The sequence below is a fragment of the Bordetella tumulicola genome (assembly GCF_054779135.1).
Map to the genome: position 1 here is coordinate 113370 of NZ_BAAGYU010000008.1, position 57446 is coordinate 170815.

At 60.0% G+C, this 57446-nt stretch carries 53 protein-coding genes and 1 tRNA gene (2 of these 54 cut by a window edge); 32 read left to right on the forward strand and 22 right to left on the reverse strand.

What is annotated here, in order from left to right; all coding sequences use genetic code 11:
• A protein-coding gene (locus ACYVDM_RS15770; protein ID WP_460475421.1) for a UvrD-helicase domain-containing protein crosses the window boundary here: on the forward strand, positions 1–594 show its 3' end. Its footprint begins 1746 nt before the window's first position; the window shows 594 of its 2340 coding nt (coding positions 1747–2340); its start codon lies off the left edge, out of view; it ends in the stop codon at positions 592–594.
• A 140-nt stretch (positions 595–734) separates the two neighbouring features.
• On the opposite strand, the gene ACYVDM_RS15775 is transcribed toward ACYVDM_RS15770, so the two are convergent.
• The 5 genes from ACYVDM_RS15775 to dapC are packed head-to-tail and all read right to left on the reverse strand — an operon-like array spanning position 735 to position 6766.
• Positions 735–2687: an ABC-F family ATP-binding cassette domain-containing protein gene (locus ACYVDM_RS15775; protein ID WP_415792390.1), complete on the reverse strand. Its 1953-nt coding sequence runs from the start codon at positions 2685–2687 to the stop codon at positions 735–737.
• Positions 2684–3574, reverse strand: a complete 891-nt coding sequence (gene prmB, locus ACYVDM_RS15780) for a 50S ribosomal protein L3 N(5)-glutamine methyltransferase (protein ID WP_415792388.1) — start codon at positions 3572–3574, stop codon at positions 2684–2686. Before prmB ends, ACYVDM_RS15775 begins: the two co-directional genes overlap by 4 nt.
• Before the next feature lie 6 nt (positions 3575–3580).
• On the reverse strand, positions 3581–4720 hold the full coding sequence (gene dapE / locus ACYVDM_RS15785) for a succinyl-diaminopimelate desuccinylase (protein ID WP_415792387.1): 1140 nt from the start codon (positions 4718–4720) through the stop codon (positions 3581–3583).
• Positions 4720–5541 (reverse strand): 2,3,4,5-tetrahydropyridine-2,6-dicarboxylate N-succinyltransferase, encoded by an 822-nt coding sequence (gene dapD / locus ACYVDM_RS15790; RefSeq protein WP_415792386.1) that lies wholly within the window; start codon positions 5539–5541, stop codon positions 4720–4722. Before dapD ends, dapE begins: the two co-directional genes overlap by 1 nt.
• Positions 5542–5569: 28 nt before the next feature.
• Positions 5570–6766, reverse strand: coding sequence for a pyridoxal phosphate-dependent aminotransferase (gene dapC, locus ACYVDM_RS15795; RefSeq protein ID WP_460475422.1), 1197 nt, complete (start codon positions 6764–6766; stop codon positions 5570–5572).
• Positions 6767–6810: 44 nt separating this feature from the next.
• Between dapC and ACYVDM_RS15800 the strand changes: the two genes are divergently transcribed.
• Together ACYVDM_RS15800 and ACYVDM_RS15805 are read left to right on the forward strand one after the other, a co-directional pair.
• Positions 6811–6897 (forward strand) — tRNA-Leu (locus ACYVDM_RS15800).
• Positions 6898–6978: 81 nt separating this feature from the next.
• A complete protein-coding gene (locus ACYVDM_RS15805; RefSeq protein ID WP_415792384.1) occupies positions 6979–7941 on the forward strand; it encodes an alpha/beta hydrolase in 963 nt (320 codons plus the stop codon).
• 92 nt (positions 7942–8033) lie between these two features.
• Here the strand turns inward: ACYVDM_RS15805 and ACYVDM_RS15810 are convergent, their stop codons facing one another.
• From ACYVDM_RS15810 to ACYVDM_RS15820, 3 genes are all read right to left on the reverse strand, one after another.
• Positions 8034–8882, reverse strand: a complete 849-nt coding sequence (locus ACYVDM_RS15810) for an IclR family transcriptional regulator (protein WP_415792383.1) — start codon at positions 8880–8882, stop codon at positions 8034–8036.
• Positions 8883–9065: 183 nt separating this feature from the next.
• Positions 9066–9824, reverse strand: coding sequence for an SDR family NAD(P)-dependent oxidoreductase (locus ACYVDM_RS15815; RefSeq protein WP_415792382.1), 759 nt, complete (start codon positions 9822–9824; stop codon positions 9066–9068).
• A 9-nt stretch (positions 9825–9833) separates the two neighbouring features.
• Entirely contained in the window at positions 9834–11504 is a 1671-nt protein-coding gene (locus ACYVDM_RS15820; RefSeq protein ID WP_415792381.1) for a flavin-containing monooxygenase, read from the reverse strand.
• Positions 11505–11922: 418 nt separating this feature from the next.
• Between ACYVDM_RS15820 and ACYVDM_RS15825 the strand changes: the two genes are divergently transcribed.
• Positions 11923–12903 carry a Bug family tripartite tricarboxylate transporter substrate binding protein gene (locus ACYVDM_RS15825; RefSeq protein ID WP_415792380.1) on the forward strand — a complete coding sequence of 327 codons (981 nt, stop codon included), beginning with the start codon at positions 11923–11925 and terminating at the stop codon, positions 12901–12903.
• 228 nt (positions 12904–13131) lie between these two features.
• Here ACYVDM_RS15825 and ACYVDM_RS15830 read toward each other — a convergent pair whose 3' ends face one another.
• Positions 13132–13683 (reverse strand): TIGR00645 family protein, encoded by a 552-nt coding sequence (locus ACYVDM_RS15830; protein ID WP_415792379.1) that lies wholly within the window; start codon positions 13681–13683, stop codon positions 13132–13134.
• Positions 13684–13830: 147 nt separating this feature from the next.
• On the opposite strand from ACYVDM_RS15830, the gene ACYVDM_RS15835 reads away from it, so the two are divergent.
• A complete protein-coding gene (locus ACYVDM_RS15835; protein ID WP_415792378.1) occupies positions 13831–14109 on the forward strand; it encodes a hypothetical protein in 279 nt (92 codons plus the stop codon).
• A gap of 36 nt (positions 14110–14145) precedes the next feature.
• Here the strand turns inward: ACYVDM_RS15835 and ACYVDM_RS15840 are convergent, their stop codons facing one another.
• Positions 14146–14451 carry a DUF2513 domain-containing protein gene (locus tag ACYVDM_RS15840; protein WP_415792377.1) on the reverse strand — a complete coding sequence of 102 codons (306 nt, stop codon included), beginning with the start codon at positions 14449–14451 and terminating at the stop codon, positions 14146–14148.
• Between the two features lie 126 nt (positions 14452–14577).
• Here ACYVDM_RS15840 and ACYVDM_RS15845 point away from each other — a divergent pair, with 126 nt between their 5' ends.
• The 7 genes from ACYVDM_RS15845 to lon all read left to right on the forward strand — a co-directional run bounded on the left by ACYVDM_RS15845 (position 14578) and on the right by lon (position 22236).
• On the forward strand, positions 14578–14898 hold the full coding sequence (locus tag ACYVDM_RS15845; protein WP_415792376.1) for a hypothetical protein: 321 nt from the start codon (positions 14578–14580) through the stop codon (positions 14896–14898).
• Between the two features lie 287 nt (positions 14899–15185).
• Positions 15186–15389, forward strand: coding sequence for a cold-shock protein (locus ACYVDM_RS15850; RefSeq protein ID WP_415792375.1), 204 nt, complete (start codon positions 15186–15188; stop codon positions 15387–15389).
• Between the two features lie 277 nt (positions 15390–15666).
• Positions 15667–15873 carry a cold-shock protein gene (locus ACYVDM_RS15855; RefSeq protein ID WP_415792374.1) on the forward strand — a complete coding sequence of 69 codons (207 nt, stop codon included), beginning with the start codon at positions 15667–15669 and terminating at the stop codon, positions 15871–15873.
• A gap of 329 nt (positions 15874–16202) precedes the next feature.
• Positions 16203–17513: a trigger factor gene (gene tig, locus ACYVDM_RS15860; RefSeq protein WP_415792373.1), complete on the forward strand. Its 1311-nt coding sequence runs from the start codon at positions 16203–16205 to the stop codon at positions 17511–17513.
• Between the two features lie 3 nt (positions 17514–17516).
• Positions 17517–18170: an ATP-dependent Clp endopeptidase proteolytic subunit ClpP gene (gene clpP, locus ACYVDM_RS15865; protein ID WP_415792372.1), complete on the forward strand. Its 654-nt coding sequence runs from the start codon at positions 17517–17519 to the stop codon at positions 18168–18170.
• Positions 18171–18278: 108 nt separating this feature from the next.
• On the forward strand, positions 18279–19580 hold the full coding sequence (gene clpX, locus ACYVDM_RS15870; RefSeq protein ID WP_415792371.1) for an ATP-dependent Clp protease ATP-binding subunit ClpX: 1302 nt from the start codon (positions 18279–18281) through the stop codon (positions 19578–19580).
• A gap of 196 nt (positions 19581–19776) precedes the next feature.
• Entirely contained in the window at positions 19777–22236 is a 2460-nt protein-coding gene (gene lon / locus ACYVDM_RS15875) for an endopeptidase La (protein WP_415792370.1), read from the forward strand.
• A 150-nt stretch (positions 22237–22386) separates the two neighbouring features.
• On the opposite strand, the gene lexA is transcribed toward lon, so the two are convergent.
• Together lexA and ACYVDM_RS15885 are read right to left on the reverse strand one after the other, a co-directional pair.
• A complete protein-coding gene (gene lexA / locus ACYVDM_RS15880; RefSeq protein ID WP_415792369.1) occupies positions 22387–23076 on the reverse strand; it encodes a transcriptional repressor LexA in 690 nt (229 codons plus the stop codon).
• A 278-nt stretch (positions 23077–23354) separates the two neighbouring features.
• Positions 23355–24557 carry an amino acid aminotransferase gene (locus ACYVDM_RS15885; RefSeq protein WP_415792368.1) on the reverse strand — a complete coding sequence of 401 codons (1203 nt, stop codon included), beginning with the start codon at positions 24555–24557 and terminating at the stop codon, positions 23355–23357.
• Positions 24558–24633: 76 nt separating this feature from the next.
• On the opposite strand from ACYVDM_RS15885, the gene uvrB reads away from it, so the two are divergent.
• The 11 genes from uvrB (at position 24634) to ACYVDM_RS15940 (ending at position 34233) form a co-directional block, all read left to right on the forward strand.
• Positions 24634–26661 (forward strand): excinuclease ABC subunit UvrB, encoded by a 2028-nt coding sequence (uvrB, locus tag ACYVDM_RS15890; protein WP_415792367.1) that lies wholly within the window; start codon positions 24634–24636, stop codon positions 26659–26661.
• A gap of 242 nt (positions 26662–26903) precedes the next feature.
• Complete coding sequence (locus ACYVDM_RS15895; protein WP_415792366.1) at positions 26904–27395, forward strand: low molecular weight protein-tyrosine-phosphatase; 492 nt, start codon at positions 26904–26906, stop codon at positions 27393–27395.
• Positions 27396–27684: 289 nt separating this feature from the next.
• Positions 27685–28227, forward strand: coding sequence for a Fe-S cluster assembly transcriptional regulator IscR (iscR, locus tag ACYVDM_RS15900; protein ID WP_415792365.1), 543 nt, complete (start codon positions 27685–27687; stop codon positions 28225–28227).
• 16 nt (positions 28228–28243) lie between these two features.
• Positions 28244–29455, forward strand: coding sequence for an IscS subfamily cysteine desulfurase (locus ACYVDM_RS15905; RefSeq protein WP_415792364.1), 1212 nt, complete (start codon positions 28244–28246; stop codon positions 29453–29455).
• A 35-nt stretch (positions 29456–29490) separates the two neighbouring features.
• A complete protein-coding gene (gene iscU, locus ACYVDM_RS15910) occupies positions 29491–29916 on the forward strand; it encodes a Fe-S cluster assembly scaffold IscU (protein ID WP_415792363.1) in 426 nt (141 codons plus the stop codon).
• Between the two features lie 3 nt (positions 29917–29919).
• Positions 29920–30243, forward strand: a complete 324-nt coding sequence (iscA, locus tag ACYVDM_RS15915) for an iron-sulfur cluster assembly protein IscA (protein WP_415792362.1) — start codon at positions 29920–29922, stop codon at positions 30241–30243.
• Between the two features lie 3 nt (positions 30244–30246).
• Entirely contained in the window at positions 30247–30768 is a 522-nt protein-coding gene (gene hscB / locus ACYVDM_RS15920; RefSeq protein WP_415792361.1) for a Fe-S protein assembly co-chaperone HscB, read from the forward strand.
• A gap of 54 nt (positions 30769–30822) precedes the next feature.
• The gene (gene hscA, locus ACYVDM_RS15925) at positions 30823–32694 is read left to right on the forward strand and encodes a Fe-S protein assembly chaperone HscA (RefSeq protein ID WP_415792360.1); all 1872 of its coding nucleotides are present in this window, start codon (positions 30823–30825) and stop codon (positions 32692–32694) included.
• 4 nt (positions 32695–32698) lie between these two features.
• A complete protein-coding gene (fdx, locus tag ACYVDM_RS15930; RefSeq protein ID WP_415792359.1) occupies positions 32699–33040 on the forward strand; it encodes an ISC system 2Fe-2S type ferredoxin in 342 nt (113 codons plus the stop codon).
• Positions 33040–33234, forward strand: coding sequence for a Fe-S cluster assembly protein IscX (gene iscX / locus ACYVDM_RS15935; RefSeq protein ID WP_415792358.1), 195 nt, complete (start codon positions 33040–33042; stop codon positions 33232–33234). Before fdx ends, iscX begins: the two co-directional genes overlap by 1 nt.
• Before the next feature lie 111 nt (positions 33235–33345).
• The gene (locus ACYVDM_RS15940) at positions 33346–34233 is read left to right on the forward strand and encodes a methylglyoxal synthase (protein ID WP_415792357.1); all 888 of its coding nucleotides are present in this window, start codon (positions 33346–33348) and stop codon (positions 34231–34233) included.
• A 22-nt stretch (positions 34234–34255) separates the two neighbouring features.
• On the opposite strand, the gene ACYVDM_RS15945 is transcribed toward ACYVDM_RS15940, so the two are convergent.
• The 6 genes from ACYVDM_RS15945 to ACYVDM_RS15970 all read right to left on the reverse strand — a co-directional run bounded on the left by ACYVDM_RS15945 (position 34256) and on the right by ACYVDM_RS15970 (position 40737).
• Positions 34256–34579 carry a hypothetical protein gene (locus tag ACYVDM_RS15945; protein WP_415792356.1) on the reverse strand — a complete coding sequence of 108 codons (324 nt, stop codon included), beginning with the start codon at positions 34577–34579 and terminating at the stop codon, positions 34256–34258.
• Positions 34580–34596: 17 nt separating this feature from the next.
• Positions 34597–36120 carry a lysine--tRNA ligase gene (lysS, locus tag ACYVDM_RS15950; RefSeq protein WP_415792355.1) on the reverse strand — a complete coding sequence of 508 codons (1524 nt, stop codon included), beginning with the start codon at positions 36118–36120 and terminating at the stop codon, positions 34597–34599.
• A gap of 6 nt (positions 36121–36126) precedes the next feature.
• Complete coding sequence (locus tag ACYVDM_RS15955; protein WP_415792354.1) at positions 36127–36882, reverse strand: SDR family oxidoreductase; 756 nt, start codon at positions 36880–36882, stop codon at positions 36127–36129.
• A gap of 48 nt (positions 36883–36930) precedes the next feature.
• A protein-coding gene (gene prfB / locus ACYVDM_RS15960) for a peptide chain release factor 2 (protein ID WP_415792353.1) occupies positions 36931–38035 on the reverse strand; the annotation gives its coding sequence in 2 pieces (ribosomal slippage) (positions 36931–37953 and positions 37955–38035; 1104 coding nt in all).
• Positions 38036–38083: 48 nt separating this feature from the next.
• Positions 38084–39784, reverse strand: a complete 1701-nt coding sequence (gene recJ, locus ACYVDM_RS15965) for a single-stranded-DNA-specific exonuclease RecJ (protein ID WP_415792352.1) — start codon at positions 39782–39784, stop codon at positions 38084–38086.
• Complete coding sequence (locus tag ACYVDM_RS15970; protein WP_415792351.1) at positions 39766–40737, reverse strand: hypothetical protein; 972 nt, start codon at positions 40735–40737, stop codon at positions 39766–39768. Before ACYVDM_RS15970 ends, recJ begins: the two co-directional genes overlap by 19 nt.
• Positions 40738–41002: 265 nt before the next feature.
• On the opposite strand from ACYVDM_RS15970, the gene ACYVDM_RS15975 reads away from it, so the two are divergent.
• From ACYVDM_RS15975 to greB, 7 genes are all read left to right on the forward strand, one after another.
• Complete coding sequence (locus tag ACYVDM_RS15975; protein ID WP_415792505.1) at positions 41003–42235, forward strand: lipoprotein-releasing ABC transporter permease subunit; 1233 nt, start codon at positions 41003–41005, stop codon at positions 42233–42235.
• A 7-nt stretch (positions 42236–42242) separates the two neighbouring features.
• Positions 42243–42935 carry an ABC transporter ATP-binding protein gene (locus ACYVDM_RS15980; RefSeq protein ID WP_415792504.1) on the forward strand — a complete coding sequence of 231 codons (693 nt, stop codon included), beginning with the start codon at positions 42243–42245 and terminating at the stop codon, positions 42933–42935.
• A 24-nt stretch (positions 42936–42959) separates the two neighbouring features.
• Positions 42960–43760 (forward strand): TatD family hydrolase, encoded by an 801-nt coding sequence (locus ACYVDM_RS15985; RefSeq protein ID WP_415792350.1) that lies wholly within the window; start codon positions 42960–42962, stop codon positions 43758–43760.
• Between the two features lie 184 nt (positions 43761–43944).
• A complete protein-coding gene (locus tag ACYVDM_RS15990) occupies positions 43945–46386 on the forward strand; it encodes a DNA internalization-related competence protein ComEC/Rec2 (RefSeq protein WP_415792349.1) in 2442 nt (813 codons plus the stop codon).
• Between the two features lie 50 nt (positions 46387–46436).
• Positions 46437–47363 carry an alpha/beta fold hydrolase gene (locus tag ACYVDM_RS15995; RefSeq protein ID WP_415792348.1) on the forward strand — a complete coding sequence of 309 codons (927 nt, stop codon included), beginning with the start codon at positions 46437–46439 and terminating at the stop codon, positions 47361–47363.
• An 80-nt stretch (positions 47364–47443) separates the two neighbouring features.
• On the forward strand, positions 47444–48289 hold the full coding sequence (locus ACYVDM_RS16000) for a 3',5'-nucleoside bisphosphate phosphatase (protein WP_415792347.1): 846 nt from the start codon (positions 47444–47446) through the stop codon (positions 48287–48289).
• Positions 48290–48295: 6 nt separating this feature from the next.
• Positions 48296–48847: a transcription elongation factor GreB gene (greB, locus tag ACYVDM_RS16005; RefSeq protein ID WP_415792346.1), complete on the forward strand. Its 552-nt coding sequence runs from the start codon at positions 48296–48298 to the stop codon at positions 48845–48847.
• Between the two features lie 11 nt (positions 48848–48858).
• Here greB and ACYVDM_RS16010 read toward each other — a convergent pair whose 3' ends face one another.
• Complete coding sequence (locus ACYVDM_RS16010) at positions 48859–50043, reverse strand: MFS transporter (protein WP_415792503.1); 1185 nt, start codon at positions 50041–50043, stop codon at positions 48859–48861.
• A gap of 174 nt (positions 50044–50217) precedes the next feature.
• On the opposite strand from ACYVDM_RS16010, the gene ACYVDM_RS16015 reads away from it, so the two are divergent.
• Complete coding sequence (locus ACYVDM_RS16015) at positions 50218–50664, forward strand: winged helix-turn-helix transcriptional regulator (RefSeq protein ID WP_415792345.1); 447 nt, start codon at positions 50218–50220, stop codon at positions 50662–50664.
• 145 nt (positions 50665–50809) lie between these two features.
• Here ACYVDM_RS16015 and ACYVDM_RS16020 read toward each other — a convergent pair whose 3' ends face one another.
• Genes ACYVDM_RS16020 through ACYVDM_RS16030 form a run of 3 tightly spaced genes read right to left on the reverse strand, consistent with a single transcriptional unit; the run spans position 50810 to position 53736 of the window.
• The gene (locus ACYVDM_RS16020; RefSeq protein WP_415792344.1) at positions 50810–51841 is read right to left on the reverse strand and encodes a DctP family TRAP transporter solute-binding subunit; all 1032 of its coding nucleotides are present in this window, start codon (positions 51839–51841) and stop codon (positions 50810–50812) included.
• A gap of 60 nt (positions 51842–51901) precedes the next feature.
• Complete coding sequence (locus ACYVDM_RS16025; RefSeq protein WP_415792343.1) at positions 51902–53200, reverse strand: TRAP transporter large permease; 1299 nt, start codon at positions 53198–53200, stop codon at positions 51902–51904.
• On the reverse strand, positions 53197–53736 hold the full coding sequence (locus ACYVDM_RS16030; RefSeq protein WP_415792502.1) for a TRAP transporter small permease: 540 nt from the start codon (positions 53734–53736) through the stop codon (positions 53197–53199). The genes ACYVDM_RS16025 and ACYVDM_RS16030 overlap by 4 nt, the downstream gene beginning before the upstream one ends.
• Positions 53737–54083: 347 nt before the next feature.
• Here ACYVDM_RS16030 and purL point away from each other — a divergent pair, with 347 nt between their 5' ends.
• Positions 54084–57446 carry the 5' portion of a phosphoribosylformylglycinamidine synthase gene (gene purL, locus ACYVDM_RS16035; protein ID WP_415792342.1) on the forward strand. 684 nt of this gene lie beyond the right edge of the window, so only the first 3363 of its 4047 coding nucleotides appear in the window; its start codon is at positions 54084–54086; the stop codon falls past the right edge of the window.

Below are 57446 nucleotides of genomic sequence, written 5' to 3' on the forward strand. Positions count from 1 at the left end.
GCAGTGCAACTCATGACTGTGCATGCAGCAAAGGGGCTGGAGTTCGACGCAGTTTTCATCACCGGCCTCGAAGAGGGTTTATTCCCTCACGAAAACAGTATTCTCGAGCCCTCGGGCCTCGAAGAAGAGCGCCGGTTGATGTACGTGGCTATCACACGTGCGCGCGAGCGTCTCTATCTGACCCTGGCCCAGAGTCGCATGTTGCACGGCCAGACCCGTTACGCCATGCGTTCGCGGTTTCTGGAAGAAATCCCCGAACAGCACCTGAAATGGTTGTCTCCCAAAGCAGGTATCGCGCATGCACATGCGGGCTTTGGCGAATCGGCGGCACGGTTTGGTCGCGGCGATGCTTTTGGGCGTCGGCCCACCGGTACTATTGCACCGCGCGCCCCGCGTGGTGTGACCTCGGGCGTGATGGTGGGCGATCGGCAGTTTCGTATTGGCCAAGGGGTGCGCCATGCGCGATTTGGCGATGGCACCATCATCGGCCTGAGCGGATCCGGACAAGACGCGCAAGCGCAAATTCAGTTCCGCGATGTCGGCGCCAAAACCCTCGCGCTAGGGATCGCCAAGCTGGACATTATTCAGGGCTAAGGCCACGGCATTGCGCCGTCATAGGCAGTCGGTCTGCCGTTCTCCTGTCCCCGTCTCGTACCGTTGCCGCGAGCGGGCAGGGAACATGGCCAAACGGCGCATCCCTGTGGGCCGCGGGTCCGCGCCCACCCGGGGGTGACCTAGCTGTCGGCCTCTTGCTCGATTTCCTCCAAAGCGGTTTGAATCTCGAGCCATTCCTCTTCGAGTGTGTCCACCCGTTTGCCGAGTTCACCGTGCTCGGCCATGACTTGTTGCCGCTCGGCGCGACGTGCATCCGAATACAAATCTGTGTCGGCGATCAGCGCGTCCAGGATTTGTTGCCGGGCACGCAGCTTGTCCATCTCGCTTTCCACTTTGGTCAGCTTGGCTTGCAGTGGTTTGCGTAGCGTTGCCAGTTTTTGGCGCTGTTCGGCCTCCAGGCGACGTTGTGTTTTGCGGTCGACGACAGGCTCTTCGTTGCCCGGGTCCGCCTCTGCACGGGTTTCGGCTCGCGTGTCGGCGCGGGCCTGCGCGTTACGCACGTTCAGCCAATCCCGATAGTCTTCGAGGTCACCGTCAAACTCGTGCATTTGCCCATCGGACACTACCCAGAAGCTGTCGACGGTCGTGCGCAGCAAATGGCGATCGTGCGACACCAGCAGCATGCTGCCCGAAAATTCGGCCAGGGCGGTGGCGAGGGCTTCGCGCGTTTCCACATCCAAGTGATTGCTGGGTTCGTCCAGCAGCAGCAGATTGGGTTTTTGCCAGACGATCAAGGAAAGCGCGAGGCGAGCTTTTTCGCCGCCCGACATCGGGCCGACTTTGCCGTTGACCGTATCACCAGAAAAACCAAACCCTCCCAGATAGTTACGCAGTTCCTGTTCACGTGCATCCGGGGCCAGCCTGGCCAGATGCTCGAGCGGCGTGCCATTCACGTCCAGCATATCCAACTGGTGCTGATGGAAATAACCGATGGCCAGCCCTTTCGACGCGCGACGTTCTCCTGCTTGTACGGGTAGCTCTTCGGCCAGCGTTTTAATCAGGGTGCTTTTGCCCGCACCGTTGACGCCCAGCACGCCGATACGGGCGCCCGCACGCACCATCAGTGTGATGTCTTTCAGGATGGACACTGGCTGTCCATTCTTGTCGGTATAACCCGCCGCTACCTTTTCTAATACCAAGAGTGGGTCTGGCGTACTCTCGGGCGAGGGAATGCGGATATCGATACCTGCTTCGGCATGCAGCGGTGCCAGGGTCTGCATGCGCGCCAGGGCTTTGACACGGCTTTGGGCTTGTTTAGCCTTCGTTGCCTTGGCTTTGAAACGATCAATAAAACTTTGTAGCCTTGCCGTTTCGCGATTCTGGCGTTCGTGCGCCATACTGACTTGACGCAGGCGCTCGGCACGCTGCGTCAAGAAATCTTGATAGCCGCCGCGATAACGTATCAGCTTGCCATGATCAAAATGCAAGATGATACGGGCCACCGCATCCAGAAACTCGGTGTCATGAGAAATCAACAGCACGGTGCCGGGATACGCTGTCAGCCACTTTTCCAGCCACAACATCGCGTCCAGATCCAGGTGGTTGGTCGGCTCGTCGAGCAGCAAAAGCTCTGACGGCGCCATCAACGCGCGGGCCAACGCCAAACGCATACGCCAACCGCCCGAGAAACTGGCAACGGGTTTCATCCATTGATCCGGGGCAAACCCCAGGCCGGCCAGCAACTGTTCGGCGCGCGAATTCGCGCTCCAGACGCCGGCTTCGGCCAAGGCCGCCTCGAGCTCGGCGATACGTGTGCCGTGGTCATCGTGAACGGTCGCGCGCTCGGCTTGCAACGCGCGCAGGTGGACGTCCCCGTCGATGACGAATTCGCGGGCAGGGCGGTCATCGGCGGCGAGCTCTTGCTGCACGCTAGCGATGCGCCATCCTGCCGGCACGCTTAGCGTGCCCGCATCTTGATCCAGCGCACCCGTGAGCAACGCAAACAGCGAGGACTTGCCCGCGCCATTCTTACCGACAAAACCGACCCGCTCACCGGGGTTTACGACAAATTCCGCGCCATCGAGCAGCACCTTGGTGCCACGGCGCAGCGTCAATCCAGAAGCACGTATCACAACTGCTCGCGGGTCAGTAGCAAAATTTCGTCCGAGGCTTCTTCGGTGTCCAGCCAAACAGGTTCGAGATCGGGAAAGGCCGCCTCGAAATGCTCTCGTTCGTGGCCGATCTCTAACACCAGTACGCCTTCGGGAGCCAGATAGCGGGGCGCCGTCTGCAAAATGCGACGCACCAGGTCCATACCGTCGGTGCCGCCGGCCAGCGCCAGCGAGGGCTCGTGCCGGTACTCGTCTGGCAATTCGTCCATGGACTGGCTATTCACATAAGGAGGATTGCAGACGATCACGTCGTACGCCGTTTCTGATAGATCATCAAACAGATTGCTGTGATGCAGCGTCAAGCGATCTTGCAGACCATAGTCATCAACATTGCGGCGGGCGACTTCCAATGCATCGGTCGAGAGATCCACCGCATCCACCTGTGCATACGGAAAGGCCATGGCCGTCAAGATAGCCAGGCAGCCCGAGCCTGTACACATATCCAATGCGCGTGTCACCGACAACGGGTCGCGTACCCAGGGAGACAGGCCCTGATCGAGCAGCTCCGAGATGGGCGAGCGCGGCACGATGACGCGCTGATCCACATAAAAGCGATGGCCCCGCAGCCAAGCCTCCTGCGTCAGATAGGCCGCTGGCAGGCGTTCGGCAACACGTCGGTCAATCAACTGCAGTACCTGCGCACGTTCGTCGGATGTGACTCGTGCATCCAAAAAAGGATCTAGCGTGTCAGGCGGCAAATGCAGCCCGTGCAGCACAAGATAGACGGCTTCGTCCCAGGCGTTGTCAGAGCCATGGCCCAGCGCGATGTGGGCCGCGTTAAAGCGCGACACCGCATAGCGGATCAGGTCGCGCAGGGTCTGCAATTCGTGGCGGTCAGATGACGGCATAGCGCCTCAGTGAGCCAGCAGCAGGTTTTCTAACGTGCGCCGGTAAATGTTCTTCAGGGGATCCAGGCTGTCGAGCGCAATGCATTCGTTCACCTTGTGGATCGTGGCATTGCAGGGGCCAAACTCAATAACCTGCGGGCAGATTTTGGCAATGAAGCGCCCATCCGATGTGCCGCCCGTGGTGGATAGCTCGGTCTTGAGGCCCGTCTCGGCTTCAATGGCGCTGGACAGTGCGTCGGTCAATGAGCCTCGCGGTGTCAAGAAAGGCTCTCCGCCCAGGTTCCACTGCAAGTCATACTCCAGGCCATGGCGATTCAGCACCTCGTGCACGCGGGCTTTCAGCGAATCAGGCGTACTGGCCGTGGCGAAGCGAAAATTGAACAGTGCGACAGCCTCGCCGGGGACCACATTGGTGGCGCCGGTGCCCGCATTCAGGTTCGACACCTGGAACGTCGTTGGCGGGAAATACTCATTGCCACGGTCCCATTCGATGTCCACCAGTTCGGCCAAGGCGGGTGCCAGTTGATGCACGGGATTGCGGGCCAGGTGAGGGTAGGCCACATGACCTTGAATGCCCTTGACCGTCAAATGGCCCGATAGCGAGCCGCGGCGGCCGTTTTTGCAGATATCGCCTAGATCAGCGGTGGAGGTGGGTTCGCCAACGATGCAGTAATCGAGTTGCTCGCCGCGGGCTTTCAGGGCGTCGCAAACGATCACCGTGCCGTCGATGGCCGGGCCTTCTTCGTCCGAGGTGATGAGAAAGGCAAGCGAGCCGGGGTGTTGCGGGTGGGCCGCCACAAATTCCTCGACCGCCACCAGAAAAGCGGCGATTGAACTCTTCATGTCGGCCGCGCCGCGGCCGTACAGAAACCCGTCACGCTCGGTCGGCACAAACGGATCACTTTGCCATTTTTCGCGCGGGCCGGGTGGCACGACATCCGTGTGCCCGGCGAAGACGGCCAGCGGACCTTCGGTGCCACGGCGGGCCCAGAGATTCGTCACACCGCCTTGCGCGATGGTTTCGCAATGAAAACCGAGTCGGCTCAGACGCTCGGCCAACAATTGCTGGCAGTCCTCGTCATCGGGGGTGACCGAGGGGCGGGCGATCAGGTCTTTGACCAGATCCAGTACGGCGGAATTACGCATTAAGCTCTCAGCAAATCGTTGATGCTGGTCTTGGCACGCGTTTGCGCGTCGACACGCTTGACGATGACGGCGCAAGCCAAACTGTGCGAGCCGTCTTCCGAGGGCAGAGAACCCGGCACGACCACAGAACCCGAAGGTACACGGCCGTAGACGATTTTGCCCGTGGTGCGGTCATAGATCTTGGTGCTTTGCGACAAGAAAACGCCCATCGCCAACACGGAGTTTTCTTCGACCACGACGCCTTCGACCACTTCGGAGCGTGCACCGATAAAGCAGTTGTCTTCGATGATGGTGGGGTTGGCTTGCAGGGGTTCGAGCACGCCGCCGATGCCGACGCCACCCGACAAGTGCACGTTCTTGCCGATCTGCGCGCATGAGCCGACGGTCGCCCATGTGTCGACCATCGTGCCTTCGTCAACGTAGGCGCCGATGTTGACGTACGAGGGCATCAGCACCACATTCTTGGCGATAAACGCACCACGGCGAGCGACGGCCGGCGGCACGACGCGGTAACCGCCGGCCTGGAATGCGGTCGCGCCGAAGTCGGCAAACTTGGTCGGCACCTTGTCAAAGAAGGTCAGGGGAGCCTGACCCATAACGACGTTGTCTTGCAGGCGGAACGACAGCAGCACCGCCTTTTTGACCCACTGGTGCACCACCCATGCGCCGCTCGACTTATCAGCCACGCGCAGGCGGCCTTCGTCCAGGGCAGCGATGGTGTGCTCAACGGCGTCACGCACTTCGGCGCTGGCATCGCTAGGCGACAGATTGACCCGGTTTTCCCAGGCGTGTTCGATAGTGGTTTGCAGGTCGAGAGTCATGACACTTTCTTTATATTGAAAAGGTTGATCAAGCAGAAGTTTGGACAAAATGGGCGATACGCTCTGCAGCTTCGACGCATTGTGCCAGCGGCGCAACGAGGGCGATACGTATGCGACCCGCGCCGGGATTGATACCGTGCGCTTCGCGGCCCAGAAAACTGCCGGGCAGTACGGTAACACCGGTGCGACCATACAGGTTTCGCGCAAAACTGACGTCCGATCCGGGTGTCGGCACCCACAGATAAAAGGACGCTTGCGGCATGCGCACATCCAGCACGCGCTGCAAAATAGGCACTACGGCTTCGAATTTGGCTCGATATTGATGACGGTTGTCGGCAACGTGGGCTTCGTCGGTCCAGGCGGCCACACTGGCCGCCGCAATCACCGGACTCATCGCACTGCCATGATAAGTGCGGTACAGCAAGAAGCGGCCGATCAGCTTGGCATCGCCCGCCACAAATCCCGAGCGCATACCTGGGACGTTCGAACGCTTGGACAGACTGGAAAAGGCGACCAGATTGGCATAGTCGTCGCGGCCCAGGCGCCGGGCCGCCTGCAGTCCGCCCAGAGGTGGATTGCCTTCGTCAAAATAAATCTCGGAATAGCACTCATCCGAAGCGATGACAAAGCCATAGCGATCCGAAAGGTCGAACAGCACGCGCCATTCGTCGAGCGACATGACGTTGCCGGCCGGATTACCAGGCGAACACACGAACACCATCTGCGTTCGCTTCCAGACATCGGCCGGCACGCTATCCCAGTCGCAGCCAAAATCACGCGCCGGGTCGGCATTCACGTAATAGGGCGTCCCGCCGGCCAGCAGCGCCGCCCCCTCGTAGATCTGATAAAACGGGTTCGGGCAGACCACCAGGGCATTGGCAGCCGGATCGACGACGGTTTGCGTAAAGGCAAACAACGCTTCGCGCGAGCCCAGCACAGGCAAGACCTCGCGGTCGGCGTCCGGGGCCGGGATGCTATAGCGGTGCGCCAGCCATTGCGCGATCGTTTGCCGCAAGACGGCGTCACCCTTGGTCGCTGGGTAGACCGATAGTCCTTGCAAGCTATTGCAGAGCGCTTCGCCAACACGGGCCGGCGCCGCATGCTTGGGCTCGCCAATCGACAAATTGATCGGCGCAAGCCCTTCGGGTGGCGCCCCTGCCTCGTTCAGCAAAGCACGCAATTTTTCGAAGGGATAGGGATGCAGGGTATCGAGTCGTGGATTCATAAGCAGGATTTTAGCAAGCAAGCTACAATAGCGGGCTTGGTACCGCGAAGGTGGCGAAATTGGTAGACGCACCAGGTTTAGGTCCTGACGCCGTAACAGGTGTGGGGGTTCGAGTCCCCCCCTTCGCACCAAGATTATGTATTACCCGGTTAGCCTTGTGCTGACTAATAGTAGGCTTCCTCTCTCTAATCGTTCAGGCGGGTGGTCCAACGATGGCTTACGATCCGGGTATTCAAGCGTACGTCGATCGTACGCGCAATGCGCTGGGAGACATGGCCGACCTGGGGGCCTTGACACTGACGCAGCGACGCGCGCGCGCAGACCGTACCGCGGCACTGATCAACGAACCTTATCCGGCCTGGCTGGAGGTCAATGACACGTATATCGTGTTGACCGGGCGCGAGCTGCTTGTGCGGGTCTACCGCCCGCGCGCGCAGGGGCCGTTGCCGGCCATCGTGTACCTGCATGGCGGCAGCTTCATGGCGGGCAGCCCGCAAGGCCATGATTTCATCACCGCCAGCCTGGCCTGCAACACGGGTGCCCTAGTGCTCAGCGTGCATTACCGGCGGGCACCCGAGAACCCTTATCCTGCACCGACCGATGACGCATACGAAGCCCTGTGCTGGGCTGCGCGCGAAGCCGATCTGCTGGGCATCGACCCCACTCGTATCGCCGTGGCGGGCGACAGCGCCGGCGGTAATCTGGCGGCTGCCTGCACGCTGTTGGCGCGCGATCGTGGCGGCCCGCACTTACGCATGCAAGCGCTGATTTATCCGACGCTGGATGCCGATTTCGATACCCCGAGTTATCTACACAACACCGAAGACGCCTTCCTGACGCGCGACGCCATGAGGGTCGCGCTGGAAGCGTTTTTGCCGTCGGCGGATACCCGGCACGATGGCTATGCACTGCCCATGCGCGCCGAGAGCCACACGGGTCTGCCGCCAGCTTATCTACTGCTGGCCGATCAAGACCCCTTGCTTGATGATGGCAAGCGCTACGCCGAAAAACTCCGCGCCGCGGGCAACCCGGTACAGGTGAGCGTCGGCACCGGCATGATCCACGGCTTTTTGCGGGCGCGCCGGCTAAGCGCGGCGGTCGATACTGAGTTCCACCAGATGTGCGCGGCGCTGCGCCAGGCATTGGCGTTGCCTGAGCCCGCTGAACGCTGGTAATCGTCTGGGGCCTGCCTCGAAGCGGGTCTGCGCTACGCCGGCATCTCGGCGGCCGGCCCAGTCTGGTGATTGCAGCGGCTCAAGCCGATGAGCTAATCGAGCCGAAGGCGGCCAAGCTCGGGCGACATGCGGTCGGCAAACGCCAACATCGCTTCCGCGACTTCGGCAATTTTCTGATCATTCATCGTGTAGCTGAAATTCGCCGCGGTCAGCACCAGCGCCAACGGCCCTTCCTGCGAGAAGATCGGCACCGCAATCTGCGTCAGCCCACTACGCCTGTTGCCCTGATCCAGTGCGAACCCGCGTTCGCGCGTGGCGTGCAGACGTTCGACATACTCTTCGAACGTAGGGCGCCTGAACCATTCCGTCTGGTCGAATTCTGCTTCGATGAATTCTGGGGACGCCCCGGAGAACGCCGCCATGACCAATCCCGATGCGCCGGAAAATCGGGGTGATCGGCGGCCGACGCTGAAATAGCTGTCGACACGAAAACCGCCACCTACGAAATCGAGCAAGACGAGGTCGTAGCTTTTTTCGACTTTCGCCAATGCAACCGTTACGCCCACGCGTTCAGCCAGCGAGAACATTTCGGGCCTGATGACATCGAGCAGTCCGCTGGTGCGCAGCACGCCGTGGGCCAGTTCAAGCATCATGATTCCTATGCTGTAGGTCTGGTCGCGTTCGTTGTATGCCACCATGCCTTCGCGCTGCAGCGTTCGAAGAATATTGAACGCCGTTCCGCGATGCTGGCCGGTTTCCCGGGCGATTTCGCTGGCTCGTTGGGGGCGCTGTGCTCGATGCAGGGCGCGCAGCACGGCCAGTCCGGAGATGATGGCGCCTACCGGTTTGCCTACGACTTTTTCGGTCGTGTCTCCGCGTCGGGTCTTTGCAGGTCTATTAGGCTTGTTCGATTGCGGCTCAGCCTTGTGCTCAGTAGTCAAAATGAAAGGTCCCCAATGACGGCCGGTTGCTGCTGGTCACAGCGATAGCCAAGGATATTGTTGTTTCCGTGAGAGAACTGCTGTGTTCTAGTTGAAATCAATAATACCTTAGACAGACATATCGTCTTGCCTGTCTACCGCCTATGTTCTGCGGCTAGGGCGGTGTGGATGACCGGGCCGACATCAAGGTTTCAAGGGCACGCCCGCTGTGGCGCCACCGTCCACTGCGATCGCCGTGCCCGTAATGAACGCTGCCTGGGGCGTACACAAGAACGCAATGGCTTGCACCACATCGGCTTCGGTGCAGAGCCGACCCAGCGGCGTGGTCGCGGACAACGGGAAGCTGCCTCGGGTGGGATCGGCCAGCAGCTTGTCGGTCAATGGTGTCTTGAGCATGCTGGGACATACGCAATTGACCCGGATTTGGCGAGGGGCAGTTTCCAGAGCCAACGCGCGGACCAGGAACTGTAGTGCCACCTTGGATGCCGCATAGGCGCCGTTGCCGGCCTTCGGACGTTGTCCCGACGACGAAGACACCGCCACGATCGATCCGCCCTGCCCGGCAAAGCGTGGCATCGCGGCCTGTACGCATCGCCAGAAGCCCTTGGTGTTCACATCGAAAGTCAGATCGTAATCGGACTCGGTCATGTCGGCCAACGTGGCCGGAAGCAGCACGCCCGCGGTATATATCAACGCGTCGATATCCCCGTGGCGGGCTGCTCCCGTGGCGAACGCCTGATCCACGCTGGCACGGTCTCGGACGTCTGCCGCCAGCGCCAACAGGCGGGCTCCAGGTCGGGCCAGAGCGCGTTCGGCTTGCCGCAACTTGGCGTCGTCGACATCGACGATGGTGGTGGCCACACCTTGATCAACGAAATATCGTGCCGCTTCCAGGCCGATCCCGGACGCGCCTCCTACTACAAACACGCTTTGGGTACTCATGATTTTCCTTCAGGAGTGTCCGGTGACGAGGCACAGGGCCTTCTGCAACTCGAAGCCGCGGTAGCCATCCGCGGCCACCTCGTCGCAGATCTTGATATACGCAGGCAGACCCGCGACATAAGGCATGAAGACGCGCGGCTTGCCGGGAATATTGGCGCCCACATACCAGGAATTGGTCGCCTTGGGGAATAGCGTACCGTTGGCGACCTCGTTGACGTGCTCCACCCATCGGTCCTCGGCATCGGCGGTGGGCTCGATGGTGGCGAGGTTGTGTTCATCAAGATAGGTCAGGCAGTCCGAGATCCATTCCAGGTGCTGCTCGATGGCGGTAACCATGTTTGCCTTGACCGATGGGCTGCCGGGGCCGGTGACAATGAACAGATTCGGAAAGCCGTGCACCATCAGGCCCAGGTAGGTGGCCGGCCCAGCCGCCCACTTGTCGCGCAGGCGGATGCCGTCGCGTCCAGTAATCGACACTTCATTCAGCGCACCCGTCATGGCGTCGAAACCGGTGGCGAAGGCGATGGCGTCAACCTCGTACTCGGCATCTGTAGTGCGTACCCCGCGCTCGGTGATTTCTTGTATAGGTGTGCGGCGGGCGTCGACCAATGCCACGTTATCGCGGTTGAAGGTCTCGTAGTAGTCGGTATCGACACAAAGCCGTCGTGATCCAATGGGGTGGTCACACGGAGTGAGAATCTCACGCTTGGCCGGGTCTTTCACGATAGAGCGGATTTTCTCGCGCACGAACGAGGCGAGTGTCTCGTTTGCCGCCGCATTGCGCATAAGGTCGGTAAAGGCGCCCATCATGCGGGCGCTGCCACCTTTTTGCCACAGCGCTTCGTAGACCCGTAGCCTTTCATCGTCCGAAAGCTCGAGCGCCGACCGGGTGGGAATTGGCACGCGCGACATACCGGAATTTTGCAGACGCGCGGCCTTGCGCAGCGCGGGATAATGCGCCTTTTGTTCACGCTCTTCGTCTTCGGGCATGGGGTAATTGCGCGCTGGAACACTGAAATTCGCGGTGCGCTGGAAGACCGTGACCATGCTGGCCTGGGCGGCAATCTTGGGCAGCATCTGTACACCCGTCGCGCCGGTACCGATCAAGGCCACGCGCTTACCGCTGAAGTCCACGCCATCCTTCGGCCAGCGGGCCGAATGATGCCATTCCCCATTGAAGCGTTCGATGCCGGGGAAATCAGGAATGCGCGGCGCTGACAGATTACCGCTTGCCATGATGGCGAAGCGGGCTTCGACCCGGGGGCCGTGGTTTGTGTACGCGACCCATGTGGCGCGTTCAGCGTCGTACTGCATGGCAGTCACCCGTGTTTCGAAACGGATATGGGGCCGCAGCTCGAATCGGTCGGCGACGTGGTTCAGGTACGCCAGGATCTCAGGCTGCTCGGCGTAACGGTGCGACCAGCGCCATTCCTGCTGCAGTTCGTTCGAGAACGAATAGGAATAATCCAGGCTTTCGACATCGCAGCGTGCGCCGGGATAGCGATTCCAGAACCATGTGCCGCCCACGCCGTCGGCCGCCTCAATGCATCTGACACGCAGGCCCAGCGCCCGCATCCGGTACATGGCGTAAAGGCCGCCAAATCCTGCACCGACGACCAGAACGTCGACTTGTTCACGCGCGGCCTGCCCATCTGAGTTGCTTGGGGTGACTTCGGACATCTCTTCTCCTGTTGGTGGCACCTCGGCTCGGCTGCAACGTCGGATGCAGTACGAGCGAGGCGGCCGCCGTGCCTGAGCCCGGGACGGGTCTACGGCAATCATGGTAATTGACACATCCATTGTTTGCAATGGATATCTATTGTCGTCTATAGAAGACAAAAAGAACGGCCATAGATTGTGTCGCTACCCCGTGGCTAGCGACGACGCGTCTCTCCGAAGCAAGCTTTGATTCCGCTGTACCGGGCTGCATCTGGACAGACTGCTATTTGCTATTTTCAATAAATATAGTCTTCTATAGAAGACAATTATTTTCTTTGCATTTTATGTGTTCTTTTGTATAGTCGTTCCACGGGCTCGTTCTTACCGCAAGGCATAAGGCGGACGCACAGCCGGTAGCTACCCTGAGGAGGGAACCGAAATGAAATTGCTAGCCAGCTTGTCTGTGGGTATATGGTCGGTTTTGCTGACGTTCGCGCCAGGCGCACATGCCAGTCAGTTTCCCGCGCGCCCCGTTACCTTTATTGTGGGATACGCGCCGGGTGGCGGTACCGATATCGTGGCACGCAGCGTAGCGGATGTGCTGTCTCGCAAATGGGGTCAACAAGTCATTGTCAGAAACCGGCCGGGCGGAACCGGCGTGATCGGCATCCGTGACCTGAAGGCTGCTGCACCCGACGGCTATACGTTGGGCATCTGGACGGATTCAGACGTAGGCAACGCGGCTGTGCGCGATGACCTGGATTACGACCTGGTGAAGGATTTTGACCATATCAGCCAGCTTGCTGCAGGCGGCACGGTGCTGGTGGTGAACCCGTCGCTGCCTGTCAAAAGCTTCAGCGAGTTCGTGACATACGCGAAACAGAATCCCGGTAAAGTGAACTTTGCCGTCGTCGCCGGCGGTGGCATGCACTTGGACAGCCTGCGTATCGAGGCTGCGGCCGGTATCAAGAACGCCATCATTGGCTACGCGAGCACCGGCCCCGCTCTGACGGACGTGGTGGCGGGTCACAGTGATGCCCTGGTACTGCCACTGGGCGCAGCGCTGCCGTTTATCAAGAGTCACGGCGTTCGGATTCTGGCGGTGGGCTCGGCCAAGCGTTGGCCGGGGCTACCCGACGTGCCGACGCTGTCCGAAAGCATTCCCGGCCTAGAAAGCACCTTCTTTTACGGGGTGGTCGGTCCCAAAGGAATGCCCGAGCAACTGAAGACCGAAATCAACGCAGCCGTGCAAGAGGTGTTACAAGACCCGGCACTGGGCTCGAAATTCGAATCGATGGGATTCATACCCACCGGGAATTCACCCAGCGAATTTAAGGAAGTGATTGCGGCCAAGCTGAACGCCTCGCGCATCGCGGCCGAGCAAACCGGCCTGAAACAGAGCTTGCAGCAGAAAAAATAGAGGTACGCTACAACGGCGAGCAGGCTCAACAAGTCACGCGCCCCGTCTGGCCAGCGCAAGCGGCCAGACGCTTCGTGGCGAGTAGGTGCGAATAGCCTTTCCCGTCCAATCGCTACGTTATCTGCATATCCCCCTGACATTACGTGTTTGGGGGATTTTCTTTTCGACTCTTCCCCGGCCGCTTCCCCATAAGCGAGGAAAAGCATTTATCAGCAACGGTTGCAGCGCTCAGTGTGCCTTGACCGTGCCCGCTAGCAATTTGTCTACATAGGCGATGCCCATTGCCGACAAAATGAACGTGACGTGGATGATGGTCTGCCACATGACCCCGGTTTCCGTGACGCGCGCATTGGGGGCGCCGATGTCGCCTGCCTCGATAAACGTACGGAGCAGGTGAATCGATGAAATTCCGATGATCGCCATGGCCAATTTGACCTTGAGTACGCTGGCATTGACGTGGCTGAGCCATTCCGGGCTGTCGGGATGATTCTCCAGGTTCAGGCGCGAGACAAAGGTCTCGTATCCGCCCACGATCACCATGACGAGTAGATTGGAAATCATGACGACGTCGATGAGGCCCAACACGATCAGCATGATTTCCAGTTCGCCAAAGCTGGAAGCGTGCGAGATCAGGTGCCAGAGTTCCTTGAGAAACAGCACGACATAGACGCCCTGAGCGAGGATCAGGCCGAGATAGAGGGGGAGTTGTAGCCAGCGAGAGCTAAAAATGAGCGCGGACAGAGGACGCAATGGACGGGGAGGCTGAGCGGAGGGAATCATGTTTGTTCAGGAATACGTAAGAAAACAACGGGAGCGCGATTCTAGCAAGCGCGCGGCTGCAGCCTGTCGTCACATGCTATTCTGGCCGCCATCGAGTTCATTAGATACGCGAACCCATTGCAAGTTTACGAATCCATTTTTTGGGGTATGGCTATTGTGGTGTTCGCCGCCCTGGTGGGTGGCGCACTGCTGGGGCGCTGTGCCCGCGCAGTTCATAGCCTGATCGGGGTCGCGGTGCAGTCGGTGGTGGTGCTGGCTGTGGTGGCCTATTGTGCGACGCAGGTGGGGGCAGGCGACATGGTGGCCCTGTTGGGCATCGCCGCATTCATGTTTTCGATGGTGATCGGTACGGCCGCCACGCTCGTGGCCCGCCGCGTCTTGCGCGAGCGGCAGGCCCGTTCCGGGTCAAGCAAGCAAACGTCGTGACGAGGTGAACCGGTCGACGACGTTAATCGTCTTCAGTTAATCGTCTTCATCCTCGTCGTCTTCGTCCTCATCCGCGTCTTCCTCTTCTTGCTCCAGCGCGTCGTGCCCCTTCCAGGTCAGCCGCCAATACGCATCCGTATCGTTGCTGTCCAGAGAGGGGACCGATGTGATCAGGCCTGCATCGGCCAAAATATCCAGATGATGCGCGATTAACGACGCGGAGGATGTCTCCGGTGCGCTCGCCTGGACGGCGGCTTCGATTTCATCCTGAGATAGCGCGGCGGTATCCGCGTCGCGTAATTCGCCCAGAATGGTTACCACGAGATCAAAATCGCGTTGCATGGTCAGGTCCTCTATCGGGTTGGTTTCAAATAGAACCATACATCAGCCGTGTGATGGCAGTACGGTCTTCGTAGGGCTGTTATAGTCCCGTCCCGCGCACCAAAAGCACCAAAAGGAGCACGCATTATGGATATCACCAGTATCAAGGTCGCCGACGTTCCCGGCGGCGTCGCCCTGCAAACCACGCTGGATGGGGAGCGTATCGACGCTTATGTGGTCACGGGCATCGTTGATCTCGAAGCCATCGCCGATATCGTGCCCACAGAAAAAGTGGATGCCGGCGCGGAAATTCATGTCGCTGCCGTCGACGAGATAGACACCGCACAAGAGCACATCGACCAAGTGCTCGAAAACCTCAATCCTGGCGATGTTGCTGTGTTTCTGTGCGCCGACGAGGATGCCTATAACGCGGCGCTTGACCTGCTTGGGCTACCCATAGTGCCTTGATAGTCGTGCTCTGATCATAGGAATAAGGCGAGCGACAGTTTCTACTGAAAATAGTTCCCGATTTGCCGCGCAGACGTTGCGCTTTGTTGCAATATTGGTACGCATTCTTTAGGATTTTGTTGACTTGTTCGGGGAACCTGACGATAGTGACGGCACACGATCTCAAGCGTTGTGATTTTCGTTCAGTGCAGAGCCTTTTCGGCCGGCGTTATTGTTCTACTGTCCCCTTCTTGACTGATTCGTGACCCCCGGGCGTTTTTGCTCAAATTATCTTTAGGAAATACAGTATGGAAACCGGCGTTGTTAAGTGGTTCAACTCGGAAAAAGGCTACGGCTTTATCACCCCCGAAGCGGGTGGCAAAGATCTGTTCGCGCACTTCTCTGAAATCCAGGCTAACGGCTTCAAGTCGCTGGAAGAGAACCAACGCGTCAGTTTCGTGACGGCTAATGGTCCCAAGGGTCCTCAAGCGACGAAAATCGAAGTTCTGTAAATAAAACAGAGCTCGACGAAAAAGCCCCTTTCGGGGCTTTTTTTACGTCAGGATTGTTTCAAAATGATGCGTCGCTACTCTGAAAATGATGCATTTATCTTGATGTGTCGATTTGCAAAGTTTGACGTACTGCAAACAGGCCTCTACACTGGACGCGCGAGATTTTCAAGCGACGCGGTTGTTATTCCTGTCGCCGTCATGGTACCCAGTAGTTGCCTCTCCTTGATCATCTGGCGCTCCCGCGAATTATCGCTACTAGAAGGTGAAGGACACACTCATGGCAACAGGTATCGTTAAGTGGTTTAACTCGGAAAAGGGCTACGGTTTCATCACGCCCGATGACGGCAGCAAAGATCTTTTCGCGCATTACTCGGAAATCCGCAGCGATGGTTACAAATCCCTGCAGGAAAATCAGCGTGTGACGTTCGAAGTCGGCCAGGGCCCTAAGGGTCCTAGCGCCAAGAACATCACCGTCGCGGCCTGACCGACCTGACACGGGCTTAGGCCTGTCGCGCTCCCGATTGGCTTGTTGTCATCGGGAGCGTTTTGCTGTCTGCCCCAAGGGGACACAGCGCACGTATTTTTACCGCCGCGCGGCCTCAAGGCAAAAAGCGCCCTTGGCGAATCCGAGTGGCCTGCCCGCCGCGAGGTGGACAGCAAGCCGAAGGCGCAGCGTGGGGTTTTTTGGGGTGCCGGCATGCTGGCCCGGACGAGGATTTCCCGGCGCGCCAGCCTGTTTTTCCAGTGGCTTTTAACTTTCCGGTAAAATGCCCGGTTTCCCTGTTCGTTCACTCATTTCTCGGATAAATTTTGATGCAGCCTGTGGTTGAAACCCTCTCTGGCCTGGAACGCCGCGTAGACCTGTCGGTTTCTGTGGCCGACGTCGAAAAGGAAGTCCAGGCGCAATTGAAACGCGTCGCCCGTTCGGCCAAAGTTCCTGGATTCCGTCCTGGCAAGGCGCCGCTCGCGATGCTTGAGCGTAGCCATGGCCCCGGCATCCGCTACGACGTGATCAATGGCCAGGTCGGCCGCGCTTTCGAACAAGCTATCGACGGTGCCAAGCTCCGTGTGGCTGGTGCGCCCACGCTTGAACCCAAGACCGAAGGCGTTGCTGACGATACGCTGGCTTTCACGGCTACCTTCGAGGTTTATCCCGAAGTCTCCGCGCCCGACCTCGCGACGTTGGCAGTGACCCGTTACGGCACTGCCGTCTCTGACGCCGAAGTCCAGCAAACCCTTGATGTGCTGCGCAAGCAGCGTGCCAATTACGAAGCCCGCGAAGACCGTGCTGCCGAAGACGGCGACCGCGTCACGCTGGATTTTGTAGGCACGATCGATGGTGTGCCTTTCGATGGCGGCAAAGCCGAAGACTTTCCCTTTGTGTTGGGCCAGGGCCGCATGCTGCCCGAGTTCGAAGCCGCAGCCAAAGGCTTGAAGGCTGGCGAAACCAAAGTGTTCCCGCTCAGCTTTCCCGAAGACTACCAAGGCAAAGAAGTCGCTGGTAAAACGGCCGAGTTCACCATCACCGTCAAAGAAGTCGCCGAAGGCGTGTTGCCCGAAGTCGACACTGAGTTCGCCAAGGCGCTGGGTCAGGCCGAAGGCGACGTGGAAAAGCTCAAGGCCGACATCCGCACCAATATCGAGCGCGAAGTCAAAGCCCGTTCGCAAGGCCGCACCAAAGCCAGCGTCATGGACGCCCTGGTCGAAGCCGGTCAGTTTGACGTGCCCAAGGCCCTGGTCGACAGTGACGTCGAAAGTCGCGTCCAGGCTGCCCGCGAAGAGCTCAAACAGCGTGGCATTCCCAATGCGGACTCCGTGCCTATCCCGGCCGAAACCTTCTCTACCGAATCCGAGCGTCGCGTGCGTCTGGGCCTGCTGGTTTCCGAACTGGTCAAGCAAGCCCAATTGCAAGCCAAGCCCGAACAGGTGCGTGCCCGCATCGAAGAGTTTGCACAAAACTACGAGCAACCTGCTCAGGTGATCAGCTACTACCTGACTGACCGTCAGCGTCGCGCTGAAATCGAAGCCATCGTGCTCGAAGACAACGTCGTGCAGCACGTACTCGATCAAGCCAAAGTCACCGAAGAGCAAGTACCTTTCGATCAGTTGATGGGGATGGCGTAACGTATGCAGCGGTTTACCGATTTCTATGCAGCAATGAACGGCGGGGCTTCGGTCACGCCCACTGGCCTGGGTTATATCCCCATGGTCATCGAGCAGTCTGGGCGCGGTGAGCGTGCCTATGACATCTATTCGCGCTTGCTGCGCGAGCGCCTGATCTTCCTGGTGGGCCCAGTCAATGACAATACGGCCAACCTGATTGTGGCGCAGTTGCTGTTCCTGGAGTCGGAAAACCCCGATAAGGACATCTCGCTGTACATCAACTCGCCTGGCGGGTCTGTGTACGCCGGGATGGCCATTTTCGACACCATGCAGTTCGTCAAACCTGATGTCTCTACCTTGTGCACGGGTCTGGCTGCCAGCATGGGCGCTTTCCTGTTGTCTGCAGGCAAGAAAGGCAAGCGCTTCAGCTTGCCCAACTCGCGTATCATGATTCATCAGCCGTCGGGCGGTGCTCAAGGTCAGGCTTCGGATATTCAGATCCAGGCCCGCGAAATCCTTGATCTGCGCGAGCGCCTGAACCGCATTTTGGCCGAAAATACCGGTCAACCCGTCGAACGCATCGAGATCGATACCGAACGTGACAACTTCATGTCGGCCGAAGATGCGGTATCGTATGGTTTGGTGGACAAGGTTCTCGCATCCCGCTCCGAGGGCTAGGCTCACGAAGCACCCGGGGCCTGATGCGGTGCCGTCACGTCCAAGTAAGCGTTGAATGCGCCAGGCCCCTCGTGGCAGGCGCATTCTCACCAGAGATACGAAACACATATGCCTGACAAAAAGGGATCGGCCGACGCCAAAGTGCTGCATTGTTCATTCTGCAACAAGAGCCAGCACGAAGTCCGCAAGCTTATCGCGGGGCCATCGGTGTTCATTTGCGACGAGTGCATCGACCTCTGCAATGACATCATCCGCGAAGAAGCGCAGGCGACCGCGCGCGCGGCTATCAAGTCCGAGCTACCCACGCCGGCAGAAATCAAGACATTCCTGGACCAATACGTCATTGGCCAGACCTCGCCCAAACGCATGTTGGCGGTGGCTGTCTACAACCATTACAAGCGCATTCGCCATGGCGAAATCAAAGGTGACGAGGTAGAGCTCTCCAAGAGCAACATCATGCTTATCGGGCCTACGGGTTCGGGCAAGACGCTGTTGGCCCAGACTCTGGCGCGCATGCTCAATGTGCCGTTTGTGATGGCCGACGCCACCACCCTGACCGAAGCCGGTTATGTGGGCGAAGACGTCGAAAATATCATCCAGAAACTGCTGCAGAACTGCAACTACGAGGTCGACAAGGCTCAGCGCGCCATCATCTATATCGACGAAATCGACAAGATCTCGCGCAAGTCCGACAACCCCTCCATCACCCGTGATGTTTCGGGCGAGGGCGTGCAGCAGGCGCTGCTCAAGCTCATCGAAGGCACGGTCGCATCCGTGCCGCCGCAGGGTGGCCGCAAGCATCCCAACCAGGATTTCGTCCAGGTCGACACCACCAACATCCTGTTTATCGTGGGTGGGGCATTTGACGGTCTGGAAAAGGTCATTCGCGACCGTACCGAGAAATCCGGCATCGGCTTTTCGGCATCGGTGCGGGCCAAGTCCGAGCGCGGCGTGGGCGAATTGTTCAGCGAAGTCGAGCCCGAAGACCTGATCAAATTCGGTCTTATCCCCGAGCTGGTCGGCCGTCTGCCTGTGGTCGCCACGCTGGACGAGCTAGACGAAGCTGCGTTGGTTCAAATCCTGACCGAGCCCAAGAATTCCTTGATCAAACAGTTCCAAAAGCTGTTTGCCATGGAAGGGGCCGAGCTCGACGTGCGTTCGGGCGCGCTCAAAGCCATCGCTCGCAAGGCACTCAAGCGCAAGACGGGTGCCCGGGGCCTGCGCTCTATCATTGAAGGTGCACTGCTGGACACGATGTACGACTTGCCCTCGCAGGGTAATGTCAGCCGCGTCGTGCTGGACGAGAATGGCATCGACGGCGATGGCAAGCCTTTGCTGATCTATGCTGACGACGCTTCCTCCTCCGAAAAGCCTGCCCAACAACCCCGAGTACGAGGCGCCGCTGCTTGACGATTTCGTTAAATAACGCAAAAAAACTGCAAAAAGACCCGTTTCGTAACGGGTTTTTTTGCATTTTGGGGATTGCACGGACGACGGCCACTTGAATTTTCGGCTATTGTTCCCATATCAAACGTAACGAATGTGGATTGTCGGGCTTGCCTGATGTCCCGTCTTTACTACGCCGAGTCAAATGAAGGAATCCTCTATGTCTGCCAGTCAGACCCTGCCGTCCGAACCCATCGATCTGCCGCTGCTGCCGTTGCGTGACGTGGTGGTGTTCCCGCATATGGTTATTCCGCTATTTGTGGGCCGCCCTCGCTCAATCAAGGCACTCGAAGTCGCCATGGAGTCGGGCAAAAGCATCATGTTGGTGGCACAAAAATCCGCCGGCAAAGACGACCCTACGCCCGAAGACGTCTACGAAATCGGCTGCGTGGCCAGTATTTTGCAAATGTTGAAGCTGCCTGACGGCACCGTGAAGGTGTTGGTCGAGGGCACGCAACGCGCGCGCATAGACTCCATCGATGACGCTGAAACACACTTCGTGTGCCAGGTCACCCCGGTCGAACTCGATGCCGCCCAAAGCTCTGAAACCGAAGCCCTGCGCCGCGCGATCGTGGCCCAGTTCGAGCAGTACGTCAAACTCAACAAGAAAATCCCGCCCGAGATTCTGACCTCGCTGGGCGGTATTGATGATGCTGGCCGATTGGCCGATACCATCGCTGCGCATTTGCCGCTCAAGCTCGAGCAAAAGCAGACGATGCTGGAGGTGTTGGGTACCTCTCAGCGCCTCGAAGGCCTGCTGACGCAACTGGAAACCGAGATCGACATTCTCCAGGTCGAAAAGCGTATCCGTGGCCGCGTCAAAAAGCAGATGGAGAAAAGCCAGCGCGACTATTATCTGAACGAACAGGTAAAGGCCATCCAGAAAGAGCTGGGCGAGGGCGAAGAAGGCGCGGATATCGAAGAGCTCGAAAAGAAAATCATCGCTGCGCACATGCCCAAGGATGCGCGCAAGAAGGCCGATGCCGAGCTCAAAAAGCTCAAGCTCATGTCGCCGATGTCCGCCGAAGCCACGGTGGTGCGCAACTACATCGATACGCTCATCAACCTCCCCTGGAAGAGAAAGAGCAAGATCAACAACTCCATCGGTAATGCCGAGTCTGTGCTGGACAACGATCATTACGGGCTGGAAAAAGTCAAAGAACGCATCGTCGAGTATCTCGCGGTGCAGCAGCGTGTCGACAAGGTCAAGGCGCCGATTCTTTGCCTGGTTGGCCCTCCGGGTGTCGGCAAGACCTCGCTCGGCCAGTCCATCGCGCGTGCCACGAACCGCAAGTTCGTGCGTATGGCGCTGGGCGGCGTGCGCGACGAAGCCGAAATCCGTGGCCATCGCCGCACCTACATTGGTTCCATGCCAGGCAAGATCGTGCAAAACATGAGCAAGGTGGGCGTGCGCAACCCCTTGTTCCTGCTTGATGAAATCGACAAGCTGGGCATGGACTTCCGTGGTGATCCGGCATCGGCGTTGCTCGAGGTTCTTGATCCCGAACAAAACCACACGTTCCAGGATCACTACATCGAAGTCGACTTTGATTTGTCGGACGTCATGTTTGTGGCCACCAGCAACACGCTAAACATTCCGCCGGCGTTGCTGGATCGTATGGAAGTCATTCGCCTGTCGGGTTACACCGAAGACGAAAAAATCCATATCGCTCGCGACCATCTGCTGCCCAAGCTGATGAAAAACAATGGCGTCAAAGAAACCGAGCTCGTGGTCGATGATTCGGCCCTGCGCGATATCGTGCGTTACTACACCCGCGAGGCCGGCGTGCGTGCGCTGGAACGCGAAGCCGGCAAGATCTGCCGCAAGGTCGTGAAAGAAATGTTGGCGCAGGCCGATAAGGCCAAGGCGGATGGCAAAGCCGTTGTACCGCAAACTGAGCCCGTCAAGGTCGATGCCGAGAACCTCAGCAAATACCTGGGTGTGCGGCGCTACAGCTTCGGCATGGCCGAAAAGGACAACCAGGTCGGTCAAGTGACGGGCTTGGCCTGGACCGAAGTCGGGGGTGATCTGCTCACGATCGAAGTCGCCGACATGCCCGGCAAGGGCGTTATCCAGCGTACCGGTTCGCTGGGCGATGTGATGAAAGAGTCAGTCGAAGCGGCTCGCACCGTGGTGCGTTCCCGTGCACGCCGTCTGGGTTTCACGGACAGCGTGTTCGAAAAGCACGACATGCACGTTCACGTCCCCGAAGGCGCCACACCCAAGGACGGTCCGTCTGCAGGTATCGCCATCACGACCGCCATGGTCTCGGCTTTGTCGCGCATTCCCGTACGTGCCGATGTCGCAATGACAGGGGAAATCACCCTGCGCGGCGAGGTACTGCCGATTGGTGGCCTCAAGGAAAAACTGCTGGCGGCGCATCGTGGCGGCATCAAGATGGTGCTGATCCCCGAGGAAAACGTCAAAGATCTGGCAGAAATCCCGGATAGCGTCAAAAACCACCTCGAGATCGTGCCGGTACGGTGGATTGACAGAGTTCTTGAGCTCGCTCTGGAACGCTATCCCGAGCCGCTGGCCGACGACGAGACCCCCAAAGAACCTCTGGTCGCCAAGCCAGCCGAGTCGGCTGTGCCGGGTGATCCGATGTTCAAGCACTAAGTCAGCATGACCATGCTGTGCCCTTCGGGGCGCGGCAACAAAAATAGCGCCTCGATGGTTTCATCGGGGCGCCATTTTTTTAGGCCAGTAAGGCTCCATTAGGGGAAGGGTGAGCTGACTGCGTCAGCTCAGACCCTTGGTCTTTTTTCCTTAATGCAGCGCCTGCGTGCGAATCAGGCCCACCGCAATACCTTCCAGCGCGAACTCTTGGGTACCATCGACCAGGATGGGAGAGAAATCCGGATTTTCGGGCAGCAGCTCGATATGGCCCTTGCGATGCTGCAGCCGTTTGACGGTGACGTCGTCACCCAGGCGGGCCACAACGATCTGGCCATTGCGGGCTTCGCTGGCGCGTTTGACGGCAAGTAGATCGCCCTCGAGGATGCCGGCATCACGCATGCTCATGCCGCGGACTTTGAGCAAATAATCGGGCGTTTGGGCGAACAGGCCGGGATCGACGCCGACCTCGCGTTCAACGTGCTCCGCTGCCAGAATAGGGCTGCCAGCGGCGACACGGCCTACCAGGGGAAGCAAAAGCCGGCCCATGGCATCCGCAAAACTCGCTATCGAGGACGAACTGGCGTTGTCCCGGGAAGCCAGGGAGGTCGTCGCGGCCGTATCGGCGCTTTCGACCAGACGAATGCCGCGGGATGCGCCAGCTGTCAATTCGATCGCCCCTTTGCGGGCCAGGGCTTTGAGGTGATCCTCGGCGGCATTGGGGGAACGAAAGCCCAATGCCCGGGCAATTTCTGCGCGGGTAGGGGGAAAACCGGTACGTGCCACCGTTTGCCGGATGAGGTTCAAAATTTCCTGTTGGCGTTCGGTGAGTTTGCTAGCCATGGCAATAATCCGCTTTTGACTGTATGAATATACAGCATCAATTCTGGACGACCCTGCAAAAAAAAGCAAGTCGGGTTATGACAAACCTGTCCAGCGTAAATACGGCAGTGGCTTTGACAAAACAAAGCCTGGCGGGATGGAGCGTGGGCAACACCAGGCAGCACAACACCAGACAGAACAACGCAGGGTCCGAACGAAAAAAGGGGCCCGTCCTGGCGTCGGGGCCCCTGATTTCGCGCGAACCGTGCGCGTTTTATTGCCTTGTCTTCAGGTCTTGCTTACTTGATGACGGCGGCGATCGCTTTGGCCACGATCTCGATGTTGTGGCTGTTGAGAGCCGCCACGCAGATACGGCCGCTGGATACGGCGTAGATGCCGTGTTCCTCGCGCAGCACATCGACCTGGGCCGAGGTCAGACCCGAGTACGAGAACATGCCACGCTGTTGCAGCACAAAGCTAAAGTCCTGCGTAGCGCCCGCGGCCTTGATCTTTTCGACCAGTTGTTGGCGCATCAGGCGAATGCGGTCACGCATTCCGGCCAGCTCTTGTTCCCACAGGGTGTAGAGTTCGGGCGTGTTGAGCACTGAAGACACCACCGTGCCACCGTGCGTGGGCGGGTTGGAGTAGTTAGTGCGGATCACGCGCTTGAGTTGGCTCAGGACGCGCTTGGATTCGTCTTGGCTGCCTGCCACGACAGTCAAGGCGCCGACGCGTTCGCCATAGAGCGAGAACGACTTGGAGAACGACGAACTGATCAGCATGGTCAGGCCCAGATCGGCAAACAGACGCACCACGGAGGCGTCTTCTTGCAAGCCGGCGCCAAAGCCTTGGTAAGCGATGTCCAGGAAAGGCACCAGGTTGCGGGTCTTGACCACCTGGGCGATTTGTTCCCATTGCTCGGCAGTAGGATCCACGCCGGTGGGGTTGTGGCAGCACGCGTGCAGCACCACGATGGTTTGTTCAGGCGCGGCCTGCAACGAGGCCAGCATGCCCTGGAAGTCCAGGCCGTGTGTGGCGGCGTCGTAATAGGCGTAGGTGTCGACCGGGAAACCGGCACGCTCGAACAACGCACGATGGTTTTCCCAGCTAGGGTTGCTGATCAGCACCTTGGATTGGGGCAGTAGCTGGTGCAGAAAATCGGCGCCGATTTTCAGCGCGCCGGTACCGCCCAGGGCCTGGGCGGTCAGCACGCGGCCTTGCGCGGCCAGCGTTGAGTCAGCACCCAGCAGCAGCGCTTGGGCGCCCTTGTTGTAGCCGGCGATGCCCTCGATGGGCAGGTAGCCGCGAGCGGCGGCGGCTTCGATGCGCGCCATTTCGGCCTGGCGTACTGCGGCCAGCAGGGGGATGCGACCGTCGTCATCGTAATACACGCCCACGCCCAGATTGACTTTACCGGGACGGGTATCGGCGTTGTATTGTTCGTTCAGCCCCAGGATGGGGTCGCGCGGCGCAAGTTCGACGGAATCGAAAAGAGAGCTCATGAGGATTCGCTAACGGTAGATAGACTCAGAAGGCACTGCTGTGGATAATGGGGGGTTTACCCTGAAACAGTCTAGCATGACAGCCCCTGGATTCGTCGATTTCCCCGACAGCCCCTTTCACTTGTACCAGCCGTACCCGCCCGCAGGCGACCAACCTGCCGCGATCGCGGGCCTGCGCGAGGGCATTCGGGATGGCCTGATGTGCCAGACATTGCTGGGGGTCACTGGGTCTGGCAAGACCTACACCATGGCTAATATCATTGCCGAACTAGGTCGACCCGCCCTGGTGTTGGCGCCCAACAAGACGCTGGCCGCACAGTTATATGCCGAGATGCGTGAGTTCTTTCCCAAGAACGCGGTCGAGTACTTTGTGTCGTACTACGATTACTACCAGCCCGAAGCCTACGTCCCGACCCGCGACCTGTTTATCGAAAAAGACTCGTCGATCAACGAACATATCGAGCAGATGCGATTGTCGGCGACCAAGAGCCTGCTGGAGCGCCGCGACACTATTATCGTGGGCACCGTGTCGTGCATCTACGGTATTGGCAATCCTGGCGACTACCATGCCATGGTGCTGGTTCTGCGTGCCGGCGATCGCATTTCGCGGCGCGAAATACTGGCGCGACTGGTGGCCATGCAATACACGCGCAACGACGCGGACTTCACGCGTGGCACGTTTCGGGTGCGCGGCGAGACGGTCGATATCTTCCCGGCGGAAAGCCCGGAGCTTGCCCTGCGCCTGTCCCTGTTCGACGACGAAGTCGAAACACTGGAACTGTTTGATCCCCTGACGGGCCGCGTACGCCAAAAGGTGCCGCGTTTCACGGTGTATCCGGGGTCTCACTATGTGACGCCGCGCGACACCGTGCTTCGCGCTATCGAGACCATCAAAGAAGAACTGCGCGAGCGTCTGAAGTTCTTGACCACGGAAGGCAGGCTGGTTGAAACGCAGCGGCTTGAGCAACGAACGCGCTTCGATCTGGAGATGTTGCAAGAGCTCGGATTTTGCAAGGGTATCGAAAACTATTCCCGCCATTTGTCAGGCGCGGCGGCCGGCGAACCGCCGCCAACCCTGATCGATTACCTGCCGCCCGACGCACTCATGTTTATTGACGAAAGCCACGTCACCATCGGGCAGTTGGGTGGCATGTACCGCGGCGACCGGGCTCGTAAAGAAACGCTGGTTCAGTACGGTTTTCGTTTGCCTTCGGCGCTGGATAACCGGCCACTCAAGCTAGAGGAATTCGAGGAGCGCATGCGTCAATGTGTGTTCGTCTCGGCCACGCCGGCCGCCTACGAACAAGAGCACGCGGATAACGTCGTCGAGCAGGTGGTGAGGCCGACTGGCCTGGTGGACCCGGAGGTCGAGGTGCGGCCCGCGATCACACAGGTTGACGATCTGCTGGGGGAAATCAAGCTTCGCGTGGCCGTCCAGGAGCGGGTGCTGGTCACCACGTTGACCAAACGTATGTCCGAGGACCTGACCGATTATTTGTCCGAGCACGGCGTACGGGTGCGATATTTGCACTCCGATATCGATACGGTCGAGCGGGTGGAGATCATCCGCGATCTGCGCCTGGGCGTTTTTGATGTGCTGGTGGGCATTAACTTGCTGCGAGAAGGCCTGGATATCCCAGAGGTCTCGCTGGTGGCTATCCTGGATGCGGACAAAGAGGGTTTTCTGCGATCCGAGCGCAGCCTGATACAGACCATTGGGCGGGCGGCGCGCAACTTGAACGGACATGCGATCTTGTATGCGGATCGCATCACGGCGTCGATGCGGCGTGCCATGGACGAAACTGAACGGCGGCGTACCAAGCAGCTGCAATTCAATATTGATAATGGCATTACGGCGCGCGGCGTCAACAAGGCGGTGCGCGAACTGATCGACGGTATTGTGGCGCCGGTGCGGCACGATACACTCGAAGCAGCGATCGATCCGCATCTCTTGGGTGATGAAAAAGCGGTCGCCCGCGAGATACGCCGCCTTGAAAAGCTCATGACCGATCACGCCCGCAATCTGGAGTTCGAGCAGGCTGCCGCGGCGCGAGACGCGCTCAACGCGCTCAAGCAACAAGTGCTGTTGGGTGGCAATGTCTGAGCCGGTGTGTTTTGTTGCAAGTAAGAAAACACAGGTAGGCAATGATGGCACTGTTGCAGTGCGGGGACAGCCAAATGGATTTGTCGTCTGGAACGCCGCAAAAAATCAATGTAATACTTTAAATTAATCTCTTATATTATTGATTATTAATAATAAATACCTATTTTTTACAGCTTGCCTGTCCGTTACGCAATTGCAAAAAAAACTTGCTATATTCCGGGTTTTCCCTCAGACTTACACCCATGATGACCAAGGTACTTTTCGTTTGCATGGGTAACATCTGCCGCTCCCCCAGCGCAGAGGGCGTGTTTCGCCATTTGGTGAGCGACGCCGGTTTGGGCGACGTCGTGGGTGTAGATTCCGCGGGTACGCATGCCTATCACATTGGCGAGGCGCCAGACGCCCGTGCCCAGGCCGCTGCTCGCAAGCGTGGCTATGAGATCAATCACTGCGAGGCCCGCCAGGTGACGGCGGACGACTTCCGGGATTTTGATCTCATCCTGGCCATGGACTGGGACAATCTCTCCGCGCTGCAACAGCAATGCCCCAAAATTTATCAGCACAAGCTGATGTTGTTGATGCGTTTCGCTAACGAGTTCGAGGAAGCCACTGTACCTGATCCGTACTATGGTGGCCTTGATGGCTTCGGCAAGGTACTTGATTACCTCGAAGACGCCTGTCAAGGCGTGCTGGAGTTGGTCCGCAAGCGGGCCACCCAATACCAGGCAGCCTGATAGATTGGCTTATCGCTGGCCGAGGCCAGTGCAGAAAACCGCGCTATAGCGCGGTTTTTTATGGCATCCACTTTGGAGCCAAACTGCCGCGAGAGCGCAGGGTCGGCGTGGGATGGGGCGTGAGTCGGGCCATTCGTTAGTCGGGTCGGCCGGGGTTTCTGGGTAGATGGGTATATCGATATTCCAGGATGACTTAGCAAATTAGTCGGGAATTTGCTATACTTGACCCAATTACTCAGGTATTGGTTGCCCGATGATGGGCGCCAGCACGTTTGCACAGGAATCCACCATGCGGCTCACTACAAAAGGACGTTTCGCGGTTACCGCGATGATCGACCTGGCCATGCGGCAGCACAGCGGTCCGGTAACGCTCGCGGCAATCAGTCAACGCCAGAATATTTCGCTTTCTTATCTTGAACAGCTCTTCGGCAAACTGCGCCGGCATGAGCTGGTCGATAGTGTGCGTGGCCCCGGCGGCGGTTATTCGCTGGCCCGGTTGGCGCGCAACATCACCGTTGCCGATATCATTTTCGCGGTAGACGAGCCCCTGGACGCCACCAATTGCGGTGGCAAGCACGATTGCACCAGCGGCCGCGACGGCAAGTCCGGCGGCCAGTGCATGACGCACGAACTCTGGACCACGCTAAACCGCAAAATGGTCGACTACCTGGATTCCGTGTCCCTGCAAGACTTGGTCGATCAGCAACGACTGCGCCAGTTGCAGGAGGCCACCAAGGCGGCGCAGGGCTGTACCGCCGTACGGATGGATCGTGGAACAGTTGGCGAAGCCTCCGTTCCCGTACCCGCCGTTGCCGTCGACGCTACCGTATAAGCAGGAGCAGCATTTCATGACCACTCGTCCCATCTATCTCGATTATTCTGCCACCACCCCCGTTGACCCTCGTGTGGTCGACAAAATGGTGCCGTGGCTGTACGACAATTTCGGTAACCCGGCTTCGCGTAGCCATGCATTCGGCTGGGATGCCGAAGAGGCCGTGGAAAACGCCCGCAACGAGGTCGCCAAGCTGGTGAATGCGGATCCTCGCGAGATCATCTGGACCTCCGGCGCGACCGAGTCCGACAACTTGGCCATCAAGGGCGCGGCGAATTTCTACGCCGAGCGCGGCAAGCACGTCATTACACTCAAGACTGAACACAAAGCCGTACTGGATACCGGTCGCGAGCTAGAGCGTCAGGGCTTCGAGGTGACCTACCTGGATGTCCGCGACGACGGCTTGCTGGACCTCGACGTATTCAAGGCCGCGTTGCGTCCCGACACCATTCTGGTCTCGGTGATGATGGTCAACAACGAAATCGGCGTGATCCAGGACATTGAGGCTCTGGGCGAGATCTGCCGTGAAAAAGGCATCATTTTTCACGTGGATGCGGCGCAAGCCACCGGCAAGGTCGAGATCGATCTGCAAAAGCTCAAAGTCGATTTGATGTCGTTCTCTGCGCACAAGACCTATGGTCCCAAGGGCATCGGTGCGCTGTATGTGCGCCGCAAGCCGCGTGTGCGCATCGAGGCGCAGATGCATGGCGGTGGTCACGAGCGGGGTTTCCGTTCGGGTACGCTGGCTACGCACCAGATCGTCGGCATGGGCGAGGCTTTCCGCTTGGCGCGCGAAGAAATGGGCACCGAAAACGAGCGGATCCGCATGCTGCGTGATCGCCTGTGGGCGGGCCTCTCGCAAATCGAAGAGACCTACCTGAATGGCGATATCGATCAGCGCGTGCCGCACAATCTGAACGTCAGTTTCAACTACGTCGAAGGCGAGTCGCTGATCATGGCGATCAAAGAGCTCGCCGTTTCCAGTGGCTCGGCCTGTACCTCTGCCAGCCTGGAGCCGTCGTATGTGTTGCGCGCCCTGGGCCGTAATGACGAGTTGGCGCACAGCTCGATTCGTTTTACGTTGGGACGCTTTACCACCGAACAAGAAGTCGATTTCACGATTGATCTCATCAAGAGCCGCGTAGGCAAATTGCGCGACATGTCGCCTCTGTGGGAAATGGCCCAAGAAGGCATCGACCTGAATAGCGTGCAGTGGGCTGCTCACTAACCAAGCCGCCACGCGTCTGACACTGGAGAAACATCATGGCATACAGCAACAAAGTTCTGGATCACTACGAAAATCCTCGCAACGTGGGCTCGTTCGAAAAAGGTGACGAGTCGATCGGCACCGGCATGGTCGGCGCGCCGGCCTGTGGCGACGTGATGAAATTGCAGATCAAGGTCAGCGAATCGGGCGTGATCGAAGACGCGCGCTTCAAGACCTATGGCTGTGGTTCGGCCATCGCATCCAGCTCGCTCGTGACCGAATGGGTCAAGGGCAAGACGTTGGACGAAGCCCTCAATATCCGTAATACCCACATCGCTGAAGAGCTGGCGTTACCGCCGGTGAAGATCCACTGTTCGATCTTGGCCGAAGACGCGATCAAGGCCGCGGTCAAGGACTACAAAGACAAACACGTTGCTGCTGCGCCGGTTGACGCGGACGCGGCGGTTGCGACGGCGAGCTGATATATGTCGGTGACGTTGACCCAACAGGCGGCCTCGCATATCGGGCGCTACCTGCAAAAGCGTGGCAAAGGTGTCGGTTTGCGTCTGGGTGTGCGCACGACGGGATGTTCGGGCATGGCTTACAAGCTCGAATACGTCGACGAGCCCGTACCCGAGGACCAGGTCTTCGAGAGCTTTGGCGTCAAGGTGTTCGTCGACCCCAAGAGTTTGTCGTATCTGGACGGCACCGAGCTCGACTACGCGCGCGAAGGCCTCAACGAGGGCTTCAAGTTCAGCAACCCCAACGAAAAGGCGACCTGCGGCTGCGGCGAGTCGTTCACGGTGTAGCCCTTGGCGGCAGACGATCACTTCAGCCTGTTTGGTTTGCCAGCGCGGTTTGCAATGGATAGTCAGGCCCTCGAACGCGCATGGCGCGCGGTCGCCGCGCAGGTGCATCCTGATCGCTTTGCAACCGCCAGCGCCGCTGAACGCCGGGTGGCCATGCAATGGGCGGCACGCGCCAACGAGGCGTACCGCCAGTTGCGCGATCCGTTGTTGCGCGCGCGCTATCTGTGCGAGCAGTCGGGGGTCGATCTGCAAACTGAAAGCAACACGTCGATGGACGCTGCTTTCTTGATGCAGCAAATGGAGTGGCGCGAAATGCTGGACGACGCGCGCCATGACCCCGAGGCGTACGCGGCCCTCGAAGCCGAGTTGGCTCAGGCGCGCCAACAGATGAACCAGGCGCTCACGACATTGCTGGACGAACAGCGGGATTACCCCGCGGCGGGCAGTAAGGTGCGCGAGTGGATGTTCGTCGAGAAACTGGCACAAGAACTCGCTGCCGCGCAAGTCACCTCCCAGCAGGTATAGTGCCGCATTGCGCATGCCGCACAGCCTTTTCGCTTTCCGATTCGAAGCATAATCATGGCCTTATTGCAGATTTCCGAGCCCGGTGAATCGCCCGCGCCGCACCAGCGCAAGCTGGCGGTCGGCATTGACCTGGGCACGACCAATTCCCTGGTTGCCGCTGTGCGCAGTAGCACCCCTGAAATATTGCGCGACGCAGATGGTCAGGCGTTATTGCCGTCCGCAGTGCGTTACTTTGCCGACGGCAAGGTGGCTATCGGCCATCAGGCACTGGCGCAGCAAGCCGCAGACTCCTTTAATACCGTGGTATCGGTCAAACGTTTCATGGGGCGTTCGCTCAATGAAGCCGTGGCCAGTGGCGCGCCCTACGAATTTGTCGACGCGCCAGGAATGGTGCGGCTGCGCACGGTACAGGGCGACCTGAGCCCCGTCGAAGTGTCCGCGCAGATTCTGGCGGTATTGCGCCAGCGTGCCGAAGACGTGCTCGGCGATGATCTGGTGGGCGCGGTGATTACCGTACCCGCGTATTTCGATGACGCCCAACGTCAGGCGACGCGAGACGCGGCGCGACTGGCGGGATTGAATGTGCTGCGTTTGCTCAATGAGCCGACCGCGGCCGCTATTGCTTATGGCCTGGATCAGGCCGCCGAGGGTGTCTATGCGGTTTACGACTTGGGGGGCGGCACGTTTGATGTGTCTATCCTGCGTCTGACCAAGGGCGTATTCGAGGTGATCTCGACCGGCGGTGACACGGCGTTGGGTGGGGACGATTTTGACTGGTTGATCAGCGAGTATGCGCGCGCGGCGCTGGCAGATACGTCGGCGCAAGCCCTGGCGCCGGCCGACCGACGCACCTTGCTGGTTGCTGCGCGTGCGGCCCGCGAGGCTTTGTCCGACGCTGACAGCACCACACTGCACGCGACGCTGCAAGACGGACGTACGCTGGATTTGCCGTTCAGCCGTGCGCAGTTCGAGGCGATGGCCGAGCCTCTGGTACGCCGCACGCTGGATCGTGCGCGCGCCGCACTGCGTGACGCGGCGTTGACGGTATCCGACGTCAAGGGCGTCGTGATGGTAGGCGGTGCGACCCGCATGCCAGTGATCCGTCGTGCGGTGGGCGAGTTGTTTGGAACAGAACCGCTGGTAGATCTGGATCCTGATCAGGTCGTGGCGCTGGGCGCGGCGTTGCAAGCCAATTTGCTGGCCGGTAATCGCATGCCCGGCGAGGATTGGCTATTGCTGGACGTCACGCCCCTGTCGCTGGGTCTGGAGACCATGGGCGGGCTGGTCGAACGTATCATCCCGCGCAACAGCACGATCCCAGTCGCACGCGCCCAGGAGTTCACCACATTCAAGGATGGCCAAGGCGCGATGAGCGTGCACGTCGTGCAAGGCGAACGCGAACTGGTGTCCGATTGCCGTTCGCTGGCGCGCTTCGAGTTGCGCGGCATTCCACCCATGGTCGCGGGCGCGGCACGCATTCGTGTGACCTTTCAGGTCGATGCCGACGGTTTGCTCAGCGTGAGTGCGCGCGAACAAAGTACCGGCGTAGAAGCATCAGTCTCGGTCAAGCCTTCGTATGGTTTGTCCGATGATGAGGTGACGCGCATGTTGGCCGATAGTGTGTCTCAGGCCGACAGCGATGCTCGGGCGCGGATGTTGCGCGAACAGCAGGTCGACGCGCGTCAGTTGGTCGAGTCGGTGCGGGCTGCGTTGGCCAAGGACGCTGATTTGCTGGATGACGCCGAGCGTCAACTGATCGACGAACGGCTGGCAGCGGCTACAGCGGCGCAAGACGCCGATGACGTCGACGCCGTACGCGCTGCCGTGCAAGCGCTGTCCGACGCCACCGAGGACTTTGCCGCCCGTCGCATGGATCGCGGTATTCGCGCCGCGCTGGCTGGGCGTAAATTAGACGAGATTGCTTGAACGTATGCCTAAATTGACTGTACTCCCTCATCCCGATGTCTGCCCTGAGGGGGCGGTGATCGAAGACGCGCCCAAAGGCGAATCGATCTGCCGTGTGCTGCTTGATAATCACATTGATATCGAACATGCATGCGAACTGTCGTGTGCCTGCACCACATGCCACGTGATTGTGCGCGAGGGGTTTTCTTCGCTCGAAGACGCCTCTGACGACGAAGAGGATTTGCTGGACAAGGCCTGGGGCCTGAGTTCGACGTCACGCCTGTCATGTCAGGCGATCGTGGCGGACACCGATTTGACCGTCGAGATTCCGAAGTACACCATTAATCACGCCAAAGAGGCACACTGATGAAGTGGGTTGATACATACGATATTGCTGCCGCGCTGGCCGATACGCATCCCGATGTGGATCCGAACACGGTACGTTTTACACAGTTGCGCGAGTGGGTGATGGCCTTGCCCGGTTTCGACGACGATCCCAGCCACAGTGGCGAGAAAATTCTCGAGGCGATTCAGATGGCCTGGATCGACGAGGCAGCTTGAGTTTACGCAGGCTGATTTTCTCGGCCATGCGCAAGCCCTGGGCGGGATTCACAAAATCGAGCGCCTAGCGGTATATGATTGTCCTGTGCTCATCAAATTCTATCTAGCACCATGACCGTGCCTTCCCTACGCTTTGGTTTGGCGGCGAACCGCTTGCATCACGAAACGCCCGATGCCGCCTTGTTTACTTGGTTGCGTGCATCCGGGGCATCTATTCGCGAGATGGGTATCCAGCTACATACGGTTGGCCGCACTCACGATGCGATTGTTCGCGAGGGCATGCTGCAAGGCTATCAGGGCTTGATTCGTTACCCCTACGGTCGCGAAGGCGGCTTGATGAAGTTGGTGGCCCGCGTGACCGAAGGTCGCGACGGTCAAGCGCCATTTGATGGGGCTATCTACCTGATCGATCCGGTCGATCCTTCCTCTATTTTTCCCGAGGCATTGGCGCTCAAGCGTCAGTGCATCACACATGGCCGGCCGTTTATTTCGACGCTGTCTGGTGCCATTGAGTGGATTGAAGTCGAGCGTGTATTGGCTGATTTGCCGCCCGATCCGGCGCTGTCTAGGCTGTTCAATTTTGAGGGCCAAACCCTCGCCCTGATCGCGCATGATGCCCTGAAAGAAGACATGGTGGCTTTTGCCGATGAGTACTTCGATCTTTTGTCGCAATATGCTCGACGTGTGGCGACGGGCACCACCGGCGGACGTTTGAATGATCTGGCGTGGTCGCGTGGCTGGCCCAAAGACACGCCCTGGGTGACGCGTTACCTGAGCGGTCCATTGGGTGGTGATGCCCAGATTGCCGAGTTAGTACTCGAGCATCAATGCCAGCGCGTGATCTTTTTTGAGGATCCCCACGTTGCACGTCAGCACGAGGCCGATATTCAGTTGTTGGAGCGCGCCGTACGCGTGGTGACTGCAACCGCCACATGTGCGACCTCGCCGTCTGTTGCACGGCGCTGGGCCCACGCCGCACTCAAGCGTCAGGCGATATAAACCAAGTCGATAGCTCTGCGTGTCAGCGTGGCCGCTTCATCCATGCGGCCACCGCGCAAGCGATGGACAACATGAACAGGACGCCGCCAATTCGCAGCAGACCGGTACCGCCCAGGACGTCGCCGCCGCCCGTGATGATGCCGGACAGCCCGCCTAGCCAGAGCAGGGCGCAGAACAACGCCAGAATGAACAGCACCATGGCCGAACTGGTCAGCAGCATCAACGCCAGCCGGCCCTTGCCCTTGGGACGAGAAACGGCCGGGGCTGGTACGCGGCGGCGCTTGGGAAGCACCACGTACATGATCAGCGCAATGACGACCGCAATGATCAGTATTTTGACGAGCATGGCGGTCGATCCTCCGGTCAGTCTTCGCGGCGCAGGTGCGGGAACAGCAGGACGTCGCGAATGGTGGCGCTATCGGTCAGCAGCATGATCAGCCGGTCGATGCCGATGCCGCAGCCGCCAGTGGGAGGCATGCCGTACTCTAGTGCGCGGATGTAGTCTGCGTCGTAGAACATGGCTTCTTCGTCGCCCGCATCTTTGGCTTCGACCTGTGAGCGGAAACGCTCGGCCTGATCTTCGGGATCGTTCAGCTCAGAGAAACCGTTGGCGATTTCACGGCCTGTCATGAACAGCTCAAAGCGTTCCGTGATGCCGGGACGCGTGTCCGAGGCACGCGCCAGGGGCGAGACTTCGATTGGGTAGTCAACGATGTAGGTGGGGTTCCACAGCTGGGATTCGGCCGTTTCTTCGAACAAGGCCAGTTGCAGGGCGCCCAGGCCCGCGCGCGACAGGACAGGGCCCTCTACGTCGGCGCCCTTTTTCTTTAATTCCGCACGCACAAAATCGGCGTCGTCGAGCTGCGCCTGGGTATAGCCGGTGGTGTATTTCAGAATGGCTTCGCAGATCGTCAAGCGGTCAAAGGGCCTGGAGAGATCCAGCTCGCGATCTTGATAGGTCAGGACGGCACTACCCGTGGCGGCGACGGCGGCCTGGCGGATGATCTGTTCAGTGAAGTCCATCAGCCAGCGGTAATCCGCATAGGCCGCGTAGAATTCCATCATGGTGAACTCAGGGTTGTGGCGCGGGCTCACCCCTTCGTTACGGAAATTGCGGTTGATCTCGAAGACGCGCTCGAAACCACCCACGATCAGGCGCTTGAGGTAGAGCTCGGGCGCGATGCGCAAGAACATTTCCATGTCGAGCGCATTGTGATGGGTGACGAACGGTTTGGCCGCCGCGCCTCCAGGAATGGGGTGCAGCATCGGCGTTTCGACTTCGAGAAAGCCCGCATCCAGCATCACCTGGCGGATGCTGCCGATGGCTTTGCTGCGCATTTCGAAGGTACGCCGGGTGCCCTCGGTCATGATGAGGTCGACATAACGCTGGCGGTAGCGTAGCTCCTGGTCAGCCACCCCATGGAACTTGTCAGGCAGCGGTCGCAGCGATTTCGACAACAGGCGCGCCGTGTTGGCGTGTATCGAGAGCTCGCCCTTGTTGGTCTTGAAAACCGACCCTTCGATGGCGATGATGTCGCCGATGTCCCATTGCTTGAATGCCGCATAGACGTCGTCGCCCAGGGTACCGCGTTCCAGATAGATCTGAATACGGCCCGTACTGTCTTGCACGGTGGCGAAGCTGGCTTTGCCCATGACGCGTTTGAGCATCATGCGGCCCGCGACTTTGGCTTGCACGCCGGCATCGGCCAGGGATTGTTGTTCGTGGTCGTCGTACTGGCGGTGCAGGTCGGCGGCGCGCGCATCCGGAACAAAGTCGTTGGGATAGGCGACACCGGTTTCGCGCAGCTTGGTCAGTTTGGCGCGCCGTTCGGCAATCAAGCGGTTTTCATCTTGGGTGGACGGGGCGGCGGGCGTGTGGTCGGTCATGGTGGATCAGTCGTAATTGCGGATGTCGTCGATTTCGGTGGTGCCGAAATCGTCACGGTCGAGATAGGCCAGGATCTGGGTAGCGACGGCGTCGGGCGCCGCTAGCTTGCCCGTCGCATGGAATTCCCGGAATTTTTCAAGCGCCGGAAAGCTGCTGGGATCGCTGGCGCGGATCGTTTCCTGCATGCCGGTGTCGACGATGCCAGGAGCCAAGGCAACCGTGCGTACACCGTCGGCGCCTTGTTCTTGCTTGAGTACACGGGTGTACATATCGAGCGCGGCTTTGGTGGCGCAATATACGCCCCAGCCTGCGTTCGGATTGCGGCCGGCTCCCGATGAAATATTCAGGACGCGTCGGTCAGCTTGCAGATCTTGTACCGTGGCCACGAAACGCGCTGTCAGCAGCATGACCGCCGATACGTTCAGATTGAAGGCGATGTTGATCACGGCGCTATCCGTGAGTTCGCCTGCGGCTGCGACGGGCTTGACGGTGCCGGCGTTATTGATCAGCAGATAGCGCGCGGCGTTGCGGGGCAGGGCTTTGCAGAGTCGTTCGGCGGTTTGCTCGGCGGCCTGCAAATCGGACAGGTCGACTTGTATTTGCTCGAGCGGCACGCCCTTGGCCTGTGCTTGCGCGGCCAGGTCGGGATCGGCGCGGCGAGCCAGGGTGATGAGCTGCGTGCCCGGGCGGAGCAGCCCGCGTGCCAGCCCGGCGCCAATGCCGCGCGAGGCGCCAGTCAGGATTGCAATCGTATTGGTCATGCGCTTGCCTCTTGAGGAATAGGGCGCCCGGATGGGGCGCCCATGAGATCACACGCCTTGCTTCAGGCTGGCTTGAATGAAGGGATCCAGGTCGCCATCCAGTACCTTCTGGGTGTTGGATATTTCGACGTTGGTGCGCAGATCTTTGATACGGCTTTGGTCGAGCACGTATGAGCGGATCTGATGGCCCCAACCCACATCGGTCTTGGAGTCTTCGAGCTTTTGCTGTTCGGCCATGCGGTTGCGCATCTCCAGCTCGTAGAGCTTGGATTTCAGCATCTGCATGGCTTCGGCACGGTTGCGGTGCTGGGAGCGGTCGTTCTGGCACTGCACCACAATGCCGCTGGGTATGTGGGTCAAGCGTACGGCCGAGTCGGTCTTGTTGATGTGCTGGCCGCCCGCGCCACTGGCGCGATAGGTGTCCACCCGCAAATCGGCCGGATTGACTTCGATTTCGAACGATTCGTCGATCTCGGGGTAGACGAATACACTGGCGAACGACGTGTGACGACCGCCAGACGAGTCGAATGGGCTCTTGCGCACCAGGCGGTGCACGCCGGTCTCGGTGCGCAGAAAACCAAATGCGTACTCGCCTTCGAGCTTGATGGTCGCGGACTTTATGCCCGCGACTTCGCCGTCGGATTCTTCGAGGACCTCGGCCTTGAAGCCCTTGCGTTCCGCGTATTTCAGATATTGCCGCAACAGCATCGAGGCCCAGTCCTGAGCTTCGGTGCCGCCTGCGCCCGCTTGGATGTCCAGGAAGCAGTTCAGCGGATCGGCGGGATTCGAGAACATGCGGCGGAACTCGAGACCTTCGAGTTGTTGCTGGAAACCGTTGGCGTCGCCTTCGATGGATTCGAGGGTGTCGTCGTCGTCATCGGCGGCGGCCATCTCGAAAAGCTCGTAAGCATCGGATACGCCGCTGCGCAGCGCGCTCAGCGTTTCGACGACGTCCTCGAGGGACTTCTTTTCACGACCCAGATCCTGGGCGTGTTTGGGGTCATTCCAGACGGCGGGGTCTTCGAGTTCCGCGTTTACGACCTGCAGGCGTTCGGCCTTCAGATCGTAGTCAAAGATACCCCCGTAGCGCCTGCTCGCGCTCCGCGTAGTCGGCGAGGCGGGCAGCGAGCTGGTTTTGGCGTTCGGCTTCCATGGTGCTTCCTGATAGCTATTAGTGCGAAACCCAGCATTTTAGCGTGGATTACTCGGCGTGCTCGACGACGAGCTGCGCCGACACCACGCCGTTCCAGACATTGGGTTCCAGGCGATACGCGATTTGCACATGTTCGGGCAGTGACTGGTCGTGCCCGAACCAGATCGCGTCAAAGCGCTGATGGCCGCGTTCCAGGGACAGTTTCAGGTGCTTTTCGCCGACCAGACGCTGATTGCGTACGATGAATTCGTCCAAAAACAGCGGGGGAGCAAAGCCCGCACCCCAGACCTGTTGTTGTAACAACGTCGCCACGTCGGCATTGGCGTAGCCGGTTTCCAGTGAGCCGTCCGTTTCCAGCATCGGTTCGAAATGGTCGCGGCCGGTGAGCTCCTGGACCGCGGCATCAAAGGCGGGCGCGAACATCGCAAAATCCTGGCGGCCCAGCGTCAGGCCGGCCGCCATCGCATGCCCGCCAAATTTGCGGATCAGTCCCGGGTGGCGTTTGGACACGAGATCCAGCACGTCTCGCAAGTGGACATCGGGGATAGAACGGCCCGATCCGCGGATCTCGTCATCGTCTGCGGGGGCAAAAGCCAGTGTGGGACGCCAGAATTTTTCTTTCAGGCGCGAGGCCACCAGCCCGACCACACCTTGGTGCCAGCCGGGATCAAATACGCAGACCGTCGCGCCGGGCGCGGCGCCCGCGTTCTCCATGGCGGCCAGCGCCTGTTCGCGCATTTCGGCCTCGATGCCGCGGCGTTCACGGTTGATCTGGTCCAGTTGGCGCGCCATGTCTAGCGCGTCGGCTTCGTCATCGGTGGTCAGGCAGGCAATGCCCAGGCTCATATCGGCCAACCGGCCGGCCGCGTTAATGCGCGGCCCCACCGCAAAGCCCAGGTCAAAGCCGCTGGCATTGCGCGGTTCGCGCGAGGCGACGGCAAAGAGGGCACGCAAGCCGGGCTGCATTCGGCCCGTACGCATGCGTTGCAGGCCTTGCGTGACGAGCAGACGGTTGTTGTTGTCGAGCTTGACGACGTCGGCCACGGTGCCCAGCGCGACCAGGTCTGACAGCGCATCCAGGCGCGGGCCACCGTCGGGCGGGTAAACGCCGCGGCGGCGCAGTTCTGCGCGCACGGCAAGCATGACGTAGAAAATGACCCCGACGCCCGCCAAGTTTTTGGAGGGGAAGCCGCAGCCGGGCTGATTCGGGTTGACCAGCGCTAGCGCGTCAGGCAGGGTGTCGCCGGGCAGGTGATGGTCGGTGACGACCACGCCGATGCCGGCCGCGTTGGCGGCTGCGACACCATCTACGCTGGCGATTCCGTTGTCGACCGTGATGATCAGGTCCGGTTTGCCGTTGTGATGCTTGCAGGCCAGATCGACGACCGCGGGCGACAGACCATAGCCGGTTTCAAAGCGGTTGGGCACCAAAAAATCGACGTTTGCCCCAAATGCCCTCAGGGCTCGCAATCCGACGGCGCAGGCCGTCGCGCCGTCACAGTCGTAATCGGCCACGATGAGCAGCCGTTTACCCTCGGCGATGGCGTCGGCCAGGATGCGGGCGGCGTCATCGACGTGAGTCAAGCCACTGGGCGGAATGAGCGCGGGCCACGCCAGGCGGGTCTGCTCGGGGCGGGTGATGCCGCGCGCTGCCCACAGCCGGGCCAATAGCGGATGGATGCCTGCGGCTTCCAGGATTTGGCGGGCATCGTGATTGGTCGATCGGACAGTTAGACGGGGCGAGACCACCAGGTATTCCAGTTCTTTTTAGGCGCCGGTAGCCAGGCGAGCAGGCGGTTGCGCGGTTGTAAAGTCAGCGTGGCGCGCCGGTCGGCGCCCAGCAGAATGAGTTGTACCGGTTGCGTAGGCAAACCGGACGCGCCGCCCAAGGGGCGCAGATGCTGTGTGTCCAGTTGCGTGAGCGCGTCCAGCCAAGCGGCCCAATCCTGGGCGCGGTGGGCGGCATCAAGCGTCGTGAAGAGGTGGGGCGTCGCCGCGGCCTCCGCGCTGGCATGCCCCGTGGCGGTGGCGCCGGGCCAGGTGGCAGCGCCGCCATATAACCAGAGCGCGTTGATGGGGGGCAGTCCGCGCGCCGCGCGATCCTCGTTGGCCGGATGTTCGTACCAGGCCATTTGTATCTCGTTGACCAGGCGTCGCCAGGGACGCATGGCGGCATCCTGGGTCCACCAGTCGCGCAGCGGTCGTCCGGAGACGACGGCAGGGCTGGCCGTGCGGGGTTGTACGTCGTCGGGCAATGTCAAGCGCCAGCGCTGTGGCGCCAGGGCCGTTACTCCGAAACCCGCACCCTCGATGCTGGGACGCGCCGCGAGCAATAGGGCCTGGGCCTCGTCCTCACGGATATCCATCAGGTCGGGATCCACCAATGTGGCCTGGTCTGTGCCCAGGGACAGATGCGCGAGCTCCGCCAGCCATACCGGCTGATCGTCCGTGACCGCCGGTCCCGCCAAGAGCGGTCCCAGCCCAGCGCCTATGGGCGTCCCCGCAGCAGGCCGATAGCCCGCTTGCTCCAATTGCCAGGCTTCAAACGGCGTACAGCCTTGCGCGCGCGCGTCGAAGGCCTCGACTTGGGCGATGGCGGCTTGCAACCATCCGTGTAGTACCGGCGCTCGCTGCGGAAGCAGTCGGGCCAGTTCGGCGGCAACAGGCAAGGAGGGTAGCGCACCCGGAATCACAATAAGCATGGCGATGATTGTAGTCGTTAAGGGCGATCCGGCAGCCGGGTTGGGAGCGCCTCGCAGCGCACGGGGTGGGCCACACCCCGCAACGTCCTGTGACCCCGAGCGTGTAGGGTCTTGGAACGTCTGGTGACGATGCGTGTCCAGAGGCGGGGCGCATTCCGGGAACCGCTGATGGGGGGTGCGCTCAAACTCACACCTTCGTTAATGCCATAATGCACGCGTGCTGAAATTACCTTACGAACTATGGATCGGCGCCCGCTATGCGGGTCTGGCCCGAATCCGCAAGCGCCGCGGGCGCCGCGACGGCTTTATTTCCTTTATCTCTGCCAGTTCCATGGTGGGTATTGCGCTGGGCGTTGCTGCCCTGATCGTGGTGCTCTCCGTGATGAACGGCTTTCAAAAGGAAGTGCGTGATCGCATGCTGTCGGTGTTGCCGCACATCGAGCTATATATCCCGGGGGCTTCGCCCGAGCGGGTCGTGGAGCAATGGCGCCAATTCGCCGACATTGCCGAGCGCAATCCCGAGGTCAAAGGCGCCGCGCCCTTTGTGGCCGCGCAAGCCATGGTGGCGCGCGGGCAAGCCCTGCGCGGCGTGCAGGTTCGCGGTATCGATCCCGAGCTCGAAGGGCAGGTCTCCGATATCCCCAAGCAGATAGTCACTGGCAAGCTCTCCGACCTGAAACCCGGCGGTTTTGGGGTGATTCTCGGCAATGATCTGGCCAACATGCTAGGGGTGGCTGTCGGCGATACGCTGATGATGTTGGCCCCCCAGGGTTCCATCAGCCCGGCGGGTTTTACCCCCCGCATGCGGCAGTTCACCGTGGTGGGCACGTTCGCGTCTGGTCACTATGAGTACGACTCGAGCCTGGCCTTTGTCGACACCGAAGATGCCGCTCGCGTGTTCCGCGACAGCGGTACCGGTGGCGTGCGGTTGCGGATTCAGGACATGCAGCGTGCGCCCCAAGTCGCTGTCGAGCTGTCCAAGACCTTGCCTCCCTATGTGATGGCTAGCGATTGGTCACGCAACAACCGCACCTGGTTTGCCGCGGTGCAGACTGAAAAACGCATGATGTTCCTGATCCTGGCGATTATCGTTGCAGTGGCTGCGTTCAACTTGCTGTCGTCGCTCGTGATGGTGGTCAAAGATAAGCAATCCGACATCGCGATTCTGCGCACCTTGGGCGCCGGACCCGGTGTCATCGCCCGTATTTTCCTGGTACAGGGCATGCTGATTGGCGTAGTGGGTACGGCCCTGGGCGTGGCGCTTGGCATGCTGATTGGCTATAACGTGGACGTCATCGTGCCGTTCATCGAAAGCCTGCTCGGCGTTCACTTTCTGCCGCGCGAAATTTATTTCATTAGCGAACTCCCCTCGGATCTGCAGTCGCGTGACGTCATTGTGATCGCCGTGACGTCGCTGGTGCTGTCCTTGCTGGCGACCCTGTATCCGAGTTGGCGCGCATCGCGCCTGCAACCCGCTCAGGTGCTGCGCCATGACTGATACCGTATTGACGCCGACGCGCGATACTCCCGCCTTGCAGGCCAGCGGCCTGTCCAAGGTCTACGACGAAGGCCCCGCCCGCATTCAAGTGCTGGACAACGTCAGCCTGACGGTCGAGCGCGGCGAGATGGTGGCGATTGTGGGGGCTTCGGGCTCAGGCAAAAGCACCCTGCTGCACATCCTGGGGTTGCTGGACGTACCCAGCTCAGGCCAAGTCACGGTCGATGGGACCTTGGCAGCGGGCTTGTCCGAGAGCCAGAAAAGTACGTTGCGTAATCGCAGTCTGGGTTTCGTCTATCAATTTCATCATCTGTTGTCCGAGTTTTCCGCTTTGGACAACGTCGCGATGCCGCTGATCGTGCGACGCGAAAATCGCGATACTGCCCGCGAGGCGGCGCGCAACGTGTTGTCACTGGTGGGGCTGGCCGAACGCGAAGGGCATTATCCGGGGCAACTGTCCGGTGGCGAACGTCAGCGTGTCGCGCTGGCCCGCGCCCTGGTCACGCGGCCGGCTTGCATATTGGCCGACGAGCCGACGGGCAACCTGGATCGCGGCACCGCGCATAAAATGTTCGAGTTGTTGACCCAGCTCAATCGTGAGTCGGGCACCGCATTTGCCATCGTGACGCACGACGTCGAATTGGCCGCACGCGCCGATCGCCAGTTGCTGATGGAGCGCGGGCAACTCGTTTCCGGGTAGTCCACTTGCGGGGGGCAGGCCGCCATGCTGATCGACACGCATTGCCATCTTGATGCTGCAGAATTCGATTCCGACCGAATTCAAGTAGCCGAGTCAGCGTGGGCGGCCAATGTCCGCGGAATCGTGATTCCCGCGGTCGAATGCGCCAATTTTGGTACGGTCCGCAATCTGGCGGCACAGATTCCCGGCGGGGCCTATGCGCTAGGCATTCATCCGCTCTATGTCGCACGTGCCCAAGCGTCCGATCTCGATGTTTTGCGCCAAGCGGTGGCCACCGCATTGGATGATCCGCGCTTCGTTGCCATCGGCGAAATCGGCCTGGATTTTTTTGTCGCGGAAATCGCCTCCGGCAAGCCGCGCGAACGCCAGGAATATTTCTACGATGCGCAGTTGGCCTTGGCGGCGGAATTCAATCTACCCGTATTGCTGCACGTGCGCCGTTCTCAGGATGTACTCATGAAATACCTGCGCCGTCGCACCGGCGTGCCGGGTGGCATCGCTCACGCGTTTAATGGCAGCGCACAGCAAGCACGAACCTTTGTCGACCGGGGCTTTGCCTTGGGGCTGGGCGGGGCGATGACGTATCCCCGAGCCTTGCAGATCCGTCGGCACGCCGTCGAAATCGGATTCGATCATCTTGTTCTGGAAACCGACGCGCCCGATATTCCGCCCGCGTGGTTGTACGCACCCAATCGGCGCAATGCGCCTGATCAGTTGCCTCGTATTGCCCAGGTGCTTGCAACGCTAAGGGGGCAGAGCATCGCGGACATCGAAGCGACCACGACGGCTACCGCACGGCGAGTGCTGCCGCGTCTGGCGGTTTAAGCGCAATTCAGCATCGATATCGGTGGTGCTGATCATGTGCGCCGAAACTTTGCAGCAACTACGCACGGACATTTCTGCTCACTGATTCATTCGATAACCAAGCCACGGCCTAAGCTGTTCGCTTTGGGAGTCGAACATCACTGGTCGTTTGTGTTTGTTGGGGGTTGTGGCGGGGTCGGGATGGGTGCAGACGCTGTCGGTCTTGCCGCGGCAACGTTGGCTGGCGCTGGATGCGCTGGCCATTGTCACGACCGTGATAGTACTGTGTGGCACATTGCGTCACGTGTATCGGCCTGTGGGCATGCCGTCGCGATGGTCTACGGTGTTGCGCATTGCAGGGTGTATTGCTGCCGCCGTGTTTGGTATCTACGTCGGCGTGGTATCGGCGATCTGGCAGGCACAGCGCCGCCTCGACGATGGACTGGCCGATCGACATCATGACGTGGTCAGTCGTTTGGTCGTGCGCATTGCCGATTTGCCGCAGGGCGATGCCAAACACCGACGTTTTATGGTCGAGTTGGATGAGGATCGCCCCGCTGGCATTCCGTCGCGTATTTCGGTGGGGTGGCACGCCTTACCCGATGCGACGTTACCTGATCTAAAGCCCGGCCAGGTTTGGCGGATGGCGCTGATACTGCGTTATCCCCATGCGGTGCGTAACCCGCATGGCTACGACGCCGAGGGCCGATTATTCGCACTCGGCGTTCGTGCGACCGCCACCGTACGCGGTGTGCCGCATTTGCTGCGCGACGAGCCCTGGAGCAGTGCTGGCATTCTGATCGAACGCGTGCGCCATTGGGTGCGGCAAGGGATGCAGCAGGCTTTGGGCGATCGTCGTTACGCGCCCGTGCTAATTGCCTTGGCGATGGGGGACCAGGCCGCCGTCGCTCGCGAGGACTGGCAAATATTCAATCGCAGCGGTATCACGCATTTGGTCTCGATCAGTGGAATGCACGTCACGCTGATTGCGGCGGTCGGCGGTGTATTCACGGTATTTCTTTGGCGGCGTGCGCGATGGCGTGGCACGGGCGTAGCGGAATATCTACCCGCACAGGTTGTGGGAGCGGCAGCGGCTTTGTGTGTGGCGTTGCTGTATTGCTTGCTAGCCGGGTGGGGTGTCCCTGCCCGCCGTACCTTTTTCATGTTGGCCGTGGTCGCTCTGGCCGCCATCGCGCGCTTGCCACTGTCGCCCTCGCGTATTTTGGCCTTGGCGGGGGCCGCCGTGTGCTTGCTCGATCCTTGGTCGACCCTGGCGGCCGGTTTCTGGCTGTCGTTTGGCGCGGTGGCGATGTTGCTCAAGGTTGGTGCGTGCATGGCGTCCGGCGCATCGACACGACGACCTGGTTGGCGCGCCAGGCTGCGGTCCATATTGGTGGAGTTCGGTTGGGTACAGTCTGCGATCACGCTGGGCTTGGTGCCCTTGCTGGCTTATTTGATGAATCAGGTGTCGTTGGCTTCGCCGCTCGTCAACGTGTATGCCATTCCCATCGTCAGCTTTTTGGTGACACCACTGGCCCTGGTATGTGCCATATTTGGCGCGGTCCCCGGGTTACAGATATTGGCGCACCTTTCGGGTGTCGTCGGGCATGCCATCTTTGACACCATGATGGTGCTGGTCACCTGGATGAGCACGTCCGATTGGGCCGTGCTGGACGTCGCAGCAGCACCGTGGCCATGGATGATGTTGGCTCTGTCTGGTGTCGCATGGGCCTTGCAACCATCAGGGTGGCCCGTCCGTGCGGCGGGGTGGTTGTTGATGCTGCCGATGCTGTGCTGGCGTCCCGAGCGTCCCGCGCCGGGTTACTGGACGCTAACGGCATTGGATGTCGGGCAGGGCGCCGCGTTGGTCATCGAGACCGCAACGCAAGTGTGGTTGTTTGATACCGGTCCTGGTGGTGGGTTGGCGACCGATGCCGGCGAGCGGGTCGTGGCCCCATTTCTGCGCGCACGCGGCTACCGGTCCCTGGATGGCCTGGTGGTGTCGCATGCGGATATGGACCACTCGGGTGGCTTGACCAGTGTCCTGGCCGCATTGCCAGTACGACAGTCGTATGCTTCATTTGATCTCGCGGCGTTATTGCGCAAACGCGCGCGCGGCGCAGCGATGTCCGGCAGTAATGTCGTGCCGCGTACGCCGGCGTCCATGCGCCTTTGCGAGATCGATCATACGTGGGAGGTCGATGGTGTGAGATTCCGGTTCTTGCATCCCGATGCACTGGATCAGCGAGATGCGCCGGGTAATGCACGCAGTTGCGTGTTGTTCATCCAAGGGCACCAACACACCGCGTTATTACCCGGCGATATCGGTGTGGCGCAGGAGCGTCGTTTCACGTCTGCTCTGCCGCGTGTTGACGTCATGATCGCGCCGCATCATGGTTCAACGACATCATCCAGTGATGCCCTCGTACGCGCCAGCGACGCGGCGCACGTCATCGCGCAGGCGGGATATATGAATCGCTTCCGGCATCCCGCGCCAGTGGTGCAGCAGCGGTGGTTGGATGCGGGGGCGCGTTTTTGGCGTACCGATCATCATGGCGCCGTCGTCGCCACGTCCGATGCGTCGGGGCTGCATGTGCGGGCGCAGGCACAAGTCTCGCGGCGATATTGGCACCGCGATCCGCATTAATATGCGCCTGCTATAAGATGTGGAATCCCTTCTCCCGCGCAGGAGCTCTTATGTCGGAACCTCGATTCGATTTTGTCACATGTGCCAGCCCGGCAGGACTGCATCGTATGGCCTATACCGAATGGGGGGATCCCGATAATGACCGTGTCTTGTTATGCGTCCACGGACTGACACGCACGGGGCGTGATTTTGATCGTCTTGCCCAATCGCTGGCGAGTGATTTTCGGGTTGTTTGTCCTGATGTCGTTGGGCGTGGCCGTTCCGATTGGTTGTCGACCCCCGCGCTGTATAGCGTGCCGCAGTATGTCAGCGACATGGTGACGTTGATCGCGCGATTGCGGCCCGCGTCGCTGTCGTGGGTGGGCACCTCGATGGGGGGGCTGATTGGCCTGGGCCTCGCAGGTATCGCCACTTTCGCCCGGATGATGCACGCCACGCAGCCTCGTCCGCAGGCTTGGGCCGCCGATCAAGACATCCATTTCGACCGCATGGTTCTCAATGATGTGGGGCCGCGCCTGGATCCGGTAGCGCTGGGGCGTATCGGTCAATACGTCGGCCAGTCAGGCGAGTTTGAATCCTTTGCCCAGGCCGTGCAGGCTGTGCGCGAGGCCTCCGCGCCGTTCGGGCCGCATACGGACGTACAATGGGAAGAACTCTCGCGCCATGTGTATGTGCAGCGCGGTGCCAAGTGGGTCAAGCACTACGACTTGAATTTAGCCCTGCCGCTGGCATCGCAGGCCGCCGAGGCGTATTCCACGGGTGAACAGATTTTGTGGAATGCTTACGAAACGCTGGATTGCCCGGTGCTGATCATGCGCGGCGCCGAGTCTGATTTGCTCTCCGAAGCGACCGCCAACGAAATGCTGGCCCGTCATCCCCGAGCCAGTCTGGTGACGATACCCGGTGTTGGGCATGCGCCGACACTCATGGACGAGGCGCAAATCGATCCGGTCGCGCGCTTTTTATTGGGTCGCTAAAAGAGGGCGCTAAAGGGTCGGTGGAGGTGCTTGTTTTGGTAGGGGCGACGACCGGCTGCGACCGCCGTACAATAGATCATATGTACGCCACTTCGCTAAACATCGACTTGCATTGTCATTCCACCGTATCGGACGGTGTTTTACCGCCGGCCGAGGTGGCACGGCGTGCGCACGCCAATGGCGTGGATGTCTGGGCGCTGACTGATCACGACGAGGTCGGAGGCGTAGCGCAGGCCGGCGATGCCGCGCGCGACGTGGGTATGCAGTTCATCACGGGGAGCGAGATTTCCGTGACGTGGGCGGGCCAGACCGTGCATATTGTTGGCTTGGGGTTTGACCCCCAAAACACCGCTCTGGTGGAAGGCCTGCGCCATACGCGTTCAGGCCGCGCCGAGCGGGCGCATCGCATGGGCGAACGCCTGGCCGATATGGGCATGCCCGGCGCTTATGAGGGGGCAATTCCCCTGGCAGGCAATCCCGAGTTGGTCAGTCGCACGCATTTTGCGCGCTATTTGGTCCAGGCGGGCTATTGCCCCGACGTGCAGACCGTCTTCAACAAATACTTGGGCGATGATTGTCCGGGACACGTGCCGATGCAATGGGCGACGCTCGAGCAAGCTGTCACCTGGATCGTGGGCGCTGGCGGGCGCGCCGTGATTGCGCATCCCGGGCGCTACAAGTATTCGTTGCTGCAATTCAATGCGCTGTTCGACGAGTTTTTACAACTCGGCGGTGTCGGCATAGAGGTCGTCACGGGCAGCCATACGGCTGACGAGGCGCGTCATTACGCGGGTGTGGCGCGGCGTTTTGGATTTTTATCGTCGCGGGGTTCCGATTTCCATAGCCCGACTGAAAGCAAGGCGGATCTAGGCACATTGCCCCCCTTACCGGATGACTTAAAGCCAGTCTGGCACGGCTGGTTCTAAAAAATCATGAACAAGGCTTTTGTTAAAGAGTCGGATCGCGACGACGACGAGGATTTGCCGGACGCGCAAGCATTGCCTGCGGGAACGCGCAACTACATGACGCCAGCGGGGTATGCTCGCCTGCGTGACGAGCTTGTGCAGTTGATGAATGTCGAGCGGCCGGCCGTGGTGCAGGTCGTGTCGTGGGCCGCGTCCAACGGTGATCGCTCAGAAAATGGCGATTATTTATATGGCAAGAAACGTCTGCGAGAGATCGATCGGCGCATGCGCTTTTTGACCAAACGTCTGGATATCGCCGAGGTTGTCGATCCCGCCGTGCAACCGAATCGCGATCAGGTGTTTTTCGGCGCCACCGTTACTTATTCGGACAAGACGGGCGATACTCATGTCGTCACAATTGTCGGTGTCGACGAAGCCGAGCCTCTGGCCGGGAAAATCAGCTGGATTTCCCCGGTGGCGCGCGCCCTGATCAAGGCTCGCGAAGGAGACACCGTTGTCCTGCGCACACCGGGTGGCATAGAAGAACTCGATATTCTGGAAGTGCAATATCCCGAGTAGGTTTACGACTTTCAGCTTCGGGTCGAAGGCGGCGCTACGGGCAGGATTCGCCGAGTCATCCACCAGAATAGTAGGGCAAGCAGGCTGACGGCTGAGCCTAGCAGGCATACTCCTTGCCAGCCGGCATAGGCATACGTCGTGGTGGCGCCGATTGCGCCCAGCCCACTGCCCACGGCATAGAACAGCATGTAAAGACCTACCAACCGGCTGTGGGCTTCGGGCCGTGTACGAAAGATCAAGCTCTGGTTGGTAACGTGTAACGCCTGACCGCCCAGGTCGAGCAGCACAATACCCACTACGAGGGTCCATAGCGACCATGACATCAGCGACAGTGGCCACCACGCCAGCAGGAGTAGGGCGAGCGCTATTGCGCTGGTGCGCTGGCTATATCCTCGGTCGGCCCACCGTCCCGCATGCGTTGCGATGAGCGCACCCACCACGCCAACCAAACCGAAGGCGCCGATGACGGTGTGTGAAAACTGATAGGGTGGCGCGCTCAACGGCAGTACGAGAGCACTCCAAAAGACGTTGAATGCCGCAAACATCAATAGTGCCAGTATGCCGCGTACTTGCAGTACGCGTTCTTGACGCAGCAAGATCAGCATAGAGGCGAGCAGGCGTGGGTAGCTCATCTTGTTGGTGCTAACAGGTACGGATGGCAATCGCCGCCACAGAGGCACAGCGATGGCCAGCATGAGCGCAGCGGCGCAGAAGTACACGCCGCGCCAGCCGGCCAGATCGCTGATCCCTCCGGCGAATACCCTTGCCAGTAACAGGCCAATGAACACGCCGCTTTGTGCCGCACCTACCACGCGTCCCTGCTCGTTGGCGGCGGCGGCGCTGGCCGCGTACGCAATCAGTCCCTGCGTCATGGCGGTGCCCAGTAGGCCCACACCCAGTACGCCGGCCAATAGTCCCATGACCGATTGCGCCAACCCCACGGCTACGAGTGAGGCGACGAGCGCGAGGAGCTGTATTGCCATCAGCCGGCGGCGTTCGATCAAGTCCCCCAGTGGCACCAGCAGTAGCAAGGCCAGTGCGCAGCCGAGTTGCGTCGCGGTAACGACGCCACCCACGGCGGCATGACTGATCCGGAACTCCAATGCCAACGCATCGAGCAACGGTTGTGCGTAGTACACGTTCGCCACACTCAGTCCACTTGCCGTGGCAAACAGAATGATGAGGCCGCGAGGCATCCTCGCTGTCGTCGCTGCGGCGCGGCCATCCTGGGGAGAACCGATCGCAACGCAAGCAGTGTTCATCATGGCAGGGTTCCTCTAATCTGGTTTCAAAACAAAACTAGTTGAATGCTAGGTGATGTAGTTTTAAAATGCAACTAGTAGAACGGTAAAGAATGATCGAGAGATGTGATGCCACCCCGCAAACTCATGAATGACGAACCCTGTCCCGTTGCGCGCTCTGTTGATGTGGTGGGAGACCGCTGGTCGCTGCTTATCGTGCGTGATGCCTTCGATGGCATGCGCCGCTTCGGTGATTTTCAACGTAGCTTAGGCGTGGCTCGCAACATTCTGTCCGACCGCCTGCGCAAGTTGGTCGACATCGGCATCCTGGAAATGCGGGCGGCGTCGGATGGCACCTCGTATCAGGAGTATGTGCTGACGGCGAAAGGGGAAAGTTTGTTCCCTGTGGTGGTGGCGCTACGGCAATGGGGAGAAAGGCACCTGTTCCGGCGTGGCGAAGGGCATTCGGTGCTGATTGACAAGGGTACGGGCAAACCCGTGCCTTTGATGACGCCACGGGCGAAAGACGGCGGCGCTTTGTCGCCGGTAGCTACCGAGGTGCGCAAGCGGTCTTAGGTTTCTTCGCGAGCGATGGATACCACGAGCCTGCACCCGTTCCCACAAAAAACACGGACGCCATTCGGCGTCCGTGCTGGAGGCGGCTCTGGCGGCCGCATCTCCTGGTTGGCGGCTGATGCCGCCAGATCCCCTGGGCTGCTGCTTATTTCTTGCGGGCGGCGATCGACTTTTCGGCCAGGTTCACCAGATCCTCGCCGACGCGCGGTTTCCACTTGTCGTAGACCGGCTTGGTGATAGCGACGAAGGCCGCATGTTGCGCTTCGGTCAGTGTGGTGACGGTAACGCCATGGCCTTCGATTTCCTTGAGTAGCGATGGGTCTTCCGGCGTGACCCCTTTGCGGGCGATCACGATTTCTTTCTTGCCGGCTTCGAGGGCGGCTTCGCGTACGATTTTGCGATCCTCTTCAGACCAGGATTCCCAGACTTCGCGGTTCACGACAAAAACCAGCGGGTCGGACACGTAATTCCACAGTGTCAGGTATTTTTGCGAGACGTCGTAGAGCTTGGCGCCGGTGTAGATCGATAGCGGGTTTTCCTGTCCATCGACGGCGCCGCTCGCCAGCGCGGGTTGCGCATCGGCCCAGCTCATTTGCGTCGGATTGGCGCCCAAGGCCGTGAACGTGTCGATGTAGAGCGGTGAGCCGACAACACGCAGCTTCAGGCCTTTTAGGTCTTCGGGCTTGGCGACGACGTGACGCGAGTTGCTCAGTTGGCGGTAGCCGTTTTCGCCCCAGGCGAGGGGCACAACGCCGGCTTTCTCGATGACTTTGAACAGCTCTTTGCCGACTTCGCCTTGTACCAAGGCGTCGATGGCCGCGTAGTCGGGCATCAGGAAAGGCAGCGAGAACAGGTTCAGTTGTTTGACTTGCGGCGACCAGTTAATAGTCGAGCCGACGGCCATGTCGATAATGCCCTGACGGATGGCGGTGAATTCGCGCGTCTGGTCGCCTTGTACCAGCGACGTGCCGGGATAGACTTTGATGTTGATTCGGCCATCGGTGCGCTCGCGTACCAGGTCGGACCAGATCACGGCGCCCTGGCCCCACGGGAAACTCGTGCCGACGACGATGGAGAGCTTGTATTCCGATTTGTAGTTTTTTTGGGCATGCGCTGGCGTGAGGGCCAGCGCGGCTGCCGCACACAGGGCGGCGCTGATCAGATTGCGTAGCTTCATGAGATTGTCTCCTTGTGGATATGGAATTATGTGTTTTCAATAAATCGGTCAGGCACGTGATCAGTACCCCAGATGATGCGGCAACCACAACGCCAGTTGGGGGAATACCAACACCGCGACCAGCACCAGGAACATCGCACCCAGCAGCCATAGCACCCATGGGATGGTCGACTCCATGGGGACCCGGGCGATACGGCAAGATACCATCAGATTGACGGCCAGCGGTGGGGTAAATTGACCCAGCGCGACCTTCAATGTCAGGATGACGCCAAACCAAACGGGGTCCCAGCCATAGGCGTTCGCGATGGGCATGAGCAACGGCACAAAAATCAGAAAAATCGAGATGCCGTCCAGGAACATTCCCATGACCATCAACAGCACGACCAGCAAGGCCAGCACGCCCCATTCGCCCAATCCCGAGTTGACGATCGCGTGGGTGATGGGATCGATGATGCTCAGCGTGGAGAGCGCCCAGGCAAAGATGCCGGCCAGGGCGACCACCATCATGATGACGGCCGAGAGTTCAGCCGCCTCGCGGAAAATGATGAACAGGTCGCGCGGCTTGATCGTGCGATGGATGAACATGCCAACGAACAAGCCGTAGAACACCGCCACCACGGCGGCTTCTGTCGGCGTGAACCAGCCCAGGCGCATCCCGCCCAAAATCAGCACCGGCGCGGCCAGGCCCCAAACGGCTTCGCGCAAACTGGCCCAAAAAGGAGGGCGGGGTAGATGGGATTCCAGTGCGCCCATCTTGTGTTTGCGCGACAGCCAGACGGCCGGCACGATGAGGGCAATGCCCGCCAAAATGCCAGGCACCATGCCCGCCGCGAAGAGCGCCGGCACCGACGCGCCTGGGACCAATACCGAATAAATAATGAAGGCAATGGAAGGCGGAATCAGAATGTCCGTGGCGGCGCCGGCAGCGACGACCGATGCGGAAAACGGCGCGGGATAACCGGCACGCGACATGGCGGCGATCATGACGGCGCCCACCGCGGCGGCGCAGGCGGGGCCGGACCCCGAGATTCCCCCCAGGAACATGGCGACTGCAATAGCGATCAAGGGCAGCATGCCCGGGCCTCGGCCCACGATCGCAATGGCGAGATCGACCAAACGGCGCGCGACGCCCGAGCGATCAAAAATAGAGCCGACCAGCACAAACATCGGAATGGCGAGCAGCGGGTATTTGGCCAGGCCCGCATAAAAATTCTGTGGTACCGCCAACAGCCCGAACCACGCGACGTCCTGATTCGACAGGACAATCGCCAGCGTACCGGCCACGCCCAACGCAACGCAGACCGGTACACCGATGATCATCAGGATGGCAAAAGCGACAAAGAGCAGCGCGGCGATCATTGGACGTTGCTCCGCAACAGGCGGCGCAGGATGCCGACGATACGCAGCACGATCGCTGTTCCCATGGTGGGCAGCCAGATCGAATACCACCACGTCGGCACGCCGATGGCGGGCGACGTTTCCTCATACCGGTATTCATCCATCACCAGGCGTGCGGACAGTACGGTCAGCAAGATGAAAAACAGCAGAACGACCGTGTGCGAGAGAATCGCCAGGCGGCGCTGTCGTGACGGTGAACCCTTGTCGGCGACGGCTTCGATGCGGATATGATGATTTCGGACAAAGGCGCTACTGCCGCCCGCCATGGTCAGCACGATCAAGAGGAACACCGAGATTTCTTCTGTCCAGGCAAACGATTGGTCGCTGAAGTAGCGCACCAATACGTTGGTGAAGGTGATCAGGGCGAGCACCGCCAGTATGCTGACCGCCAGCCAGTCTTCGATCGCCAGCGGGACTTTGACGTCGGGGTCAGATTCTATGGGGAGGATGGGTTGGACCGGATCGGTCGAGTCGACGGAGACGTCAGGGCGGGACATGGGCAACAGCAGCTTGGAATAGGGCCAGGATCGCAGCATGCTACCGTTCGTCTGGCTCTACGTTAGTGCGTGTTTTCCCGTGGGTGGGGGACTTTCGCAACATATTGCAGTGCAAAAAACAGGCCCGATTCTAATGACTGAAAAGGGTCGAATGATCTGCCTGTTTCTCTGGAAAATCGGGGGATTTGATGCGTTGCATCATTTCGATGCCAAGCGGTGTTGAATAATTTTGTAACTCGACCAAATTTTGTTCATGCGGCGATATTGGGGGAATTCGCTCGGGGATATCCCTGAGAAGGTAAAATCTCCGTTTTGCTCCTTTTCACCTACCAAACGGCGCCCGCATCGTGTCTCTCGTCCAGCATTTGCCCGGTTCTTCAGTTCTTTCCGCCTTTCGTCGCGAGCGTTTGCTGGCACAACTGCAAGAGGCCGGCCTGCCCATCGCGGACGTCAGCGCCCGCTACGAGCACTTCATTTGCACGGATGCCGAGTTGGATGACGGCCAACAGCAGCAATTGACCCAACTGCTGGACTACGGCGTCGCCGCTGCCGACGCGCCTGCCAAGAGCCTCGCGTTGCTGGTGATTCCGCGTCTGGGCACGATTTCTCCCTGGGCCAGCAAGGCCACGGACATTGCCCACAACTGCGGGTTGGCCTCGGTGCGTCGTGTTGAACGCGGGGTGCGCTATTTTCTGGTGCCCGAGCGCGGGCTGCTGGGGGCGAAGTCACTGGACGACGCCATGCTGGCGCGTGCGGCCGATTGCCTGCATGACCGCATGACCGAAACCGTGGTTGGTTCGGAGTTCGATGGGCAAGCCTTGTTCCAGGTGCTTGCGGGCAAACCCATGCGCACGGTAGCCGTCCTGGCTCAAGGGCGTGATGCCCTGGTCGAGGCCAATACCGCGCTGGGCCTGGCGTTGTCAGAGGACGAGGTCGACTACCTGGCGCAATCGTTTACCAGCCTGGGGCGTGATCCCACCGATGTCGAGTTGATGATGTTCGCCCAGGCCAATAGCGAACATTGCCGCCACAAGATTTTTAACGCGCAGTGGGTGATCGACGGTCAGCCGCAATCGGAAACCCTGTTCGGCATGATTCGTGCCACGCACAAAGCACAGCCGCAAGGCACCGTGGTCGCGTATTCCGACAACGCCGCCGTCATGGAAGGCGGAGCGGCGCAGCGCTTTCAAGCAGGGGTGCCGCTGGCCGACGGTCAGGGAGGCGATGCCGCGCGCTACGTACGCCGCGATGCCACCGTGCATACCTTGATGAAGGTCGAGACGCATAACCACCCTACGGCGATTGCGCCATTCCCGGGGGCCGCCACGGGTGCGGGCGGTGAAATCCGCGACGAGGGCGCGACCGGCCGCGGCTCCAAGCCCAAGGCCGGCCTCACGGGCTTCACCGTGTCGCACTTGCGTTTTCCCGATGCCTTGCAACCCTGGGAAAGCGATCATCATGGCTTGCCCGATCGCATCGCCTCGCCCTTGTCCATCATGATCGACGGGCCGATCGGTGGTGCGGCATTTAATAACGAATTCGGTCGACCGAACCTGCTGGGCTATTTCCGTACCTACGAGCAAACGGCGGGCGATACGCGCTGGGGCTATCACAAGCCCATCATGATCGCGGGCGGATTGGGCAGCATCGATGCCGAGTTGACCCACAAAGAAATCATTCCCCCGGGGGCTTTGCTGATCCAGTTAGGTGGCCCGGGCTTTCGTATTGGCATGGGGGGAGGGGCGGCCTCCAGCATCAGCATGGGCAGCAACGCCGCCGAACTCGATTTCAACTCGGTGCAGCGTGGCAACCCCGAAATCGAACGCCGTGCCCAAGAGGTCATCGACCGTTGCTGGCAGCAGGGCACCGACAACCCCATCCTGGCGATCCACGACGTGGGCGCGGGTGGCTTGTCCAACGCATTCCCCGAGTTGGTCAACGACGCCGGCCGTGGCGCCGTGTTTGACCTCAAACGCGTGCCGCTCGAGGAGTCCGGTCTGTCACCAGCCGAGATCTGGAGCAACGAATCGCAAGAGCGCTACGTGCTGTCGATCTTGCCCCAGGACCTGGAGCGCTTTGACGCGATCGCGCGTCGCGAGCGTTGTCCTTATGCTGTCGTGGGCGTGGCGACCGAAGAGCGCCAACTGCGCGTGGTTGACGGCGAGGGCCTGCCGGGCCTGGATACCCCGGTCGCGGCGGACGACGCCAGCGCACGTCCTGTCGATGTGCCGATCGATGTCATTTTAGGTAAGCCGCCGCGCATGACGCGCGACGTGCAGCGCATGCCGGGTGTATCAGAGCCCCTGGATTTAGTGGGCATTGATCTGACCGAGGCGGCATACCGCGTGTTGCGTCACCCTACCGTGGCAAACAAGTCGTTCCTGATCACTATTGGTGACCGTACCGTTGGTGGACTGTCCAGCCGCGATCAGATGGTGGGGCCATGGCAAATCCCGGTGGCGGATTGCGCTGTCACACTAGCCGATTACGAGGGTTTCCGTGGCGAGGCGATGGCCATGGGTGAACGCACGCCGCTGGCCGTGCTGAATGCGCCGGCATCGGGCCGCATGGCAGTTGCCGAAGCCCTGACCAACCTGGTGGCCGCCGATGTGGCGCGCCTCGAAGACATCAAACTGTCGGCTAACTGGATGGCGGCCTGCGGGGTGGACGGTCAGGACGCTGCCTTGTTTGATACGGTGTCTGCCGTCAGCGAGCTTTGCCAGGCAACGGGCCTGTCGATTCCGGTCGGTAAAGACTCTTTGTCCATGAAAACCTCCTGGAATCAGGACGGTGAAAATCGTCAGGTCGTGGCACCGGTATCGCTGATCGTGACGGCATTCGCGCCGGTGGGCGATGCCCGGGCCAGCCTGACGCCGCAGTTGCGCGCCGACGTGGGCGACAGCGTCCTGATCGTGATCGATCTGGGCCGTGGTCGTCATCGCATGGGTGGCTCTATCCTGGCACAGGCCTACAACCAGGTCGGCGAGAGCGTGCCGGATATCGACAACCCGCAAGACTTGCGCGCGTTTTTCGTGACCATCCGTACCTTGGCCGAGGCGGGTGTGTTGCTGGCCTATCACGACCGTTCCGATGGAGGTCTGTTTGCCACGCTGTGCGAAATGGCTTTTGCCGGACGTACCGGTATTTCCGTCAACCTCGACATGTTGACCTTCGATGCCAACTCGGCGGATTGGGGCGACTATAAAATCCGTCCCGAGCAGGTCGCCGTGCAGCGTGACGAACTGACGCTCAAGGCGTTGTTTACCGAAGAGGCCGGCGCGGTGATTCAAGTGCCGGCGGCGCAGCGCGACGCGGTTTTGCAGGTGCTGCGCGGCGCGGGCCTCTCGGCGCATTCGCATGTGATCGGTGGTTTGAATGGCTCGGATACTGTCGAGTTTTATCGTGATGGTAAAAAAATCTGGAGTCAACCGCGTGCCGATCTGGGCCGTGCCTGGAGCGATGTGAGTTATCGCATTATGGCGCGCCGCGACAATCCCGCTTGCGCACAGGCAGAGCTCGATACATGGAACGACGTCACCGATCCCGGTTTGTCGCCGCGCGTGACATTCAATCCCCAGGAAGATATCGCCGCGCCGTTCATTGCCACGGGCAAGCGCCCGCGTGTCGCGATCTTGCGTGAGCAGGGCTGCAATAGCCAGGTCGAAATGGCATGGGCCTTTGACACGGCCGGGTTTGATGCTGTCGATGTC

Excerpts from the sequence above, each read along its gene's own strand:
- ACYVDM_RS15850 (WP_415792375.1), top strand. The coding sequence starts at position 15,186 with ATGGAAACCGGCGTTGTTAAGTGGTTCAACTCGGAAAAAGGCTACGGC.
- ACYVDM_RS15905 (WP_415792364.1), top strand. The coding sequence starts at position 28,244 with ATGACCACTCGTCCCATCTATCTCGATTATTCTGCCACCACCCCCGTT.
- ACYVDM_RS15885 (WP_415792368.1), bottom strand. The coding sequence starts at position 24,557 with ATGAGCTCTCTTTTCGATTCCGTCGAACTTGCGCCGCGCGACCCCATC.
- greB (WP_415792346.1), top strand. The coding sequence starts at position 48,296 with ATGAACAAGGCTTTTGTTAAAGAGTCGGATCGCGACGACGACGAGGAT.
- ACYVDM_RS15830 (WP_415792379.1), bottom strand. The coding sequence starts at position 13,683 with ATGATTCCCTCCGCTCAGCCTCCCCGTCCATTGCGTCCTCTGTCCGCG.
- ACYVDM_RS16000 (WP_415792347.1), top strand. The coding sequence starts at position 47,444 with ATGTACGCCACTTCGCTAAACATCGACTTGCATTGTCATTCCACCGTA.
- dapE (WP_415792387.1), bottom strand. The coding sequence starts at position 4,720 with ATGCGTAATTCCGCCGTACTGGATCTGGTCAAAGACCTGATCGCCCGC.
- ACYVDM_RS15940 (WP_415792357.1), top strand. The coding sequence starts at position 33,346 with ATGACCGTGCCTTCCCTACGCTTTGGTTTGGCGGCGAACCGCTTGCAT.
- iscR (WP_415792365.1), top strand. The coding sequence starts at position 27,685 with ATGCGGCTCACTACAAAAGGACGTTTCGCGGTTACCGCGATGATCGAC.
- lysS (WP_415792355.1), bottom strand. The coding sequence starts at position 36,120 with ATGACCGACCACACGCCCGCCGCCCCGTCCACCCAAGATGAAAACCGC.
- ACYVDM_RS15825 (WP_415792380.1), top strand. The coding sequence starts at position 11,923 with ATGAAATTGCTAGCCAGCTTGTCTGTGGGTATATGGTCGGTTTTGCTG.
- ACYVDM_RS15815 (WP_415792382.1), bottom strand. The coding sequence starts at position 9,824 with ATGAGTACCCAAAGCGTGTTTGTAGTAGGAGGCGCGTCCGGGATCGGC.
- ACYVDM_RS16020 (WP_415792344.1), bottom strand. The coding sequence starts at position 51,841 with ATGAAGCTACGCAATCTGATCAGCGCCGCCCTGTGTGCGGCAGCCGCG.
- dapC (WP_460475422.1), bottom strand. The coding sequence starts at position 6,766 with ATGAATCCACGACTCGATACCCTGCATCCCTATCCCTTCGAAAAATTG.
- ACYVDM_RS15945 (WP_415792356.1), bottom strand. The coding sequence starts at position 34,579 with ATGCTCGTCAAAATACTGATCATTGCGGTCGTCATTGCGCTGATCATG.
- hscA (WP_415792360.1), top strand. The coding sequence starts at position 30,823 with ATGGCCTTATTGCAGATTTCCGAGCCCGGTGAATCGCCCGCGCCGCAC.
- clpP (WP_415792372.1), top strand. The coding sequence starts at position 17,517 with ATGCAGCGGTTTACCGATTTCTATGCAGCAATGAACGGCGGGGCTTCG.
- iscA (WP_415792362.1), top strand. The coding sequence starts at position 29,920 with ATGTCGGTGACGTTGACCCAACAGGCGGCCTCGCATATCGGGCGCTAC.
- lexA (WP_415792369.1), bottom strand. The coding sequence starts at position 23,076 with ATGGCTAGCAAACTCACCGAACGCCAACAGGAAATTTTGAACCTCATC.
- ACYVDM_RS15805 (WP_415792384.1), top strand. The coding sequence starts at position 6,979 with ATGGCTTACGATCCGGGTATTCAAGCGTACGTCGATCGTACGCGCAAT.
- ACYVDM_RS15970 (WP_415792351.1), bottom strand. The coding sequence starts at position 40,737 with ATGCTTATTGTGATTCCGGGTGCGCTACCCTCCTTGCCTGTTGCCGCC.
- clpX (WP_415792371.1), top strand. The coding sequence starts at position 18,279 with ATGCCTGACAAAAAGGGATCGGCCGACGCCAAAGTGCTGCATTGTTCA.
- ACYVDM_RS16010 (WP_415792503.1), bottom strand. The coding sequence starts at position 50,043 with ATGCCTCGCGGCCTCATCATTCTGTTTGCCACGGCAAGTGGACTGAGT.
- ACYVDM_RS15955 (WP_415792354.1), bottom strand. The coding sequence starts at position 36,882 with ATGACCAATACGATTGCAATCCTGACTGGCGCCTCGCGCGGCATTGGC.
- ACYVDM_RS15985 (WP_415792350.1), top strand. The coding sequence starts at position 42,960 with ATGCTGATCGACACGCATTGCCATCTTGATGCTGCAGAATTCGATTCC.
- ACYVDM_RS16030 (WP_415792502.1), bottom strand. The coding sequence starts at position 53,736 with ATGTCCCGCCCTGACGTCTCCGTCGACTCGACCGATCCGGTCCAACCC.
- ACYVDM_RS15845 (WP_415792376.1), top strand. The coding sequence starts at position 14,578 with ATGGATATCACCAGTATCAAGGTCGCCGACGTTCCCGGCGGCGTCGCC.
- ACYVDM_RS15835 (WP_415792378.1), top strand. The coding sequence starts at position 13,831 with ATGGCTATTGTGGTGTTCGCCGCCCTGGTGGGTGGCGCACTGCTGGGG.
- ACYVDM_RS15820 (WP_415792381.1), bottom strand. The coding sequence starts at position 11,504 with ATGTCCGAAGTCACCCCAAGCAACTCAGATGGGCAGGCCGCGCGTGAA.
- ACYVDM_RS16025 (WP_415792343.1), bottom strand. The coding sequence starts at position 53,200 with ATGATCGCCGCGCTGCTCTTTGTCGCTTTTGCCATCCTGATGATCATC.
- ACYVDM_RS15995 (WP_415792348.1), top strand. The coding sequence starts at position 46,437 with ATGTCGGAACCTCGATTCGATTTTGTCACATGTGCCAGCCCGGCAGGA.
- lon (WP_415792370.1), top strand. The coding sequence starts at position 19,777 with ATGTCTGCCAGTCAGACCCTGCCGTCCGAACCCATCGATCTGCCGCTG.
- ACYVDM_RS15895 (WP_415792366.1), top strand. The coding sequence starts at position 26,904 with ATGATGACCAAGGTACTTTTCGTTTGCATGGGTAACATCTGCCGCTCC.
- ACYVDM_RS15855 (WP_415792374.1), top strand. The coding sequence starts at position 15,667 with ATGGCAACAGGTATCGTTAAGTGGTTTAACTCGGAAAAGGGCTACGGT.
- uvrB (WP_415792367.1), top strand. The coding sequence starts at position 24,634 with ATGACAGCCCCTGGATTCGTCGATTTCCCCGACAGCCCCTTTCACTTG.
- ACYVDM_RS15840 (WP_415792377.1), bottom strand. The coding sequence starts at position 14,451 with ATGCAACGCGATTTTGATCTCGTGGTAACCATTCTGGGCGAATTACGC.
- tig (WP_415792373.1), top strand. The coding sequence starts at position 16,203 with ATGCAGCCTGTGGTTGAAACCCTCTCTGGCCTGGAACGCCGCGTAGAC.
- ACYVDM_RS16015 (WP_415792345.1), top strand. The coding sequence starts at position 50,218 with ATGCCACCCCGCAAACTCATGAATGACGAACCCTGTCCCGTTGCGCGC.
- iscU (WP_415792363.1), top strand. The coding sequence starts at position 29,491 with ATGGCATACAGCAACAAAGTTCTGGATCACTACGAAAATCCTCGCAAC.
- dapD (WP_415792386.1), bottom strand. The coding sequence starts at position 5,541 with ATGACTCTCGACCTGCAAACCACTATCGAACACGCCTGGGAAAACCGG.
- iscX (WP_415792358.1), top strand. The coding sequence starts at position 33,040 with ATGAAGTGGGTTGATACATACGATATTGCTGCCGCGCTGGCCGATACG.
- fdx (WP_415792359.1), top strand. The coding sequence starts at position 32,699 with ATGCCTAAATTGACTGTACTCCCTCATCCCGATGTCTGCCCTGAGGGG.
- prmB (WP_415792388.1), bottom strand. The coding sequence starts at position 3,574 with ATGCCGTCATCTGACCGCCACGAATTGCAGACCCTGCGCGACCTGATC.